56 protein-coding genes and 1 pseudogene are annotated in these 55,700 nt (G+C 62.7%); 40 read left to right on the forward strand and 17 right to left on the reverse strand.

Annotation, left to right across the window (positions count from 1 at the left end):
- Window positions 1-2,040: carbohydrate-binding protein (locus NLI84_RS15675; protein WP_373316970.1), on the reverse strand; the 2,040-nt coding region annotated here is incomplete at its 3' end.
- A gap of 421 nt (window positions 2,041-2,461) precedes the next feature.
- Between NLI84_RS15675 and NLI84_RS15680 the strand changes: the two genes are divergently transcribed.
- The 8 genes from NLI84_RS15680 (at window position 2,462) to NLI84_RS15715 (ending at window position 8,865) form a co-directional block, all read left to right on the forward strand.
- The gene (locus tag NLI84_RS15680) at window positions 2,462-2,761 is read left to right on the forward strand and encodes a hypothetical protein (protein WP_255991607.1); all 300 of its coding nucleotides are present in this window, start codon (window positions 2,462-2,464) and stop codon (window positions 2,759-2,761) included.
- Window positions 2,762-2,931: 170 nt separating this feature from the next.
- Window positions 2,932-3,147, forward strand: coding sequence for a TOBE domain-containing protein (locus tag NLI84_RS15685; RefSeq protein ID WP_255991608.1), 216 nt, complete (start codon window positions 2,932-2,934; stop codon window positions 3,145-3,147).
- A 156-nt stretch (window positions 3,148-3,303) separates the two neighbouring features.
- Window positions 3,304-4,386, forward strand: a complete 1,083-nt coding sequence (locus NLI84_RS15690; protein WP_255991609.1) for a sigma-54 interaction domain-containing protein — start codon at window positions 3,304-3,306, stop codon at window positions 4,384-4,386.
- A 33-nt stretch (window positions 4,387-4,419) separates the two neighbouring features.
- Window positions 4,420-5,469, forward strand: a complete 1,050-nt coding sequence (locus tag NLI84_RS15695) for an NADP(H)-dependent aldo-keto reductase (protein WP_255991610.1) — start codon at window positions 4,420-4,422, stop codon at window positions 5,467-5,469.
- A 348-nt stretch (window positions 5,470-5,817) separates the two neighbouring features.
- Window positions 5,818-6,135 (forward strand): DUF2325 domain-containing protein, encoded by a 318-nt coding sequence (locus tag NLI84_RS15700; RefSeq protein ID WP_255991611.1) that lies wholly within the window; start codon window positions 5,818-5,820, stop codon window positions 6,133-6,135.
- A gap of 64 nt (window positions 6,136-6,199) precedes the next feature.
- Entirely contained in the window at window positions 6,200-7,354 is a 1,155-nt protein-coding gene (locus NLI84_RS15705) for a methionine aminotransferase (protein ID WP_255991612.1), read from the forward strand.
- A gap of 40 nt (window positions 7,355-7,394) precedes the next feature.
- A complete protein-coding gene (locus NLI84_RS15710) occupies window positions 7,395-8,141 on the forward strand; it encodes a sulfite exporter TauE/SafE family protein (RefSeq protein ID WP_255991613.1) in 747 nt (248 codons plus the stop codon).
- Between the two features lie 85 nt (window positions 8,142-8,226).
- Window positions 8,227-8,865, forward strand: a complete 639-nt coding sequence (locus NLI84_RS15715) for an FMN-binding negative transcriptional regulator (RefSeq protein ID WP_255991614.1) — start codon at window positions 8,227-8,229, stop codon at window positions 8,863-8,865.
- 182 nt (window positions 8,866-9,047) lie between these two features.
- On the opposite strand, the gene NLI84_RS15720 is transcribed toward NLI84_RS15715, so the two are convergent.
- From NLI84_RS15720 to NLI84_RS15740, 5 genes are all read right to left on the reverse strand, one after another.
- Window positions 9,048-9,617, reverse strand: a complete 570-nt coding sequence (locus tag NLI84_RS15720) for a YdeI/OmpD-associated family protein (protein WP_255991615.1) — start codon at window positions 9,615-9,617, stop codon at window positions 9,048-9,050.
- Window positions 9,618-9,687: 70 nt separating this feature from the next.
- Window positions 9,688-10,125, reverse strand: coding sequence for a GNAT family N-acetyltransferase (locus NLI84_RS15725; RefSeq protein WP_255991616.1), 438 nt, complete (start codon window positions 10,123-10,125; stop codon window positions 9,688-9,690).
- Window positions 10,126-10,227: 102 nt separating this feature from the next.
- Complete coding sequence (locus NLI84_RS15730) at window positions 10,228-10,722, reverse strand: hypothetical protein (protein WP_255991617.1); 495 nt, start codon at window positions 10,720-10,722, stop codon at window positions 10,228-10,230.
- Window positions 10,723-11,183: 461 nt separating this feature from the next.
- Window positions 11,184-11,570 (reverse strand): hypothetical protein, encoded by a 387-nt coding sequence (locus NLI84_RS15735; protein WP_255991618.1) that lies wholly within the window; start codon window positions 11,568-11,570, stop codon window positions 11,184-11,186.
- Between the two features lie 102 nt (window positions 11,571-11,672).
- The gene (locus tag NLI84_RS15740; protein WP_255991619.1) at window positions 11,673-12,101 is read right to left on the reverse strand and encodes a hypothetical protein; all 429 of its coding nucleotides are present in this window, start codon (window positions 12,099-12,101) and stop codon (window positions 11,673-11,675) included.
- A 269-nt stretch (window positions 12,102-12,370) separates the two neighbouring features.
- Between NLI84_RS15740 and NLI84_RS19270 the strand changes: the two are divergent.
- A pseudogene (locus NLI84_RS19270) lies at window positions 12,371-12,571 on the forward strand (site-specific integrase); the annotation flags it as partial.
- Between the two features lie 159 nt (window positions 12,572-12,730).
- Here the strand turns inward: NLI84_RS19270 and NLI84_RS15745 are convergent.
- Window positions 12,731-13,591 (reverse strand): hypothetical protein, encoded by an 861-nt coding sequence (locus tag NLI84_RS15745; protein ID WP_255991620.1) that lies wholly within the window; start codon window positions 13,589-13,591, stop codon window positions 12,731-12,733.
- A 52-nt stretch (window positions 13,592-13,643) separates the two neighbouring features.
- Between NLI84_RS15745 and NLI84_RS15750 the strand changes: the two genes are divergently transcribed.
- The 3 genes from NLI84_RS15750 (at window position 13,644) to NLI84_RS15760 (ending at window position 16,031) form a co-directional block, all read left to right on the forward strand.
- Window positions 13,644-14,384, forward strand: coding sequence for an MFS transporter (locus NLI84_RS15750; protein ID WP_255991622.1), 741 nt, complete (start codon window positions 13,644-13,646; stop codon window positions 14,382-14,384).
- A gap of 54 nt (window positions 14,385-14,438) precedes the next feature.
- Window positions 14,439-15,458, forward strand: coding sequence for an NADPH-dependent curcumin/dihydrocurcumin reductase (gene curA, locus NLI84_RS15755; RefSeq protein ID WP_255991623.1), 1,020 nt, complete (start codon window positions 14,439-14,441; stop codon window positions 15,456-15,458).
- Between the two features lie 147 nt (window positions 15,459-15,605).
- Complete coding sequence (locus NLI84_RS15760) at window positions 15,606-16,031, forward strand: CopD family protein (RefSeq protein ID WP_255991624.1); 426 nt, start codon at window positions 15,606-15,608, stop codon at window positions 16,029-16,031.
- 110 nt (window positions 16,032-16,141) lie between these two features.
- Here the strand turns inward: NLI84_RS15760 and NLI84_RS15765 are convergent, their stop codons facing one another.
- Entirely contained in the window at window positions 16,142-17,035 is an 894-nt protein-coding gene (locus tag NLI84_RS15765) for a haloalkane dehalogenase (RefSeq protein ID WP_255991625.1), read from the reverse strand.
- Window positions 17,032-17,625, reverse strand: a complete 594-nt coding sequence (locus NLI84_RS15770; RefSeq protein ID WP_255991628.1) for a TetR/AcrR family transcriptional regulator — start codon at window positions 17,623-17,625, stop codon at window positions 17,032-17,034. The genes NLI84_RS15765 and NLI84_RS15770 overlap by 4 nt, the downstream gene beginning before the upstream one ends.
- A gap of 516 nt (window positions 17,626-18,141) precedes the next feature.
- On the opposite strand from NLI84_RS15770, the gene NLI84_RS15775 reads away from it, so the two are divergent.
- The 9 genes from NLI84_RS15775 (at window position 18,142) to NLI84_RS15815 (ending at window position 25,433) form a co-directional block, all read left to right on the forward strand.
- The gene (locus NLI84_RS15775) at window positions 18,142-18,696 is read left to right on the forward strand and encodes a DUF4145 domain-containing protein (RefSeq protein WP_255991629.1); all 555 of its coding nucleotides are present in this window, start codon (window positions 18,142-18,144) and stop codon (window positions 18,694-18,696) included.
- 78 nt (window positions 18,697-18,774) lie between these two features.
- The gene (locus NLI84_RS15780; RefSeq protein WP_255991630.1) at window positions 18,775-19,320 is read left to right on the forward strand and encodes an SLATT domain-containing protein; all 546 of its coding nucleotides are present in this window, start codon (window positions 18,775-18,777) and stop codon (window positions 19,318-19,320) included.
- Window positions 19,321-20,387: 1,067 nt separating this feature from the next.
- Window positions 20,388-21,131 carry a DUF695 domain-containing protein gene (locus tag NLI84_RS15785; RefSeq protein WP_255991631.1) on the forward strand — a complete coding sequence of 248 codons (744 nt, stop codon included), beginning with the start codon at window positions 20,388-20,390 and terminating at the stop codon, window positions 21,129-21,131.
- Between the two features lie 124 nt (window positions 21,132-21,255).
- Window positions 21,256-21,762 carry a DNA topology modulation protein gene (locus NLI84_RS15790; RefSeq protein WP_255991632.1) on the forward strand — a complete coding sequence of 169 codons (507 nt, stop codon included), beginning with the start codon at window positions 21,256-21,258 and terminating at the stop codon, window positions 21,760-21,762.
- Between the two features lie 365 nt (window positions 21,763-22,127).
- Window positions 22,128-22,508, forward strand: coding sequence for a hypothetical protein (locus NLI84_RS15795; protein ID WP_255991633.1), 381 nt, complete (start codon window positions 22,128-22,130; stop codon window positions 22,506-22,508).
- A gap of 59 nt (window positions 22,509-22,567) precedes the next feature.
- Window positions 22,568-23,260, forward strand: a complete 693-nt coding sequence (locus NLI84_RS15800) for a glutathione S-transferase family protein (protein ID WP_255991634.1) — start codon at window positions 22,568-22,570, stop codon at window positions 23,258-23,260.
- 142 nt (window positions 23,261-23,402) lie between these two features.
- The gene (locus tag NLI84_RS15805; RefSeq protein WP_255991635.1) at window positions 23,403-23,798 is read left to right on the forward strand and encodes a hypothetical protein; all 396 of its coding nucleotides are present in this window, start codon (window positions 23,403-23,405) and stop codon (window positions 23,796-23,798) included.
- A gap of 414 nt (window positions 23,799-24,212) precedes the next feature.
- On the forward strand, window positions 24,213-24,890 hold the full coding sequence (locus tag NLI84_RS15810) for a VIT1/CCC1 transporter family protein (RefSeq protein WP_255991636.1): 678 nt from the start codon (window positions 24,213-24,215) through the stop codon (window positions 24,888-24,890).
- A 9-nt stretch (window positions 24,891-24,899) separates the two neighbouring features.
- Window positions 24,900-25,433 carry a GNAT family N-acetyltransferase gene (locus NLI84_RS15815; protein WP_255991637.1) on the forward strand — a complete coding sequence of 178 codons (534 nt, stop codon included), beginning with the start codon at window positions 24,900-24,902 and terminating at the stop codon, window positions 25,431-25,433.
- A gap of 60 nt (window positions 25,434-25,493) precedes the next feature.
- Here the strand turns inward: NLI84_RS15815 and NLI84_RS15820 are convergent, their stop codons facing one another.
- Genes NLI84_RS15820 through NLI84_RS15850 form a run of 7 tightly spaced genes read right to left on the reverse strand, consistent with a single transcriptional unit; the run spans window position 25,494 to window position 30,939 of the window.
- Window positions 25,494-26,282, reverse strand: a complete 789-nt coding sequence (locus tag NLI84_RS15820) for a dienelactone hydrolase family protein (RefSeq protein ID WP_255991638.1) — start codon at window positions 26,280-26,282, stop codon at window positions 25,494-25,496.
- Complete coding sequence (mdtD, locus tag NLI84_RS15825) at window positions 26,279-27,691, reverse strand: multidrug transporter subunit MdtD (protein WP_255991640.1); 1,413 nt, start codon at window positions 27,689-27,691, stop codon at window positions 26,279-26,281. Before mdtD ends, NLI84_RS15820 begins: the two co-directional genes overlap by 4 nt.
- Window positions 27,691-28,257 (reverse strand): NADPH-dependent FMN reductase, encoded by a 567-nt coding sequence (locus tag NLI84_RS15830; protein WP_255991641.1) that lies wholly within the window; start codon window positions 28,255-28,257, stop codon window positions 27,691-27,693. The genes mdtD and NLI84_RS15830 overlap by 1 nt, the downstream gene beginning before the upstream one ends.
- A 9-nt stretch (window positions 28,258-28,266) precedes the next feature.
- Complete coding sequence (locus NLI84_RS15835; RefSeq protein WP_255991642.1) at window positions 28,267-28,971, reverse strand: OsmC family protein; 705 nt, start codon at window positions 28,969-28,971, stop codon at window positions 28,267-28,269.
- 7 nt (window positions 28,972-28,978) lie between these two features.
- Window positions 28,979-29,371 (reverse strand): TauD/TfdA dioxygenase family protein, encoded by a 393-nt coding sequence (locus NLI84_RS15840; protein ID WP_373316974.1) that lies wholly within the window; start codon window positions 29,369-29,371, stop codon window positions 28,979-28,981.
- The gene (locus NLI84_RS15845) at window positions 29,343-29,909 is read right to left on the reverse strand and encodes a TauD/TfdA dioxygenase family protein (protein ID WP_284699950.1); all 567 of its coding nucleotides are present in this window, start codon (window positions 29,907-29,909) and stop codon (window positions 29,343-29,345) included. The genes NLI84_RS15840 and NLI84_RS15845 overlap by 29 nt, the downstream gene beginning before the upstream one ends.
- 58 nt (window positions 29,910-29,967) lie before the next feature.
- Window positions 29,968-30,939 (reverse strand): D-2-hydroxyacid dehydrogenase, encoded by a 972-nt coding sequence (locus NLI84_RS15850; RefSeq protein ID WP_255991643.1) that lies wholly within the window; start codon window positions 30,937-30,939, stop codon window positions 29,968-29,970.
- A 378-nt stretch (window positions 30,940-31,317) separates the two neighbouring features.
- On the opposite strand from NLI84_RS15850, the gene NLI84_RS15855 reads away from it, so the two are divergent.
- The 16 genes from NLI84_RS15855 to NLI84_RS15930 all read left to right on the forward strand — a co-directional run bounded on the left by NLI84_RS15855 (window position 31,318) and on the right by NLI84_RS15930 (window position 48,863).
- Window positions 31,318-32,751, forward strand: a complete 1,434-nt coding sequence (locus NLI84_RS15855; RefSeq protein ID WP_255991644.1) for a porin family protein — start codon at window positions 31,318-31,320, stop codon at window positions 32,749-32,751.
- A gap of 93 nt (window positions 32,752-32,844) precedes the next feature.
- The gene (locus NLI84_RS15860; RefSeq protein WP_255991645.1) at window positions 32,845-33,927 is read left to right on the forward strand and encodes an ABC transporter substrate-binding protein; all 1,083 of its coding nucleotides are present in this window, start codon (window positions 32,845-32,847) and stop codon (window positions 33,925-33,927) included.
- Between the two features lie 75 nt (window positions 33,928-34,002).
- Complete coding sequence (locus NLI84_RS15865) at window positions 34,003-35,085, forward strand: ABC transporter substrate-binding protein (protein ID WP_255991646.1); 1,083 nt, start codon at window positions 34,003-34,005, stop codon at window positions 35,083-35,085.
- Window positions 35,086-35,097: 12 nt separating this feature from the next.
- Entirely contained in the window at window positions 35,098-36,318 is a 1,221-nt protein-coding gene (locus NLI84_RS15870) for an MFS transporter (protein ID WP_255991647.1), read from the forward strand.
- Entirely contained in the window at window positions 36,311-37,153 is an 843-nt protein-coding gene (locus NLI84_RS15875) for an ABC transporter permease (RefSeq protein WP_255991649.1), read from the forward strand. Before NLI84_RS15870 ends, NLI84_RS15875 begins: the two co-directional genes overlap by 8 nt.
- Window positions 37,154-37,163: 10 nt before the next feature.
- A complete protein-coding gene (locus NLI84_RS15880) occupies window positions 37,164-37,937 on the forward strand; it encodes an ABC transporter permease (protein WP_255991650.1) in 774 nt (257 codons plus the stop codon).
- Between the two features lie 11 nt (window positions 37,938-37,948).
- Window positions 37,949-39,031, forward strand: coding sequence for an ABC transporter substrate-binding protein (locus NLI84_RS15885; protein ID WP_255991651.1), 1,083 nt, complete (start codon window positions 37,949-37,951; stop codon window positions 39,029-39,031).
- A 10-nt stretch (window positions 39,032-39,041) separates the two neighbouring features.
- Window positions 39,042-40,133: an ABC transporter substrate-binding protein gene (locus tag NLI84_RS15890; protein ID WP_255991652.1), complete on the forward strand. Its 1,092-nt coding sequence runs from the start codon at window positions 39,042-39,044 to the stop codon at window positions 40,131-40,133.
- Between the two features lie 17 nt (window positions 40,134-40,150).
- Window positions 40,151-41,023 carry an ABC transporter permease gene (locus NLI84_RS15895; protein ID WP_255991653.1) on the forward strand — a complete coding sequence of 291 codons (873 nt, stop codon included), beginning with the start codon at window positions 40,151-40,153 and terminating at the stop codon, window positions 41,021-41,023.
- 10 nt (window positions 41,024-41,033) lie between these two features.
- The gene (locus NLI84_RS15900) at window positions 41,034-41,852 is read left to right on the forward strand and encodes an ABC transporter permease (RefSeq protein ID WP_255991654.1); all 819 of its coding nucleotides are present in this window, start codon (window positions 41,034-41,036) and stop codon (window positions 41,850-41,852) included.
- Between the two features lie 111 nt (window positions 41,853-41,963).
- A complete protein-coding gene (locus NLI84_RS15905) occupies window positions 41,964-42,785 on the forward strand; it encodes an ABC transporter ATP-binding protein (protein ID WP_255991655.1) in 822 nt (273 codons plus the stop codon).
- A 105-nt stretch (window positions 42,786-42,890) separates the two neighbouring features.
- Entirely contained in the window at window positions 42,891-44,186 is a 1,296-nt protein-coding gene (locus NLI84_RS15910) for an MFS transporter (RefSeq protein WP_255991656.1), read from the forward strand.
- Window positions 44,183-44,770: a hypothetical protein gene (locus NLI84_RS15915; protein ID WP_255991658.1), complete on the forward strand. Its 588-nt coding sequence runs from the start codon at window positions 44,183-44,185 to the stop codon at window positions 44,768-44,770. Before NLI84_RS15910 ends, NLI84_RS15915 begins: the two co-directional genes overlap by 4 nt.
- Window positions 44,771-44,820: 50 nt before the next feature.
- Entirely contained in the window at window positions 44,821-46,785 is a 1,965-nt protein-coding gene (locus NLI84_RS15920) for an ABC transporter ATP-binding protein (RefSeq protein WP_255991660.1), read from the forward strand.
- 90 nt (window positions 46,786-46,875) lie between these two features.
- Entirely contained in the window at window positions 46,876-47,535 is a 660-nt protein-coding gene (locus NLI84_RS15925) for a carboxylesterase family protein (RefSeq protein ID WP_255991661.1), read from the forward strand.
- 266 nt (window positions 47,536-47,801) lie between these two features.
- Window positions 47,802-48,863, forward strand: coding sequence for a MerR family transcriptional regulator (locus tag NLI84_RS15930; protein ID WP_255991662.1), 1,062 nt, complete (start codon window positions 47,802-47,804; stop codon window positions 48,861-48,863).
- 11 nt (window positions 48,864-48,874) lie between these two features.
- Here NLI84_RS15930 and NLI84_RS15935 read toward each other — a convergent pair whose 3' ends face one another.
- A complete protein-coding gene (locus NLI84_RS15935; protein ID WP_255991663.1) occupies window positions 48,875-50,311 on the reverse strand; it encodes an aryl-sulfate sulfotransferase in 1,437 nt (478 codons plus the stop codon).
- A gap of 333 nt (window positions 50,312-50,644) precedes the next feature.
- On the opposite strand from NLI84_RS15935, the gene NLI84_RS15940 reads away from it, so the two are divergent.
- From NLI84_RS15940 to NLI84_RS15950, 3 genes are all read left to right on the forward strand, one after another.
- Window positions 50,645-52,885, forward strand: a complete 2,241-nt coding sequence (locus NLI84_RS15940) for a DUF4034 domain-containing protein (RefSeq protein ID WP_255991664.1) — start codon at window positions 50,645-50,647, stop codon at window positions 52,883-52,885.
- 116 nt (window positions 52,886-53,001) lie between these two features.
- Window positions 53,002-53,982, forward strand: a complete 981-nt coding sequence (locus NLI84_RS15945; protein ID WP_255991665.1) for a WG repeat-containing protein — start codon at window positions 53,002-53,004, stop codon at window positions 53,980-53,982.
- Between the two features lie 339 nt (window positions 53,983-54,321).
- Window positions 54,322-55,695 (forward strand): LLM class flavin-dependent oxidoreductase, encoded by a 1,374-nt coding sequence (locus NLI84_RS15950; protein ID WP_255991666.1) that lies wholly within the window; start codon window positions 54,322-54,324, stop codon window positions 55,693-55,695.
- Window positions 55,696-55,700 lie beyond the last annotated feature (5 nt).

The raw sequence follows: 55,700 nt of genomic DNA on the forward strand, positions 1-55,700 counted from the left end.
CTTCAGTTCCTTCATCGCGGTGATCAGGTTGTTGATGATCGGGGTGCCGAGCACCACGCCCGCGCCGCTTTCCAAGTCGAGATCGATACCATCGAGGCCGTACTTGGTGATGATGCCGTGCAGGCTGTTGACGAAGTTGGTCACGTTCTCGCGGGTGTTCAGCGTCATCCGGCCTTCCTGACCGCCCAGCGACAGCACCACCTTCTTGCCCTTGGCGCGCTTGGCGGCGATGTCGGCGAGGAATTCCGCCTCAGAACCGGCGTTCGGGGCTCGGTTGAAGGTCACCGCACCGTTGCCACCGTCTTCACCGAACGACAACGTGATCACGTCCCAGTCGTCCGAGACATCGCGGATGCGGATGGTCGGGCCCGACGGGTTGGTGAAGTTGTGCCAGTAGCCGATCAGCGCGTGCTTGGGCAGGCCGTCCTGAGCCAGGGGCATCACCGGGCTGAGCGCGCAGGTGGAGCTCGTTTCCGCGCTGCATACCTGGACCTGGTAGCTCGCCGGGGCGGTGCTGACATTGAAAGTCTGGCCACCGACAAAGATTTCCGGGCCATTGGCTACAGGCGGCGGGAAAGCAATGGTCGCGCTGGCGTACAGATGCCGCCCCGTCCCGTCAAAAACCCGCCAGTAGCCGGGAAGGAAACCGAGCTGTGCACGCTCCACGGACCAGCTCACTGCCAGTTGCCCGGCTGCCGGAGTATTGGCGGAGAGCGTGGTAAAGCTCACCGTATTGCCAGCCAGTACCATCCGGCCGCATGGGTAAGCTGGGTCGTCGAAGGCCAGCTTATAGCCCGGTGGTGGCGGTGCTTGTGGTGGGCAAGTTGGATTGGTCGGGGTCGGCGACGGCGTATGGGTAACGATGTCGCTCATCGCGATGACAGTTTGCGCCGGCCCGTTAGCGCATTTGGAAAAGTCCGCGTTGCAGGCCTTCACATAGAGCTGAAAGGTGCCGCTGTTAAGGCTGGTGATGATGCCCGTGCCACCGTAGTAGGCACGGTTGTTGACGAAGTCATCGCCGACGATGATGGCTGTGCTTTCCAGTACCGGCTGGCCATTGGTATAGGCGCGCAGCACATACCAGCGCGCCGGCGTGAAGCCCAGTGTGCTCGATTCGGCCTTCCAGCTCACCGACACCCGGTACGACGGCTGCGGGGCGAAGGTGGTGCTCATGCTGCTGAGGGGCGTGCCAGCCGGCAGCTCTTGCGGAATTGGCGTGACCGTCGGCGTGACGGCGGTCGGCGTGGGCGTGGGCGTGGGCGTGGGCGTGGGCGTGACGGTGGGCGTAGGTGTAAAAGCGTCGCAAGGGCCCAGTTTTTTCCAGACACCCCACTCTGCCGATTGCGCCGGGTTATCACCCTGCGTCCACCACCTGGCTTCATAGATGAAACCGTTGTAGGTGATCCGTTGCCCGCCGGTATAGACCGAGTTCGCAGACCAGCCCGGGTAGCACGATGCTGGCGGGGTCGGCGTATTGGTTGGCGTAGGTGTAGGCGTATCCGGCCGGTAAGGCACCATCACGCAATACTGCGAGTGGGCCATGCGCCAGAAGGCTGCGCCTGGCGTTGTTCTGGGTTGATTGGCGCTGGACGACACATGCGCTGCCTGCGCGGCGTAAGTGTCAATGCAGGTTTCGTAGTCACTGCCAAAGCGTACGGTCACACACTGGCCGACGCTGTAACTCGTTGCTGCCGCCCAGGCAGGGCTGGTGAACGGGTCGCAAGCCGGCGTCGGCCCCAAAGTGGGTGGAGGGGTTTGGGTTGGAATAAAAGTCGGCGTTGGCGTCGCTGCCACATCACCCAGGTCCTGCCACAGCGTCGGGGTCGAGGCCGGGTTCCAGTTGGCGCCGACATAGGCCGTATGAGTAACCAGTGCCTGGTAGTCGTGGCCGTTGTAGCTCACCACGGCGCCGGCGCTATAGCTATTACCTTCCTGCCAGGCCGCTGCCGCGAGCACGGCGGGCGCCCAGATGGCCGCCAGCAGACTCAATGCGGCCAATGCCGCGTTACTCCGGCGCAAAGCCGGTCGATTTAAAGCCATTGTTATCTCCTCCATGCGTATCGGCCAACGCGGCGTAATGCACGTTGTTCCATGCGCTATTTTTCATGCGAAAACTGCACGAAAGGCGATATGCCCCACGGCAGCCAAAGCAATATCGCACTCGCCGAGAAAGATAACAATGTCATGACAGCGAAAATTCACAGACATCCACGAACTATTTATTTTTTCCTGTAAATTCAATTAATTAGCACAACACCCATCACGAACCGTGTTCACCAAATGCATACCACAACACCAATAAATCAGAAATTAATAATATTAATTTCTGCACTAACGAATTAGATCAATTTCCATGCCCTATTAGAAATCGCCAACCGATCTCATAGAAGGCTTTCCTTATCCAGGCCGCCGAAACCCTGCACGCCTGCAATGAAAGACAATCCAACTGCTGCAATGGCCCATGCGTTTGCTGCGCATTTCCTGCGCTTCCCGGTTATGTCGCATCAAGCCGGGCAGCCCGGTCGGCCAGCGGCGATGCGTGCTGGCTGACTTGTTCGCGCTGCGCGACGCCATCGCCACGCGCGCCTCGGCCAGCGATTCTTCCCCGCATGACACCAACAGCCTGCCCTGCCCGGTAACAGCGCACTCCGCCCTGCTTGCCAAGCTCGTCGCCCAGCCAAGGCGGCGGCCACTCTCTTCCGGCTACCCACGAAATCCGGTGAACCTCGTTCAATCGAGGGCTTCTGTTATATCCACCTAATCATAAAGTATTAAAAGTAATATAAATCCGGATTTATATTCCTCTCACGTTTTGATTGTGCAGTGCGCAACGAGCAGGAGCCTCGGCTTCCACGCCCACAAGCACGACACGCCCTACCCAGACATGCCGAAGCAGCTTGCTGCGGCCAGTTCACCATCAGGAGATCCATCATGAGCATCAAGTCCATCAACGTACGCAACCAGTTCCGCGGCACCATCAAGGAGATCATCGAAGGCCCGGTGCTGTCCGAAGTCGATGTTTCCACGCCGGCCGGCATCGTCACCTCGGTGATTACCACCCGTTCGGTGAAGGAGCTCAACCTGAGGCCGGGCAGCGAAGTCATCGCCTTCGTCAAATCGACCGAGGTGTCGATTGCCACGTTGTAAACGGTTCGACCCCGTCGATGCTGCGACCGGACGGTCTTCCTAACCTTCGCCCCCCGCGCTGCAATGCCCGGCCTTCGCGCCGAACTGAGCTACGCAGCAGCCCGGGAGCGCGCAGTGGCGGACCGTCCGGGTTTTTCATCCGGATGGAGTTCCCCCATGCCTGAACACGGTCATCCGCCCCTGCTGACTTTTCCCGATGCGGAAAAGAACAGCCCCCTTTCCATACGCGCCAAGGCGCTGGTGTTCGCCGATCCGCAATCGCGCCGCGTGCTGGCCGAAGTGGAGCGCGTTGCGCCTTCCGAAGCGCCCGTGCTGGTGCACGGCGAAACCGGCACCGGCAAGGAGCTGGTGGCACGCCACGTCCACCATATCAGTGGCCGGCGCGGCCCCTTCGTTGCCGTCAATTGCGGTGCGATCAGCGAGAACCTGGCCGAGGCCGAGCTGTTCGGCCACGAAGCCGGCGCGTACACCGGCGCCGTTGGCAGCCGTACCGGTTGGTTTGAAGCGGCCAACGGCGGCACGCTGTTCCTCGACGAGATCGGCGATCTGCCGCTGGCGCTGCAGGTGAAGCTGCTGCGCGTGCTGCAGGAGCGCGAAGTGGTCCGCGTCGGCGCGCGCAAGCCCACTCCAATCGACGTGCGCCTCGTTGCCGCCACCAACGTCGATCTGGCCCAGGCGGTGCAGGCCGGCCATTTCCGCCAGGATCTCTATTACCGGCTGAACGTGGTCGGCATCACCATTCCGCCGCTGCGCCAGCGCCAGGGCGACATCCTGCCGCTGGCCGAGTATTTCCTTGGCATCTACGCGCAAAAGCTGGGCCTCGGCATCCCGGCGATCAGCGATGCCAGCAGCGAAGCACTCAAGCGCTACAGCTGGCCTGGCAACATCCGCGAGCTGGAAAACGTGATCCATTTCGCGCTGCTGGTCTCCAGCGGCCAGGCCATCCACCCGCAGCATCTGCGCTTCACCGGCGATGTCCTCGGTGGCACAAGCGACACCCCGACAGCGACCAATCCGCTGGCGGCGATCGAACATCACCTGCGCCAGTTGTTCTCGCGCCCGGGCGAGCACCTTTTCGACGATCTCGAAGCGCTGATCGTGCGTTCGGCCTACACCCACACCCGCTACAACCAGGTGCGCAGCGCCGAACTGCTGGGCGTGACGCGCAACGTGATGCGCACGCTATTGAAACGCTATGAACTGCTGCCGGACCAGGACGTACTGCAGGCAGCAAAATAAGCCCGGACCAGGGCCAACCACATGAGGACGCACATGGAATACCGCAAACTAGGCCGTACCGATCTCTCCGTAAGCCTGATCGGCCTTGGCACCATGACCTGGGGCGAGCAGAACAGCGAAGCCGACGCGCATGCGCAGCTCGACTACGCCGTCTCGCGCGGCATCAACCTGATCGACACCGCCGAAATGTACCCGGTGCCGCCGACCGCCGAAACGCAGGGCCGCACCGAGCAGTACATCGGTAGCTGGATTGCCAAGCGTGGCCATCGCGACGATATCGTGCTCGCCACCAAGGCTGCCGGCCCGCAGCGCCAGCCGCATCAGCCGCGCTATCTGCGCAACGGCGAGGCCAAGCATGATCGCAAGAACCTGACCCAGGCGCTGCACGACAGCCTGAAGCGGCTGCAGACCGACTATGTCGATCTTTACCAGCTGCACTGGCCTGATCGCAGCACCAACACCTTCGGCCGCCTGGGCTATCCGTGGATCGAACACGAAGAGACAGTCGCAATCGAGGAAACGCTGTCGGTGCTCGCCGACTTCGTCAAGGAAGGCAAGGTGCGCCATATCGGCGTCTCCAACGAAACACCCTGGGGCTTGTCGCAATTCGTGAAGGCCGCCGAAACGCAGGGCCTGCCGCGCATCGTGTCGATCCAGAATCCGTACAGCCTGCTGAACCGCACCTACGAGATCGGGCTATCCGAATTCAGCCATCGCGAAGAGATCGGGCTCTTGGCCTACTCGCCGCTGGCCTTTGGCGTGCTCACCGGCAAGTACCTGGACGGCGCCCGCCCGGCTGGTTCGCGCCTGGCGCTGTTCGACCGCTTCGTGCGCTATTCCAAGCCGCAGGCCGAGGCCGCCGTGCGCGCCTATGTCGATCTGGCGAAAAAGCACGGCCTGTCGCCGGCCCAACTGGCGCTGGCCTTCGTCAACAGCCGCCCGTTCACCGCCAGCAACCTGATCGGCGCCACCAACCTTGACCAGCTCAAGGAAAACATCGACAGCGTCGGCGTGAAGCTGGGCGAGGAAATCCTGGCCGAGCTTGACGCCATTCACCTGAACCACCCCAACCCCGCCCCCTGATCGCTACCCGCGACCTCGCCCGACCGACCCCGCCACCCGCGGGGTTTTTCTTGGGCTCTGGGGTGCAGATCATGCGCACTTACGGCCCTGCTCCTGCAGGAACTGCGGACGTGAAGCCAAGCTTCAATCCATCGACTGCCATCTGCACGTGCGGACTTGGAAATAGCTGGAGCGCATGTGGAGCAACGTCCATTTTGCCCGTTCTCGCACCAAAACAAATTTGGTTATATAAAAACAAATTTATATTATTTTTGACGATATAAATTCATTGGTATGTTGTGGAAACAGCGTTGCAGCATCCCTGCGGCGCCCGGACCCACTCCGGCTGATCGCCGGTAGGAGCATACGATGCAAGCCTATATCGTCGGCGCCGATACCCTCGGCAACATCCCGCAATTGCTGGCCGAATACGGTATCCAGATCGGCCACCATGTGACCGGCCGCAACCCGTCGCACCAGCGTACGCCCAGCGGCATCAAGGGCATGGATATCGTCATCCTGTTCACCGATTTTCTTGGCCACAACGTGATGCGCAACTACCGCGACGCGGCCGAGAAGCAGAACGTGCGCTTTATCGCCTGCCGCCGATCGGTCTGCGCGCTGACGCAGACGCTGGAGCGCATCGGCACCGCGCGTTGCGGCGATTGCCCGCAACGGCTGCACTGACTGATCATTCCACGGCCCGCCTGGCGGGCCGTATGCTTGCGCTTTTCATTTACCGAATCGCCTCATGCCCCTGCGCTCCAAGCTGCCCGATGTCGGCACCACCATCTTCACCGTGATGAGCCAGCTAGCCCAGGCGCATGGCGCGATCAACCTGTCGCAGGGCTTCCCCGATTTTCCGCTCGATCCGGCGCTCTTGGCCGGTGTGACCGACGCGATGGCGGCCGGCCACAACCAGTACGCGCCGATGCCCGGGCTGCCGATGCTGCGCCAGGCCATCGCCGCCAAGCTGCTGGCGAGCCAGGGCGTAACCGTCGATGCCGACCGCGAGATCACCATCACAGCCGGGGCGACGCAGGCGCTCTATACCGCCATCGCCACCGTGCTGCATGCCGGCGACGAAGCCATCGTGTTAGATCCCTGTTACGACAGCTATGTACCGGCCATCGCAGCACAAGGCGCGCACGCCGTGCGCGTGCCGCTACGCCAACCCGATTTCGCCGTCGACTGGGACGCGGTTGCCGCCGCCATCACGCCGCGCACCCGGCTCATCGTCGTCAACAACCCGAACAATCCCGCCACCAGCGTGCTGGCAGTGGACGACCTCGACGCACTCGCGCAGCTGGCCGAGCGGCACGATCTGCTGATCCTTGCTGACGAGGTGTACGAGCATCTGGTGTTCGATGGCCTGGGACATCATTCCGTGCTGGCGCATCCAGCGCTGCGCGCGCGCAGCTTTGCCGTGTACTCATTCGGCAAGACCTTCCACGCCACCGGCTGGAAAGTGGGCTACTGCGTGGCGCCGCCGGCGCTAACCGAAGAGCTGCGCAAGCTGCACCAGTTTTTGGTGTTCTCGGTGAACACGCCCATGCAGCATGCGCTCGCCGCCCATCTGGCCGATGCCGGGCACTGGCAAGCGCTGCCCGGCTTCTACCAGGCCAAGCGCGACCGCCTGGCCGGGCACCTTGTCGCCGCCGGCTTCGCCTTGCTGCCCTGCCACGGCAGCTACTTCCAGCTGGCCGACTACAGCGCCATCCGGCCGGATCTCGATGATCTCGCCTTTGCCCGCTGGCTCACGGTGACCCACGGTGTCGCCACCATTCCGCTGCCTCCTTTCTACGCCGCGCCGCCACAAAGCCGTTTGGTGCGCTGCTGCTTCGCCAAGACCGACGAGACGCTGGCGCAAGCCGGCGCCCGCCTCGCGGCGTTGGCCCAACGGTGAAACATCTGCTCTCCTCCATGCCCCTTCCTGATCACCGTCCATGCCCAATGAACTGCTGCTGATCCTCGTTGGCGCCGCCGCAGCGGGCTTCGTCCAGGGCTTGTCGGGTTTTGCCTTCGGCATGGTGTCGATGTCGTTCTGGGTCTGGGGGCTGGAGCCACGGCTGATCGCGGTGCTGGTGGTGTTCGGCTCGCTCAGCGGCCAGAGCATTGCCGCGCTGGCCGAGCGCAGCCGCGCGCCGTGGTCCGCGCTCGCACCCTATGTGCTCGGCGGCGTGATCGGCATTCCACTTGGCGTGCTGCTGCTGCCGGCGCTGGACCCCAACCTCTTCAAGCTGTTGCTCGGGCTGATCCTCACCGTGTGGTGCCCGGTGATGCTGCTGGCCGGGCGCATTCCGCGGCTGCAGCGCGGCGGCCGGGTGGCCGATGGGCTGGCCGGCGCTGCCGGTGGCTTCATGGGCGGGCTGGGTGGGCTCACCGCGGTGATTCCCACGCTTTGGTGCACGCTGCGCGGCCTCGACAAGGACCAGCAGCGCAGCATCATCCAGCGTTTCAACCTGGTGACGCTCGGCATCATCATGGCCGCCTATCTCGCCAGCGGTGTGATCGATCGCCATACCGCCTCGCTGTTGCCCGCCGTCGCGCTGGCCTTGCTGTTGCCCCACCTCCTGGGCGCGCGACTGTACCGGCACCTGAGCCAGCAGCGCTTCCGGCAGATCGTGTTAGCGCTGCTCAGCCTGTCTGGCCTCGCCATGCTGCTGGCCGCCATTGCGGCCCGGATGGCCTAGCCGCCAACCGGCGTGACTGGCATGCTAACGCCATCCACCCGCCCGCATATCGCGGCGACTCCGCCATCCCCTGGATTCAGTACCGATGTACATTCCCCCGCACTTCGCCGCGCCCAGCACCGAGGACATGCATGCACTGATCACCGCGCAGCCACTCGGCACGCTGGTGACCTACACCGCTGATGGGCTCGACGCCAACCTCATCCCGCTCGAACTCGACCGCGAAGCAGGGCCTTGGGGCACGCTGCGCGGTCATGTGGCGCGGGCCAATCCGCTGTGGCACAGGTTCGATCCGCAGGTGGAGGCACTGGCGATCTTCCAGGGGCCGGACGCCTACATCAGCCCCTCGTGGTATCCGAGCAAGGCCGAGAGTGGCAAGGTGGTGCCGACCTGGAACTACGCCACCGTGCATGCCTACGGCACGCTACGCGTGATCGACGATGCGGCGTGGCTGCGGGCACAGCTGGAAACACTGACGGCGCGGCAGGAAGCAGCGTTCGCCACGCCGTGGCAGGTGGCCGATGCGCCAGCGGCCTTCATCGACAAGCTGTTGCCTGCCATCGTCGGCATCGAGATCACGATCTCGCGCCTGCAAGGCAAGTGGAAGGCCAGCCAGAACCAGCCGCGCGACAACCAGCACGGCGTGATCGACGGCTTAAAGGCCCATGGGGATCCGCAGGCCATGGCGATGGCCGCGCTGGTGGCGCAGCACCGCAAACCCTAGCGCCGCAACACACGGCAAAGAATGCAACTGCCAGGGCTAAGCCAAATTGCGGATTCCGGTAGCGTTGAACATCTGTGCCGGCTGTCTGACCTCAAACGCTGGTCATAAGCTGACGGGTCACCAGCTCGGCAGCTCTGCGCAGCTCGGATGCCCTTGTTGAACGACCAGTTAGGTCGCTGGCGCTAGGGGTAAAGCTTTTCGCCATTGGCCAACATGTCGATGAACTGAGCGATCTTCTTGGCGCGAGTTTCTGCCTTCTTGACATTCTGAATCCTGAACAGAATGGCGTATCGGTTCTGGCTGTTAAGCGTTGCAAAGAACGCTTTGGCTGTTTGATTGGCATCAAGGGCTTTTTGCAAATCCTCTGGGATGACCGACGTACTCGCTGATGAATACGCCGCATCCCATCGCCCATCGATCTTGGCTCGGTCGATTTCACGCAGACCCGCTGGATGCATTCTTCCAGCGGTGATGAGGGCTTCAGCTTTTGCCTTGTTGATCTTGGACCAGATACTTCTAGCTGCCCTGGGTGTGAATCGTTGAAGCCAATATTGTTCGCTTTCCGCTTGCTTCTGGCCGTCAATCCAGCCGTGGCAAAGAGCGCTTTCGAGCGCTTCGGCATAGCAGACTGTTGGTTGCTCGGCACCTTTTTTTGCAAGGCGAAGCCACACGCCGGTTGCCAGGCTTCCGTTGAGCTCAAGCCAAGACTCCCATTCTGCTTGATTTGCAAAGGTAAGTGTTGGATCGCTCATAACGCCTTTATGGGAAGTCTAACATTTGAAGTAACGGGCCGGTTTTATCCGGCACCGGTTAAATGAAGTGTTAGGCCGAAAATTCAACCTGAAGTTTGCGATCCATTCTAAGGAAATTGCCCAGTTCACCTGCGATGCCAAAGCCAAGTTTCTCGTAAAATTTTTTTGCTGAGTGGCCTTTAAATATACAAAGACGAATGGATTCTAGGTTTTTTGATAGTGCCAATGACGTGGCATGATTGATTAGGTTGGTGCCTATGCCAACCCCTTGCGTTTTCGGGGTTACTTGAAGGTCGCAAATGTATAAATAATTTTTATTGGTTGCGACACGAATAACGCCGGCCCTTTCCCCGCCTCTAAGGGCGATGAAGTTAGCCGTTTCCATTAGGCCTCCCGAAATATTCTCATCATTCCATTCTTGTTGATGAAGCTCGTAAAGATGAGTCATCTTATGGCGCGTTATTTTCTCAACAAACGGAAAATCAAGAGTGCTAGCTTCGCTAATCATGGGGATCCATTGACCTAACGTTGGAGGTAACGGGCAGCCGGAGTGCCAAAGGCACGTAGGGGACCCAAAGCGCAGCTTGGGGTTGTCCGGTTACCCGAAAGGTTAGCCATTACGGCGCTCATGAAGCACGTGTAGAAACTTTAAGAACCGGTCAGTGGATGAAAATGAATTTTCAAGAAGGCGTGATTGATTTTTTCCGGAGCTAATGATGGCCATTTTTTGACCTGATACTTTTACCACTTGAAGTTGCGAAATTGACGTATATGGAATGGAAATGGATTTTGAGGATAGTGAAGCTTGTGGTGCGACGATGTGACTTGACCCAAGCTCAACATGGTGAACACGTGTTTGACTGTGGACTGCAAACCATACGACGAGTAAAGTGGCCGTGAAAGAAATGGCGGTTAAGGCCCACAAGAAAAGAGGGGCTGCTTCTGGGGAGAAAAGAGTTGATATTGTTCTAGTGATTCGTGCGTCTGGTGCATGTAATGCAAAGTAACCTAAGCCGCCCGTAGTGGCAAATGCGGCCAATACCATCAAAATGGCATTCACAGCTGGAAGGCGATATTGAAAAACTAGTGTGGGAAATGTCTTCATAAAAATGGCCAACATTGGAGGTAAGGGGCCGGCTGTAGGCGGAACGCCGGAAGACGGTCCCGCTTGACCGGAGGGTTAGGCACTTTTCGGTCCCTCGCTTTTGTGGGGCTTCTTGGATTTACGCGCGACATTGTCCGCTTTGAGAAGGGCATCGCACTCATCAGACGAGGGAACCGTGCGATCGGTTTCAATGGTATGCCAACCACCACAATTCGGGTCTGGGCAACCACATACCGTAAAGCGCACAGGATGATTCGTCAGTCCTGCACGCTTTCGAATGGAATTCGTACGCTCTTTATCTTTGATGATATCTACAATGGCTGATCGACCGAGAAATGGGCGGGACACAGTAGCTCCGGGAGATTTGAGGTGCCTAACTTTGGAGGCAATCTGCGGCCGGAATGCCGCAGGCATGGTGGGAACCCAAAGCGCTACTTTGGGCCGTCACGTTGACCGAAAGGTTAGGGCAAAATTGCAATACCATTTTTCTTAAGTAAGGCCATGACACCGGGCAATGTGTATTGCTGCCAAGGAATGGAATCCCGCGCTTCCGTTGATCTTTGGTACTCACCATTATCGAATTGTAAGTAGACCTGCCAAGCAAAACCGGTGTGATCAAAATTTATGACGTCAAGACCCACCAAAGCATTCATTGCGACATCGGCATCTGCATATGACATCTCACCGCGCACAAACTTCAGAGCGACATACTTGGCGATCGCGTCATCCGCAGCGCCCAGCGGAAGAGATTCTCGGGCGCAGTAAGCAGCAATATCTTCGGTAATAGCGCTAACAGTTGCCTCGGTAGAGATTAGCAAATCGACGATGGAGGTGAGACCTTGCATCATGGCCCTAACGGGGAAGTAAGCGGACGCCGGAGCGCGTAGCGCGGAGGGAACCACAAGCGTAGCTTGTGGTTGTCCGCTTGACTGTATGGTTAGAGCAAGGGGTCATGATTTGTTGATCGCCTGCTCCACTACGTCCACGATGTCCGCAACATCAATGGTGAAAATGCCTGCTTCGCCCTTATCAAAAGCATTTTTCCAAGTTTTATAACCCTCTTGATAGTCAGGATTTGGCTGACTCTTGCCATTAAGTTTGATGAGGCTCTTCTTGAGCGTTTCCGCCGAAACCGGGAAGTGAGGAAGATCCGTTGAAATGCCGCCAGCGATATGTGGGTTTTTTACTTTCACGCCCAACACACTGATATGGTAGATTTTTCCAAGCTTGGCATTGGTTTCGATCTTGTTGATCAGAACCCGTGAGTTTTCTTCACCTTTACGAGTTTTGTAGCTCCACAGTTGACCTTCTGCGAAGCCCTTAGCCGAGGCGATACCGGAGAATGAGAGTAGAGACATGATGAGTAGCAGTCGCTTCATTGGAGGCTCTAACAGTTAATAGACCGGTACTGGCGTCAGTACATTATCAAATAATACGAACGTTCAAAGACCCATCCAAGATACTGATCTCTATAACATTTCCCCTAGAGCCGTCCGTATATTCACAGCAATCATACGGACATGGCGCACCTTACGCACCATGTGCTTACTATCCGCTTTTTCATGTTGCAAAGGAGTAACGCTATGGGGAGCGCTTCCGACTAAACCACACCTGCTCGATCAGGTCTCCACCGTATGCCAGCGCTGGCATTTCAGTCCCCGCGCGGAGCTGCGCGTACCGGTACTGGATTCGGCAGTTCATCTTCCTCCACGGCAAGCAGCATCCCGCCACGCTCGGCACCGCCCAAGTCGAAGCGTTCTTGAACCACATGGCAGTGGCGCGCCGGGTGTCGGCGTCGACGCGGTCCCAAGTGCTGAACGCGTTGGCTTTTCTCCACGGGCAGGTGCTCGATCAGCCGTTGCGACGAAGCAATCGCAGGCTTACGTCGGCCCAAATTCCGTTTGGGGTCGGCAGCAGCCGCGGGATGGGCGGAACGGTGAACGCCGAAGTGGACCGCTTTGCGGCGGTCAAGACCAGCAGCAAAGGTCAGCCACAACCGGCGCTGTGCTCAGCAGACCCCAGCGTCAGCAGCCAGATCCCGCGCGCGCTCCCAACGCCCGTGGACCTGCCGTTGCAGCGCGTTGAACGTATCCGTGTCGAATGCCAGTGCCACGAAAGACAGCCAGAAATCGAACTCGGTATGACATTGCTCCTGGGGCAGCGCCAGAACGTGGCGCATCTGCTCGGTATCACGCTCGAATTCGGCCAGAACGGCCTTGGCAAAATCCGCACGCCCTTCGTCAGTGGCCAAGTACTCGCCAAGATCGGCTTCAAGCCAGCCCTGGAACTGCTCTTCGCCAAATTGGCCATGGCAGCTCACCAGGCGAGCAGCGGCCAAGGCGCAGGTATCTGCGTGCCAGCCATATGTTTCGATGGCCAGATCGAGATCCCCCGCCTGATCCACCTCGTGATCGAGGTCGCAACTGGTGAGGAAATCGATATACGCCGGTATCCACTTGCGATCCTGCATCAATAACGCATTCATCGCGTGCGTACCGGCCGGCGTTTCGCAATCGGCCCAGATCCGATCGCCCCGAGCACCGTGCGCACACGCCGCCACATAAGCCAGCAGCCGGGGCGCCAGCGACTCCCAACTTGCGGCCTCGTTAAAGAACTCGTATTCCGGCCATTGCCGCAGTGCGGCTCCATCGTCGGCATGCAGCACGACCTCGAAACTGAATTCGACCAAGCGCGAGTCAGTATCCTCTGGAGTACGCAGCCTCAGTTCATCGACCAATTGGTCGAGTACCTGCCGGCCGAGTGCTTCGCCCAGCGATACACGCTCAAGCCCTTGCACTACGGACAGCTCGACGACTTCCGACGATCCCTCGTTTTCGGCAAGCGCGTGGATATGCAGCGCGACGTGCATGGCTATCTTCCTCGATTCAACAATCACGAATCGCGATGCTGCCTGATGGGCAGTGCCTTTGTCATATCTGCTTGCCGCATTGCCAGGGTTAGCGCCACCTGCACGTTATGGCAAGCCACACGGAAGCCCTGCGGTTGAGACGGCGCGCGAACCGGGCACGCCGCTGGCGCTGCGCTTCACGCTGCCAGTGCTGCCGCCACGCGACAACCCCAACCTGCGGGTGCTGGCCGAGCTGCTCACCCGCCCCGGCGTGCGCATCGCGCTCTTGGCGGTGCTGTTGGTGATCTCCGGCCACTTTGCCGGCTTCACCTATATCCGCCCGCTGATGGAAAACGTCACCCACCTGTCGGTCGGGACCATTTCGGCCATTTTGCTGGGCTACGGTATCGGAGGCTTCTTCGGCAATTTCGCCGGTGGCTGGATTGCCGAGCGCAGCGACCGCCAGGCCATCGTGGTCGGCGGCAGCCTGATCGCCGTGCTGGCCGCCAGCCTGCTGTTGGCGGGTAGTTCGATGGTCGTGACCGCCGTGGCCGTAGTGCTGTGGGGCTTTACCTTCGGCGCCTTCCCGGTGGGTTTTCAGACCTGGATCGTGCGCGCCGCACCGGACCAGGCCGAGGGCGCCGGCGGCCTTCTGGTAGCGGCATTTCAGATCGCCATTGCCCGTGGCGCCATCGGCGGAGGCCTGCTGGTGGACCGCATCGGCGCGCTGGGCGGCCCGGCCTTTGCCGTCGCCACGCTGACGCTGGGCACGCTCTTGACGCTGCGCTACGGCCCGCGCCCGGCTCGTGCGTAGTCCAATCTCTTCACAACCGAGCCGGCCACAACAACTCTTCGACTGGAGCACTGCATGAGCACGACCAACCGCCGCATCCTGCTGGCCGCCCACCCGCAGGGCCTGCCCAAGCCGACCGATTTCCGCCTCGACACCCAGCCCGTGCCGACCCCGGCCGACGGCCAGGTGCTGCTGCGCACGCTTTATCTGTCGCTCGACCCCTACATGCGCAACCTGATGGAGGAAGTCGGCCCCGGCTATGCGCCGCCGGTGCCGCTGGGCGCACCCATGGTCGGCGGCACGGTCAGCCGGGTGGTCGCATCGCGCCATCCGCAATTCAAGGAGGGGCAACTGGTACTGGCGCAAGCCGGATGGCAGGACTATGCGATTTCCAACGGCGACGGCCTGTTCCCGCTGGGCGAATTGGAACATCCGTCGCTGGCGCTGGGCGGCCTTGGCATGCCGGGCTTCACCGCCTATGTGGGCCTGTTGGACATCGGCCAGCCCAAGCCGGGCGAAACCGTGGTGGTGGCCGCGGCCGCCGGCGCGGTCGGCGCGGTGGTCGGGCAGCTGGCCAAGCTGAAGGGCGCACGTGCTGTCGGCATCGCCGGCGGCGCGGACAAGTGCCGCTATGCGGTGGACGTGCTGGGCTTCGATGCGTGCCTCGATCGGCACGATCCTAACTGGGCCGAAGGCCTGGCTGCGGCCTGCCCGGATGGCATCGACGTGTATTTTGAAAGCGTGGGCGGCGAGGTGCTCGACGCAGTGCTGCCGCTCTTGAACCTGGGCGCCCGCATTCCGCTGTGCGGCTTTATCTCGCACTACAACGAGCGCGCTGGCTCCGGGCCTGACCGACTGCCGCGGCTCTTGGCCACGCTGCTGCCCAAGCGCATCCGCATGCAGGGCTTCATCATCTTCGATCACTACGCCGAGCGCTTCGAGGCCTTCCAGCGCGACATGGGCACCTGGGTGAAGACGGGCGCAGTGAAACTGCGCGAGGACGTGGTCGACGGACTGGAAGCCGCGCCCGCCGCCTTCATCGGCCTGCTGCAGGGCCGCAACTTCGGCAAGCTGGTGGTGCGTGTGGCCGAATGAATGATCCACTGGGTGTCGGGCAACGATCCGGCATGCCAGTTGAGCGAACCTCTACCATCACGGCTTTGCGCCTTGCCTTAGGCTCCGGCTGGGCAGTATGGTAAGGCGGGAATCCATCAGGAGATCGCGATGTACGGAGCCCTACTGTTGCTGCACCTGCTTGCGGCCACCATCTGGACTGGGGGTCATATCGTACTCGCCACGGTGGTGCTGCCCAAAGTGCTGAAGGCGCGCTCTCCGGCCCTGCTGCTTGATTTCGAGTCCGGCTACGAAAGGATAGGCATGCCAGCCTTGATCGTGCAGATCGCCACCGGGCTGATGCTGGCTCATAGGATGGTCCCAGACCCGGCGCAGTGGTTCAACCTGGCCAACCCGCTATCCCACCCCATCCTGGCGAAGCTCGGCTTGCTGGCCATAACGCTGGTTTTTGCGCTCCATGCACGCTTGCGTGTCATTCCCAATCTGACGGAAAAAACGCTGACGACGATGGCCTGGCACATCATTCCGGTGACTGTCATTTCTGTCCTGTTCGTGGTGGTGGGGGTCTCATTTCGGACAGGCTGGCTGTATTGAACTGCCCGGAAATTCAATCGCAACGCCCTACAAATCGCCCGCCTGCCGCGCCCAAAACAGCATCGCCATCCGGCCGGCCTCCCACACCCCACACCCCACCACGCAGCCCGCTAGCGCTGCCGCTGCACCTCCTGCTCCGCCAGCCACTGCGCAATCTGTGCGCCGATCGCATCGGCATGATCTTCCTGCAGGTAGTGCGCGCCGGCGCCAAGCTGCACCAGCCGGCAGTGCTTGAGCCCGGCGGCGAACTGCGCGGCAAACGTCGGTGACACCACCGCGCCCGGATCTCCCGCGAACAAGAGCTTCGGATAGTCCGATTCGGCCAGCGCCGCGTGCGCGTGGCGCAGTAGCGCATCGACGTCCGCTGGCTCACCCTCGATCGGCAGCTCGTTCGGCAAGCGCCAGATCGGCTTGCGTGAGGCCGGCGTGGGGAATGGCGCGCGGTAGGCGGCCATTTCCGCCTCGGACAAGGTGCGCAGGATGGATGCCGGCAGCACGTGCTCGATAAAGGCATTGCCCTCCATGATCATCGCCTCGCCCACGCCCGGCGTGCGGAACTTGCGAAACGCCTCGCGCGCGCTATCGCGCTGGTGAAAATCGGCCCAGCGCGCAAATGGCCGGATGAATTCCATGAACGCGAGCCCCTGCACCCGCTCGGGAAAACGCGCCGCATAGTGAAAAGCCAGCGTCGTGCCCCAATCCTGCGCCACCAGATAGCATTCGGTGATCGCCAGCTGCGCCAGCAATGCATCCAGATAGCGCACATGATCGACGAAACGGTATTCGATGTCCGGCTTGCCTGAGTTGCCAAAGCCGATCAGATCGGGCGCGATGCAGCGCGCCAGCGGCGCCACATGCGGGATGATGTCGCGCCAGATGAACGACGACGTGGGATTGCCGTGCAGGAACAGCACCACGGGCCCCGCGGCATTGCCCGCCTCGCGATAGCTCATGTGGGTGTCGAATACCTGCGCCTGTCTCATGCTGTGCAGCGGTGCATTCATGTCGGCTCTCCGGCAAAGAGGGTTGCAAAGGCAACGCGCTTGAAGCGTTCGAGCGCGGCGGTGCTGCGTTCCACCTTCATGCGCAGGATGGCGCCCTGCCAGCTGGCGAGCAGGAATTCGGCCAGTTCCTCGGGCGCGAAGGTCGTGGCGATCTCGCCCGCCGCCTGCGCATCGGCAATGCAGCGAGCAAACAGATCGCGCCATTCGATGAAGATCGCCGCCAGCCGCTCGCGCAACAGTTCGCTGTGGCCCGGCGCTTCCAGGCTGAAATCGCCAATCAGGCAACCACGCGTGCAGCCATCGGCCGCCAGCTTGTCGGTGATCAGGTCGAGGTAACGCCGCAGGCGATCGCGCGGTGGCAGTGACGCATCGTCCAGCGCCTCGTGCACCAGCCCCTTCACGTAGTCGAAATAGCGATCGAGCACTTCGGCCGCGAATGCTTCCTTCGAGGTGAAATGATTGGAAAACGAGCCCAGCGGCGCGCCAGCCTCCACCGTGATATCCCGCACCCCCGCACCGACGTAGCCCTTGCGGAACATCACGCGCAGCCCGGCCTGCAGGATGGGTTCTTTCAATGATTGCTTAGCCATGCACAAACAATACGATCGTACGTATTGAACGGCAAGTGCAAGCAGATGACGTTCGTCGGAAGGCCGGAAAGGGGGCCATGGCGACGACCTCGCAGGCGCAGTCGGGGTAACGTTTCCACAGCCCGGCGCGACGCGCAGTGCAAACCGGCGTGCAATCCCGGCCTTTCCATCGCACTTCCGGGTACCACCGGGGGAAAACTGTTGCGGCCATGCCAACAACCGCTTACAGCGGATGGACGGGCAACGCTCCCTGCGGGTAGAAACCAAGAAAACCTCCGCCCATGAGTGCCATTTAGAACCCGGCAACAGCGCGGATGCGCTCGCGGCCATCTCGACACTTTCCGAGAGGTATTTGCGGTTTATCTTAGTGGGGGGTAAATCAGATGGGTTCCGCCTTGAGGGCACCGGGGAAGCGGATTTCAGCCAATTTGGTTAGGGTGGAATACACCATAGAATTTACGCAACACGCTTTTTTTATGGTGTCTACTTACTAATTAGGCGTTTATAAGGAGCGCTATGGATTGGCTTACCTTTATCGCGGAGTTAGTCAAAGCGCTGGCGTGGCCGTCTTGCATCGTAATCGCCGTGCTCCTGTTTCGCCAGCCACTTTACGACTTGATTCCTTTGCTTAAAAAGCTGAAGTACAAAGAGCTTGAGCTTGAGTTCGCACGAGAAGTGTTTGAGCTTCAACGCGAAGTTGCAGAGTCAATTCCATCAGAGCCGACCTCAATGGTGGCTTCACCATCTGACTCTGATCGCTATTTCAAACTTGCCGCTCTTTCACCAAGAGCCGCGATTCTTGAAGTTTGGCTGGCAGTTGAAACCGCCTCAGTTAGAGCACTCAGCTCGCTATATTCTGTACCACCGCTGGATGGTATGCGTTCAGCGCCAGATCTCGGCAGCTCCCTTAAGAACTCAAACCTCATAGATGAAAGTCAGTTCAACATATTTCAGCGGCTTCGAGGCCTTAGAAATAAGGCCGCCCACGCTGAAGAGCTTGCGCTAAGCGAAGAGGATGCAAGGCACTATGTTGATCTGGCAATGAAATTGGTCGCTCATCTGAACCAATGAAGTGTGCGCCTTATAAATTCTTCGAGAGGGACCCCTCACGTCAAACGTTACCACCAATAAAATTCACACTGAGGAAACATGGAAAATAAACAACTGAATGGCGCAATAAGCCTTTTTGATGAACTACGGACAGATGCAAAGCTCGGCAAAAGTAAGCATTTCAATGCCAGCAGACGGAAAATGGGGCTTCACAACTGGGTAGGCATACCGGTTGTGTTAATCAACGTATTTATTGGCACCGTGATTGTAGCCTTGCTGTCAGACGGCGCAGCGAACAAATGGGTTAGCATCGGCTCAGCAATCTTGGCATTCGCTGCTGCATCGCTTAGTGCGCTTCAAACATTCTTTAACTTTCACAAGGCAGCAGAAGGCCATAGCTCTGTTGGCAATAGATACCTTGGCATATCCAGGCAATGCAAAAAAATCATAAGGAAGCATGAAGACATTCCGTATTCAGCAGAAGACCTGTGGAAAGAGGCTGAAATTATCCAATCGAAATATCTGGCTATAAATACCGAAGCTGAAGCATTTCCCACCAATGACAACGATCTAAACAAGGCGCGAACTGCACTGGAAATCACACCATTCGTCCTTGAAAAGCCAAAAGTAGAGCAGTCCGCATAAGTGCTAACAATGCACTCAACAGTCGCTCACTTCGTTCGCTGGACAGTCAAAAGCTGCGCTTTTGACTGTCCATTATCTTAATCGTTAGGCATTTTTTCAATGTCATTCAGCTCTCACCGGAAAAAGGTACTAGATAACACGGCGCTGCTTGAGCATCGAGCTTCTCATGCCCGATCATGCGCACTACACGTAGCCAATAAACTGGGGATTAATCGAGATATGGTTATTAAAACGGTGGCCACCAAAACAGGTGTCAGCTTACACCGCCCAGAAAGTGCAACTCAGCTATTGCTGGCATTTGAAGCACTGGAAAACCTGCGAACCGGGGAAGCAGGAGCCAATGCCTAACCTTTCAGTCAACTGGACAGCCCAAAGCAATGCTTTGGGTTCGCTCCGCTGCTGCGAGGCTCCGGCCGCAGGTTACCCTCAACATCAGTCGCCACTTCTACGACAATCACATGCAAATTGAATTTTTTCTCCTATTTTTACTTGCACTCGCCGCTATTAGTTTGATGACTATTGGATTAATCTTCGGCTCGATAGCAGTGCCCGCCATCAATGAAAAGCTAGGCCTCGTATGCATCTTGATACCTATTCTTGCTCCATTTGTTTGTCTTTTTAATTATCAAAAAACCAAGTATGCCAGCAACTTCTTGCTAGCGGGATTGGGTTGCTTATTACTTGCAGTTATGTTTCTCATTTTTATCCAACATAATCCTGTCTAATCTTTCGTTTAAGTGAACCAGCGTTAGCCCTTCAGTGAGACAGGAATATCTGAAAATATTCTTGAGGATATATATGGGGCTGAAGCGGTGGACATGAGAAAGTTGCAATCGCCGCAGCCTGCCTAGGATTTATTGCTTTCGCCGCTTGGAACTCACTGCCCGATTCAACGAAAGAACGCATGCTCATGCCACCCTCCTCGGCCCCACGTTAACTTGGACGGACCCAGGCACCTTCATCCCGACTACCCCATCATTTAATTTCGTTTGTTTTGCAGACTAACCCTTTATTCAACCAAAATGGGCCAACGCCCGTCAGTGAATTCAAACTTCAGGCCCCCAGAGATGACCGACGATTGGGATTTTTATTTCCTTAACGTGGATGACAAGCCCGCTTCAATCTATGTCGACCTTGGTGTGCATGACGCGGCACCCAATCCAGCACTGCCCCATATGGCCTATGTACGATTGCATATGAGAGAACCGCGTGACGATGGCTTGTCCAGCCAGGCGGAATTCGACACGCTGGTTGCAATTGAAGACGCGCTGACGGCTGCATTGGTCAACGAAGAAACCGAGTATGTTGGCCGCTGCACAACAAACTTCTGCCGGGATTTCTTCTTCTACGTTGCGCGCCCTCAGGCTTGGTCAACCCGTGTCGCGGCCTGCATGCGCGCCTTCGAGGGTTACCAGTACGACGTGGGCACTCGGGAAGAACCCGACTGGTCGAGTTACTTCTCCTACCTGTATCCGTCGGACGCTGATCTTCAAACCATCGAAAATCGCCGGGTCTGCGAGGCGCTGGAACGAAACGGCGACAAGCTCTCTGAAGCCCGAGAAATCGACCATTGGGCCTACTTCGGCAACGAAGCGTCGTTGCACGCATACGTGGAGGCGGCACGCCAGCTTGGCTTCAAGGTACGCACGATCTCCGATGACGACGAAGCTTGCAACAAACACTGCGCACAATTGTGGCGCTCAGATATTCCCGCTTTCAACACGATCGACGATGTGACGTTGCCCTTGTTCAATTTGGCAGCAACACATGGTGGAGAATACGACGGCTGGGAATCGGTCGTTGTCAACTAACTCCGTCCATTGAGCGGAAAGATATGAAGGACACACCATACCTTCGTGATAAAGGCAAACTTTCGCGGCTTCGGCGCCCCCCTCACGTTCACGTTTGGCGTCTCAGAATAACAAGGCAATTTAAGTGAAGAAAATATCAATCATAGGATCAGCTGGATCGGGAAAATCGACGCTCGCGAAACAGCTCGAGCTAAAAACCCGTATCCCGGCCTATCATCTAGATGCACTGTACTGGCAGCCTGGGTGGGTGGAAACCGAACGGGAAAAATGGCGCTCGATACAAGAAAATCTATGCGCCCAGGACGAATGGATTCTGGATGGAAATTATGGTGCCACGCTGGACATCCGGCTCAATCACAGCGACACGATTATTTTTCTCGACATCAACAGATATACTTGCCTGGCCCGAGCAATATGGCGCAGCGTGAAATCGCACGGCAAAACCAGGCCAGATATGGCCAAAGGCTGCAAGGAACAGCTTGTTGATTTCAAGTTTGCAAAATGGATATTTGAATATCCCAACAAAAGCAAACCCCAAATACTTAGCCGCTTGGAAGCGCTGCCTTCCGACAAAGAAATCATCATTCTCCGCTCGCCCAAGGCAGTGAGAGCATTCTTGAAATCGACATAGTGAGCAGTACAACTATGCCGCCTTGCCATGCTTGATACGCAAGCGGAAGCAGGCAACAAGCGCTCGGCCCCCGTTGTATTGCCAGCCCCCACAAATCTACACGGCATTGGGCGGCGGCATGCGTCAAGCGCAGCTGAACGTCGGTCAAACCGTGAGGGTCTGGTTTACAAGTTGCGTGCGGCTGCCAAGCAACCTGGGTCCAATTTCGGCCTACTTTCAGGTTTACTTTCGCAGATCCACGTAACAGGCATTAAAATGCCCAGCCAGCAATCCACCGGGCATGCCCGGTTATCTTCACCATCACCAAGGAGCCAAGCTTGTTCAGATTTATGATTCGCGTTGTTGTGTTTGTAATTGGCGTTGCAATGATCGCCGATACCGGACTTCCAACGCGACGAGAGGAACTACAGGTAGATAGGCACACCAGCTCTACTCAGTACGAACGCGTCGGCGATCGACATGGCACGCAGGCGGACACCAGCTACACGCTTCATTTCACCGGAGGACGCTTGTCGTCCTGCTCAGTTGGCTATTCGGCCTATGGGCGGGTGGAAGACGGTGAAACTGTCAGCATCCGCTCGACCAGGCTGCTCAAGACTTGCATTCGAGTAAGCAAGGGCGACGAAGTCATCCATGAAAACAAGTTTTGGCGAATATTTGGCTTCTTTTTTGGCTGCTTGCTCATCGGCGTTGCCTTCAGGTGGCTGGAGCATAATGAAGATGGCATCCAGATCTCTATAAGGTGAGAGTGGCCTAAAACTGCTGTTCTCAGCCTGACTCTCGTATCGCGAGGATGTCGCCCGGCATGCCGGGCACCGCCGCTCATATCAAACGCCCTCCACGGAGTTTCACGATGACCATCGTCATTACCGCTTTTGAGCAATCGCCCGATGGCGGCAAAGGGCTGGCGCGCGATACGCGGGTACGCTGGGCGCTTGAAGAAGTGGGCCTGCCCTATGAGGTTCGCCTGGTTTCCTTGTGCGCGATGAAGGAGGCAGAGCATCTGGCGATCCATCCCTTTGGCCAGATTCCCACCTATGAGGAAGGCGATCTCGCCCTGTTCGAGACTGGCGCGATCGTGTTCCATATCGCCGAGCGCCATGCAGGCTTGTTGCCCGTTGATGAGAGTGAGCGCGCGCGGGCAATCATGTGGATGTTTGCCGCGCTCAGCACCGTGGAGCCGCCGATCCTTGAACTCGCCCACGCCAAGCTGCTGGAAGGCGATCAGCCGTGGAGCCGGGAGCGGCTGCCGCTGGTGCGGGATCGTGTGCGTGATCGACTGCGACAGCTTTCTGCTCGGCTGGGCGAAGCCGACTGGCTCGACGGCGCATTCAGCGCGGGAGACCTGTTGATGGTGTCTGTGCTGCTCAGACTGAAACCATCGGGCCTGCTGGACGAGTTTGCCAACCTGGCCGCCTACGCGGCCCGTGGCGAAGCAAGGCCCGCGTATCAACGCGCTTTCGCCGCGCAGTTGGCGATCAATGCGCCCATGCCATGAGGTGGCTGATGCACGCAGTTTCGACTGTATCGTCTTCATACAGCCTCCTTCTCTTTGCTGGCTCGTCCTTCGACCAAGGACACGCGCATATTTCCAGCCGGCGCCCACTCGCGGCAAGGCTTAACTCCAATACTTTCCAACCATGATCCGTATCCGGTATTCGCCAGGTGAAGTCGAACTAGAAGGCACCCAAATTTCCTATCTGGCCATTCGCAATCAAATTATTCGAATCGCCAACAGTGATGAAATCGGCGCTTCACTCGAATCAGAGTCTGGATTCGATCCTGCGCCGTATGGTCAGGCACTTATTGGCCTGGACATCGTGAAGAACAAAGGGCCAATCCTCGCCATTACGAAAGGCGACCGACTAGAAATCTCCGGCTCGCCTGAGTTTCTTTTAGTTTTGGCGAGCAATCTGCCCTGGGAAAACACGCTTCGAAATCTCGCCGAACCATATCATATACATTTTGATGCCGCGGGCTGGCCAAATGAGATTTCTGTAAATTCTGCAGAAATGGTTTTCTCATTAACACGTTGATGAATAGCGTTCGTAACAAACATCGCAATTCCGTACAACCGAAAAATACAATTGCCTCGCCCTTCGTAGAAAACAGAAGGCTCGTATGAAAACCCGCCGCGCTTGCTCAATCCGAATCTGATTAAAAATTCTGACTTGTGAAGGTATTGCTACCCCCACCCACCTTTACTCCACACCATGACTCCCTCCCCGCAACGTCCGCCCAGGCCAAGCAGATCGCCACCCCACACATGGATCACCAGCAGCACCAGATGGGCATCCAGGCCTGCAAACAATTAGGCCGGGCTCGGTTACGGCATGGATTGTTGCCTACACTGCATGGCTCAGGCACCGCCGCAATGGCCGCCTGAGCACATGGATTTTGCCCGATAACACTCATCGTCTACACGATGGCCTTGCTGCAGGGAGCCCACGTTGACCACAACCCTTGATCCACAAGTCGCCGAAACCCGCCCCCGCCTGCTCGATACTGTCGACCGGGTTTGCGAGATGTGCTTTGGCTTGTTCATGGCGCTGACCTTCGTGGGGGCCGTCTCGGCGGTGGCCGGCCCGGATGAGGATCCAGGCCGAACCATGTTCGCAACCGCCCTGGGGTGCAACCTCGCGTGGGGGCTTGCCGACGCCGTGATGTATTTGATCCGCACCCTTACCGAGCGGGGACGCAAGCTATCGCTGGTCAGGGCAGTGCACGGCGCGAGCGATCCAGCGGGGGCCGTCGCGCGCCTGCGCGATGCGCTTTCCCCGGCGTTGCAAACGCTGGTCGACGACGCCGAACTCGAGGCAATACGCAGCCGTCTCGCCAAGTCGACGGATCTGCCGGTGAAGCCTGGTCTGGGCCGCCAGGACTATCTCGCGGCAACGGGGATCTTCTTGCTGGTCGTGCTCGCGACTTTCCCGGTTGCGCTTCCCTTCATCATCTTCTCCGACGTATCTACGGCACTGGTCGTATCAAGGGTGCTCACGATCGTCATGCTCTTTGGCGCCGGCCTCGCCCTCGGGCGCCACGCCGGCTTCGGCGGCTGGATGGCGGGCCTGGCGATGACGCTGCTGGGCATCGCGCTGACGGCAGCCATCATCATGCTGGGCGGCTGAATGCCACGCATGAACATCCTCACCGCAACTGCCGCCCACGCCGAACAGATCGCCACACTGCATGCCGCAAGCTGGGCGAGCAGCTATGCCGACGTGCTGTCTGCCGAGTACCTGCGCGATATTGCGCCAGCGGACCGACGGGCGCTCTGGCGGCGGCGTCTGGGTGAGCCACCAGCCAACCAGCTGGTGCTGGTCGCCGAACGCGATGGACAGATGGCCGGATTTGCCTGTTGCAACGTGGCCGAACACGCGGACTGGGGCAGCTACCTGAACAATCTGCACGTAGCCGCCGTGCACCAGGGCCAAGGGCTGGGGCGGCGCTTGTTAGGCCGCGTAGCTCAGCTTTGCGAGCAAGCCAGCCCCGGCCTCGGCCTGTATCTGCTGGTCAATCAGGCCAACAGCCAGGCGCAGCGCTTTTATTCGGTACTCGGGGCGCAGAACGAACAGGCTTCGGTGTGGCATGCCCCCGATGGCTCGGCGGTGCCGACCTTCGTCTTTCGCTGGCCATCCGTTGCCGCGCTGGCGGCGCACGCCCTGCCCTGAACACCACGCAACGGGCTTGCGCGCACAGCGCCAGGCCCGTTGCGGCTCCGTCTCTCCCGCTCAAACCCCGTGCTGCTTGAACCACGCCTGCAGCCGGTGCCAGCCATCGGCCGCCGCTTCGGCACGGTAGCTCGGGCGGTAGTCGGCGTAGAAGGCGTGGGGCGTCTCGGGATACACGTGGATGGTCGAGGCGCTGCCCGCCTTGGCAAGCGCCTGCTGCACTTGCTCCACCGTATCGAGCGGGATGCCGGCGTCGGCGCCGCCGTACAGGCCCAGCACCGGGGCCAGCAGCTTGCCGGCCACGTCGAGCGGGAAGCGCGGCTGATTGGCCGTCGATTCGCCAACCAGGCGGCCGTACCACGCCACAGCGGCCTTCAGCCGCGGCTGGTGCGCGGCGTAGAGCCAGCTGATGCGACCGCCCCAGCAAAAGCCGGTGACCGCCACACGGTCGATATCCCCGCCGTGCTGCGTGGCCCAAGCCAGCGCGGCGTCGAGGTCGGCCAGCACTTGCTCGTCCGGTACGCTGGCGACCACGGGGCGGATTTCGTCGATGCTGGCCAGCTGCTTCACGTCGCCCTGGCGCTCGAACAACTCGGGCGCGATGGCGAGGTAGCCCAGCTTGGCGAAGCGCCGCGCCACATCTCGGATATGTTCGTGCACGCCGAAGATCTCGTGGATCACCAGCACCACCGGGTGTGGCCCCAGGCCCTGCGGCGCGGCGCGGTAGGCGTTGTAGGGGCCGGCCGGGGCGTCGATGCGGATGTCGCCTTCGACGAGACCAGTGGCGTCGGTGTGGATCTGGGTGGAGCTAGCCGGTTGTACGGCTTGGGCGAGTGGGGTCTGGCTCATGGTTGCATTCCTTGCGGTAGAAGCGTGCCCTGTGGCGGCGCGCGATATGGGGTAAGCAGGCTGAAAATGATGGCGCAGCCGGCGGTGGCGGCGCCAAGGACGAAATAGGTGGCATGAAAGGCCGGCAGCAAACCGCCCTGGCTGCCGACGAAGGCGCCCAGCAGCAGGCCAGCCACCGCGACGCCGAGGCTGCGCGAGAGCTGCATCACCACCGAGAGGGCACTATTGCCGGCGCTGGCGTGCTCGTCCGGCAGCTCCTGCAGCGTGATGGTGTTCATCAGCGTGAACTGCAGCGAATTGGCTGCGCCGAACACGCTGAGCAGCACCAGCAGTCCGGGTAGCGGCGTGGCGGCGTCGATCAGGCCAAAGCAGGCGATCAGCGCACCCACCAGCACGGTATTGCCGGCCAGCAGCCGGCGAAAACCAAAGCGCTCGACCAACGGGTGGACCAGCGGCTTCACGGTGAGCGCGGCGGCGGCCAGCGGAATCATGGTGAGCCCCGCCTGCGACGTCGGGTAGCCCAGGCCCACCTGCAGCAGCAGCGGCGTGAGAAAGGGCATGGCCCCGCCGCCGAAGCGCGCCAACAGGCCCCCGGTCACGCCGATGGTGAACCAGCGTGAGCGAAACAGCCGCGGGCTGAACAACGGCGCCTCGTTACGCCGCGCATGCAAGGCGAATGCGATCAGGCTGGTCAGACCACAGCCGAACAGCAGGCCGCACAGCAAGCGGTTGAAATGCAGCTCGCCCAGGCCCTCCAGCGCCAGCGACACCAGCACCATGGCGTTGGCGAACAGGATGAAGCCCACCCAGTCGAAGCGCTCCGCCGGGCCACGCAAATCCGGCATCAGCCGATGCGCGACCACGATGCCGATCACGCCTATGGGCAGGTTGATCAGGAAGATCCAGTGCCAGCTGGCCACTTCCACCAACCAGCCGCCGAGCGCGGGCCCGATCAGCGGGCCGACGAGGCCGGGCATGGTGACAAAGCTCATCGCCTGCACCAGCTGCGCGCGTGGATAGGTGCGCAGCACTGCCAGCCGGCCCACCGGCATCATCAGCGCGCCGCCCAGGCCCTGCAGCACGCGGGCGGCCACCAGCACCGGCAGGCTCTGCGCCTGCGCGCAGGCAAGCGAGCCCAGCGTGAACAGCGCGATGGCGCAGGCGAACACCCGACGCGTGCCCCAGCGATCGGCGATCCAGCCCGAGGCCGGGATCAATATGGCCACGGTCAGCATGTAGGCGATCAGCACCGAATGCATGCGCAACGGGCTCTCGCCCAGGCTCTGTGCCATGGCGGGCAGTGCGGTGTTGAGGATGGTCATGTCCAGCGCCTGCATAAAGAAGGCGATGGCGACGACCCACAGCAGCACGCGGGTGGACGGGCTGGGTGCGGCTGGCGTGGCGGGCATCAGGCCGCCAGCTTGCGGGTCAGCGCGATCAGCGCGGCCACCTGCGCATGCAGCACGGTGCGCTGCTTGTCGTCGATCAACTCGCCCTCGGGCGAGAACGCCTGCTGCGCCACCGGTACCGCCACGTGCTGCGGCAGCACGATGACGTTGAGCGAAGTGAGGATTTCGCGGGTGTGGCGCAAGGCGCGCTGCCCGGCGAGGCTGCCGGGCGAGGTGGAGAGCAGCAACGCCGTCTTATTGGCGTAGGGCTCGATCGCCTTCACGCTCTCGTCCTTGCGCGACACCCAATCGAGCACGTTCTTCAAGAGCGGCGTGATCGAGCCGTTGTACTCGGGGTTGGCGATGACAAAGCCGCTGTGCGCGGCAAAGAGCTTGCGCAACGCGCGGGCGTTCTCCGGCAGGCCCTGCGCCTCCAGATCGCCGTCGTAGATCGGCAGTGGGTGATCGGCCAAGTCGAGCCAGGTGTAGGCCGCGCCCTGGCGTTCCAGTTCGTCGGCGGCGGCGCGGGCCAGCTTGGTGTGGAAGGAATCGCGGCGGATCGAGCCGGAAAAAACGAGCAGGGTCATGGTGGTTTCTTATGCGGGTGCGGCTACTGCCGCGGGTTGGGAAGCCAGGCCCAGCGTGATCTGCGGGCCTTGGGTGAGGGTGCGGTGTAGCTTGCAGGCACGGGCAGCCGCCAGCAGGCGTTGCCGCTGGCCGTCGTCGAGCTCGCCTTCGAGCACGATGCCGAGGTGGATTTCGGCAATGCGCGATGGCGCGGTCACCTCGATGCCGGTGGCCTCGATGCGCACGTCTGCGAGTGCGATGCCATGGTTGCGCGCGTAGCCGCGCACGGTGCCGGCAGTGCACGCCAGGGGCCTGTTCGCAGCCGTTTCACGACTACGTTCGGGGAAGTTCGGGATGCCGCACAAGGAGCGGGACGCGCCGCGGTATGGATACCGCAAGCGGCCTGCGACGCAGCGTGGCGCACGAAATCCCCCGAGCCCGGAGGGCTGGATCGGAAAAGGGTCATCCACCGCGTTGCACGCCTTGGAAATAACCACGTTATTGCCAGCGTCGTGCGCCTTGTGGCTACTCCTTTTCCGGTCCAGCGCAGCCGCGAAACGGCTGCGAACAGGCCCCCGTGCGCCGAGTAGCAACTCGCCGGCACGAAAGGCATCGGCCGCATCGCTGCCGTCGGCAGCGCGGCCCATCTGGGCGACTGCGTTGCGCGCCTGGATACGCAGGTAGCCGTTGTCCGCTGCGCGCACGGTCACGCCAATCTGGTGTGTATCCGCCATCGCCACCTCAGAACGGCCGGCTGCCGGCCAGGCTCACGCGCTTGAGTACGCGGCGCTCGGTCTCGGCAAACGCGGTGCGCGAATGCAGCGTGGCCTGGTTGTCCCAGTACACGATGTCGCCGACCTGCCAGCGATGCTCGTAGCGAAAGCGATCCTGCGTCACGTGTGCGCGCAGCCTGGCGATCAGTGCGGCGCCCTCTTCCGGCGCCACGCCGACGAGTTCGACCTCGGTGCGGGCAGAGAGGAACAGCAGCGGCTTGCCCGAGCTCGGATGCGTGCGCACCAGCGGGTGCGGAAAGCCCGGGCCCAGCGGCTCGACCTCCGGTGTGCGGTATTGCGGCCGGGCCTCGCCCTTCTGGCGCAGGAAGGGGTTATAGGTGATCAGCTGCAGCCCGTTGATCTTCGCCTTGGTGTCGGCATCGAGCGCCTCGTAGGCGGCGTTGAGGTTGTACCAGCTGGTGTCGCCCCCCCACGCTCGGCACTTCCAGTGCGTAGAGCAGCGAGCCGGCGGATGGCAGCGGCGTCCACTGATGGTCGATATGCGGGTGCAGCTCGCCGTTGCCGGTGTAGCCGCCGTCCACATTGGCCACAGGCACCACATCGGGCGGGACGCCATCGTTGGCGGCCGAAGCCAGTACCGGCACATCCTCCGGCGGGCGGAACACCGAGCCGAAATAGGTGGTGAAGGCGAGGAAGGTATCGTCCGACAACTGCTGCTGCTTGAACACCAGGATGTGGTGATCGTCCAGCGCCTTTTTCAGCGCGCGCACCAGCGCCGGCGACAGCGGCCGGTTGGCGTCGAGCCCGGTGACTTCGGCGCCGAGCGCGGCATCGAGCGGGCGGATCTGCACGTCGGCCAAGCCCTGCGGCACGGCCGGTTGCAGGCCTGCGGCCCGCTGCAATGCGCGCGACAGCTGGGTGGTGAGGGGATGACTCATTGCTGCTCCTGAATACTGAATGGATAGTGGTTCGGGTTGGGAAGTCGGTTGGGCGCACTCAGTAGCCGGCACGCTTGTCGACGACGTTGACGAGCGGCTGGCCGTTCTGGAAGCGGCTGAGGTTGTCGAGCGCGATCGCCAGCGCACGCTCGTGGTAATGCGGGCTGGCGCCGGCGGTATGCGCAGTGAGGATCACGTTGGGGTGGTGGCGCAGCGGGTGATCAGCCGGCAGCGGCTCGGGTTCGGTCACATCGAGCCCGGCCCCGGCGAGCTGGCCGCTGACCAGCGCCGCAGCGAGCGCCGCGTGATCGACCGACGCGCCTCGCCCCACGTTGTAGAAATGCGCGCCGCGCTTGATTTGCGCAAAGCGCGCGGCGTCAAAAAAGCCCTGGGTCTGCGGCGTCAGCGGCAGAACGGACACCACGTGATCGGCCTCGGCCAGCGCGTCCGGCAGTGCATCGAGCACCACCAGCCGATCAACGCCCACGGGCAGCGGCTCACCGATGCGGCGGCGCGCGCCGATCACCTTCAAACCCAGCGCGGCGGCGCGCGGCGCCAGTGCCTCGGCGATGCGGCCAAAGCCAACGATCAGCAGCGTCTGCCCCGCCAGCTCGAACTGGTTCAGCCTGGGGTGATGCAGCACCTCGCGCTGGCCGGAGATCAGCGTAGGCAGGCCACGCGCGAAAGCGAGCAGCAGCGACAACGTGTGCTCGGCGATCTGCGTGCCGTGGATGCCGCTGGCGTTGGTCAGCACGATATCGCTGTCGACAAAGGCCGGGGTCAGCCAGCGATCGACGCCGGCGCCAAAGGCCTGCACCCAGCGCAATCGCGGCGCCAGCTGCAGCAGCGCATCGCCTCCTGGCGTATCGATACCGGGCCACACTGCGTCGGCATCGGCCAGCACGGAGATGTCGTCCCCGATGTGCGCCACTTTCAGTGCTGGCGCGGCGCTGGCGATTCGGTTCAGCACCGCCTCGTTCAACGGCCGGGCAACGGCGAGTTTCCTCAGCTGCAGATGTGATGCACCCATGGCTGCACTCCTGTTCATAGACAGCGCCCTGCCAGCAGAAACCATGCCACGGGCCGCACCGCCGCGATCGGGCGCGTTGCGGCCAAGCGGGCGTGGCCGTGGCTGCGCAAATTGCAGCATCGCAACAAACCCGATGCTGGAAAGCCAACACCCGCCCGCGCTCCCCCGCGCCGACGCTGTCTCTGCTGCATTTCCAACACGGCGTTGCCCGGCTTGTTGCCGTCGCAACACGCCAGTCCATCTTATTCCTCAAATTTCTAATGAATTGAGCATGGCACGCATTCTGCTTATAACGAGGCGACACGGAGATACCCGTCACATACGGGGCCGACCCATCGCAGGCCGACACCTCAAGACTCAAACCAGGGAGACATAGTTATGCCAAGCAGTAAACAGTGGCTGGGAGCGGGCCTCGTGGCCCTTGCCAGTTCCGCACAGGCGGCGCCAAGCACCGAAGAGTTGCAGAAACAGATCGACGCCTTGCAGCGCTCGGTCGAAGCACTGCAACAGCAATTGCAGGAAACCCGCCGCGCCGAAACCACCGTGACGCCCCCCAAGGGCGGCGACATCCTCGCCTCGCAGACCAGCTCGCAGCCGGCATCGATCGCGACCAAGGAAGACGTGGATGGCCTGCGCTCCGATCTTGAGAACTACAAGTACGAGCAGCAGCGCAACCGTGAAACCAAGACCGCGCTATCGAGCCGCGCGCTGACCATAGGCGGCTCGGTGCAGGCGCGTGCCACCTACCAGGACGTGCCGACCCGGGCTGGCAGCACCGCCGTGGCCGACGATCGCTATTCCAGCTTCGACGTGCCGCAGGCCACGCTGAACTTCAGCGGCAGCCTGTATCGCGACTATGCCGAGGGCCGCAACCTCGACTATCGCCTCGCGTTCGCCTACGCCAAGAACACGCCTGCCAACAACAACAGCCAGTTCAACGTTACCGACGCCTACCTGCGTTACAGCCCGTTCCCGACCGTGACCGGTCTGGAAGAACCCAAGCTCACGCTGACGCTGGGCCAGCAGCAGATTCCGTTCGGCCTGGAAGCCCAGGTCGGCGAAGAACTGCGCCCGGTGATCAACTCGGCCCAGTTCCTCAACGGCTTGGGTGTCGGCACCCGCCAGATCGGCCTGATCGTGCGCGGCGACTACGACCCCTACGTGGACTACGGCTTCAACTATCGCGCGCCACTCTTGGAATACGCCGTCGGCGTGGTCAACGGCAACGGCCCGAACAAGTCGGACGACAACAGCGACAAGGACTGGATCGCCCGCGCCGCCCTCACGCTGCCGGTCGATTACAACAGCCTGTTCCGTGAGCTGAAGTTAGGCGCGTCCTACTACAAGGGCAGCAAGAACCTCACGCGCACCGCGGGTGGCGTCACCTCGGTGGTCGATCAGGGCAAGAGCGATCGCTTCGGCTTCGACATCTACTACAACCACGATCCTTTCGGCTTCACCTACGAGCTGGCGCAGGGCAGCGATGAAACGCTGAACGGCCCGGACGTGAAGAGCCGCGGCCAGTACCTGACGCTGTTCTACACCTTTGGCGAACAGTGGGTGAAGAGCTTCCGCGGCCAGGCCAAGTACGACGACTGGTGGCCCAAGTCCTACCAGCTGTTCACCCGCTGGGACCAGTGGGATCCGAACCGTGACGTTGCCAAGGACAAGACCACGATCTCGACCGGGGGCCTCAATGTGTTCTTCGCCGAGACCACCAAGTTCCAGCTCAACGTCAGCCACACCGATTACGAAGAGGACAACCGGGAAAGCGAAAACCAGTACCTCGCCCAGTTCCAGTTCGGCTTCTAAACCCCAACCGGGCGGCGTCGTGGATGCCGCCCACAGCGAAGCGCTTCCCCCAGGGCCTTCTCGCGATTTCGACCACCACATAGAGAGAACGACATGCTACGCATCAAGCTTTTTGCCGCCCTCCTCGGGGTTACCGCATCGCTGTTCACCCTGCCGGGCAGCGCGCTGGCCGAGGAAAAACCCGCCGTCATCCGCTTTGCCATTCCTGGCGCCGGCACGGGCGGCCGCCCGATCACCGGCGGCAGCTATCTTTCCACCGCGCATCTGACTGGTGCGCTGGAGCAGGAATTCAAGCACGACGCCATCAAGGTGCAGTGGACGCTGTACCCCGGCGCCGGCCCTGCAGTGAACGAATCGTTCGCCAGCGGGCTCGTCGATTTTTCCGGCCACGGCGATCTGCCCATCATCGTGGGCCGCTCCACTGGCCTCAAGCACAAGGTGATCCTGAGCTACAGCCGCTTCGGCAATCTGTATTTCGTGGTGCCAGTCGACTCGCCCGCCAAGACGCTGGCTGATCTGAAAGGCAAGCGCATCTCGGTGTTCAAGGGCACGGCCGGCCAGCTGCAGCTCAACCGGCTGTTCGAGAAGTTCGGCTTCACCGAGAAGGACTTCAAGGTGGTCAGCATGAACACCGACACCACCAAGTCCGCGCTCGCCACCAAGGATATCGACGGCGCCATCATCACCCCGTTCGATCTGCAGGCGCGTGGCGTGGCCCGGGTGCTGCTGGAGATCAAGGACGACCCCAAGCTCACCGCGCCAGCGTCCATCTGGGTCTCCGAGGAATTCGAGAAGAAATACCCGCAGATCACGCAACGTGTGGTCACCGCCCTTCTGAAGGTGGCGCACTGGAATTCCGACGAGAAGAACCGCAAGGAAGCCTTCAAGTTGTGGAGCCAGTCCGGCACTGCCTACGACGACTACCTCAAGAGCTGGGAGAGCTACACGCTCAAGGAGCGCAGCACCCCGCTGCTCGACGACTACTACGTCGCCAGCATCCAGAAATCGATCGAAGAGGCTCGCCGCTACAAGCTGATCCGGCGCGACGTCAGCACCGATGGCTGGTTCGAGCCCAAGTACCTGAACCAGGCGCTGAAGGATCTCAAGCTCGAGAACTACTGGGATCGCTACGACGTGGCGGGCAACAAGCTGCCGAACAAGCTGGCCCAGCAATGAAATCCGGCCCGTGGCTTCCACCCCCTGATGCCACGGGCCATTCCATCCCCCTGATACAAGGACGCAAGACTCGTCATGAAGCTTTCGCAATTCATTAGAAAAACCACGTTGCTGATCGGCGCGACCACGAGCGCGCTGGCACTGTTCTGGGCCGCACCGAGCCACGCGGAAGACAAACCCGCCACCGTGCGCATCGCCTTCTCCGGCGCCGGCACCGGTGGCCGCCCTGTGGGCACCGGCACCACGCTCGCCATCGCGCACCAGCTGGGCAGCATCGAGCAGGCGCTCAAGGCCGACAACATCAAGGTGGTGTGGAATTTCTTCCCCGGCGCCGGCCCCGCCACCAACGAGGCGCTTGCCAGCGGCCTCGTCGATTTCGCCTACCACGGTGACCTGCCGCTGATCGTGGGCCGCTCGACCGGCCTCAAGCACAAGGTGCTCGCCAGCCTCGGTCGCTTTGGCAACACCTACTTCGTGGTGCCGGCCGATTCAGCCGCGAGGAACCTCGCCGATCTGAAAGGCAAGCGCATCGGCGTGTTCAAGGGCACCGCCGGCCAGCTCACGCTGAACCGCGTGCTGGAGAAATACGGCTTCACCGAGAAGGATTTCAAGGTGGTCAGCATGAATGCCGACACCGCCAAGGCCGCGCTCGCCACCAAGGATATCGACGGCTACATCACGAGCCCGTTCGACCTGGAAGCGCGTGGCATCGCCAAGGTGCTGTTCGAGATCAAGCGCGACCCCAAGATCACCAGCGTCGGCACCTTCTGGGTGACCGAGGATTTCGAGAAGAAGTACCCGCAGACCACGCAGAAGGTGGTGACCGCGCTGGTGCGCGCCACCCAGTTCGCCTCCGAGGAAAAGAACCGCGACCAGGTGTTCAAGTACTGGGCCGCCGGCGGCTCCACCCCGTATAGCGACTTTCTCAAGACCTGGGATGGCTACACGCTGAAAGAGCGCAACTCGCCGCTGCTCGACGATTACTACGTCGCCTCGCTGAAGAAGGCCATCGATGAAGCCAAGCGCTTCAAGCTGATCCGCCGCGACGTGAGCACCGAGGACTGGCTGGAACCCAAGTACCTGAACCAAGCGCTGAAAGAGCTCAAACTCGAACGCTACTGGGACGAGTTCGACACCAACGGCAACATCAAGAAGTAAGTCGGAGCGAGCGTGCGCAACTTCATCGACCGTCACCGTTTCCTGCTGGCCTTCGTGCTGCTGTCGTCCTTGGCGGGGCTGTCGGTGGGCGTCGCCAAGGTGGCCACCTCGCTTTACGCGCTGCACCTGGCGGCGAGCGACGTCGAGTTGTCGCTGATCGCCGGGGCGCAGAGCGCCGGCATCCTGTTCATGAGCATGCCGATCGGCGTGCTGGTCGACCAGCTGGGGCCGTTGAAGCTCTTCACTTTCGGCTCGATCTCGGCCGGATTGCTGTACTTCATCACGCCCTGGCTGCCGGTGCCGCTGCTGTTGGCGCTGACCGCGGTGCTGATCAGCCTGTGCATGCCATTTCGCTTTGTCTCGCTGAACGCCGTGTTCATGCAGCAGCTCGACAAGGTGGGCGTGGCCAAGGCGGGCTGGTTCCGCGGCACGCACATGATCGGGTTCTTCCTGTTGGGCCCGGCGCTCGCCGTCGCACTGATCGCGGCGGTGGACTACATCGGCACCTACGCGCTCGTCGGTCTGTCGTTCTTCGTCACCGCGCTGCTCGCGCCGCTGGTGATGCGGCACTACACGCCGGCCGTGGGCCGCAGGCTGAGCGTGCAGTCGGTGCTGGGCCAGTTCGCGCTGCTGAAGCAGGACCGGGAGCTCGCCGGCATCAGCCTGATCGAGTTCGTGAGCCAGGCCGCTAACCAGTACTACGGCTTCTTCATCGTGGTGATCGCGCTGCGCCAGTTCGATTTCAGTGCGGGAGCAGCGGCCAGCCTCGTCACCGTGCAGGGGGGGCTCTACGTGTTCGCGCTGTTCACGTTGGGAACGATGCTGCAGCGCGTGGGCGAATACCGCTTCTATCAGGCGAGCTTTCTCACCATCGCCGCCGCCTTGCTGGTACTGGGCCTGGGCCATGGCGCCGTCTGGCTGTGGCTGGGCGCGGCAGCGCTCGGCCTCGGCCTCGGGATGATGCAGACGGTGAACATCTCGCGCTTTGCCCGCGCCAGCGCGCGGCTGGGCCGGGGCCGCGTGGCGGGGGTGAATGCCTTCGTCGGCCCGGCCGGCGGCCTCGTTGGCAGCGTGGCGGGCGGCTGGGCCGGCCAGGCGTTCGGGCTGCAATCGACCTTCGTGCTGCTGGCGCCGGTGTTCCTGCTGCTGAGCTGTCGCATGTGGCTGCAGGCGCGCCAAACGCCACCCCTGCCCGTTTCACTGCCCGATTTTCAAGGAGTACACGATGAGTAGCCTTACCACGGCACTCGACAGCATCGCGCTGCCGCTGCCTTCCTCGCCCGTCCTGCCCCGGCTCGCCCGGGCCGGGCGCCTCGCCGGCATCGTCGCCGCCGGGGCCCTCCTGCCGCTGGCGCTATTCGCGCTGTGGCAATACGCGGTAGACCGCCAATGGCTGGCCGAGCAGATCCTGCCGCCGCCTTCGCTCGTATGGCAGTCACTACTGGAACTGTGGGACAGCGGCGAGCTGCTCGATCACCTGACCATCAGCCTCTCGCGCGTGGCGTGGAGCTTTGTCATCGGCGGCGGTTCCGGCCTCGTGCTCGGCGTGGCGCTGGGCCTCTCGCGCCAGGTGCGCGCCTACGTCTACCCCAGCTTCTCGGTGGTGTCGCAATTCCCGGTGGTGGGCTGGATTCCGCTTCTGATCATCTTCCTTGGCATCGACGAGGCGCTGAAGATCGCCGCGATCTCGCTCGCCGTGGTGGTGCCGGTGGCGGTGAATACCTACAAGGGCATCGCCAACATTCCGCGCGCCTGGCTGGAAGTGGGCCGCGTGTACGGCTTCTCGCTGCCGCAGACCCTCGCCCGCGTGGTGCTGCCCGCCGCGGCGCCCAGCGTGTTCAACGGCCTGCGCCAGGGCGTGATGCAGGCGTGGCTGACGCTGGTGTTCGTCGAGCTGCTCGCGTCCAGCGAAGGCATCGGCTACCTGATGGTCTGGGGCCGCCAGCTGCTGCAGCTCGATCTCGTCGTCGTTGCCATGATCGCCATCGGCGCGGTGGGCCTGGTGCTCGACCTGTCGCTGCGTTTTGCCGAATCCCGACTGCTCGGCTGGCGCCGCGGCGCATTTTGAGGAGCACACCATGAGCCTGAATCCTGTTTCCCGCGACTGGCGCGGCTTGGTGCTGCCGGCCGTGTTCATCGCCGTGTGGGCGCTCGTCACCCACGCCGGCTGGGTCAATACCAAGTTGATCGTGCCGCCGGAAAAAGTGCTGGTCGTCGCCTGGGACTACATCGTGCACGGCGATTTCATCAAGGCGCTGCTGGCGAGCCTCACGCGCGATGGTGCGGGTTTTGTCGCCGGCAGCCTTGCCGGCATTGCGCTCGGTTCACTCTTGGGCGTCTCGCGCTGGGCCGAGCGGCTGATCGGGCCGACCTTCCACACCATCAAGCAGATATCGCTGTTTGCGTGGATTCCGCTGTTGTCGATCTGGCTCGGCTACAACGACACCTCGCGCATCGTGTTCGTCGCCGTCTCGGTGTTCTACCCGGTGACGCTCGCCACCTTCGAGGGCGTGAAGAGCGTGACCCGCGTGCAGATCGAAGTGGCGCAGGTCTATGCCTTCACCCGCAGCCAGCTCTTCACCCGGCTGATCCTGCCGGCAGCCTCGCCCCAGATCATCACCGGCCTCAACCTCGGCCTTGTCTACGCCTGGCTTGCCACCATCGGCGCCGAATTCCTGCTGCCCGCCTACGGCGACGTGGGCCTCGGTGACACGGTGATCCGCGGCCGCGCCGCCTTCAATGTCGAGCTCGTCATCTTCGGCATGGTGCTGATCGGCACCGTCGGCGCCCTGCTCAACCAGCTTGCCACCCGCCTCGAAGCCCGCGCGCTGCGCTGGCGCGGCGACCGATGAGGGAAATCATCATGAAAAGTCTATTTCAACGTGTGACCGCCACGGCGTTGTTCGCCGCCATCACACTGGCCGCAAACGCCAGTAATCTTCCCCCGGTCGTACGCATCGGCGTGGCCTCGCCCTCGATCGGCAATCCGCCGGTCTACACCTCGGGATCGGTTGGCCTCGCGCGGCACAAGGGCTGGATCGATGCCGAGTTCAAGGGCACCGGCACCCGCGTCGAATGGTTCTTCTTCAAGGGCGCCGGCCCCGCGGTGACCGAAGCGCTGACCAACAACCAGCTCGAAGTGGTGTTCCAGGGCGATCTGCCCTCGATCATGGGCAAGGCGGGCGGGCTCAATACCCGGCTGGTGCTGCCGGTGACGATCCGCGCCAACGTCTACCTGCTGGTGCCGCCCGATTCCAAGATCCGTGGCGTGGCCGATCTCAAGGGCAAGCGGGTATCGCTGTTTCGCGGCACCAACGCCCACCTGCCGATCAACCGCATCCTCGCCGCGCACGGCCTCAAGGAGCGCGATATCCGGCTGATCAATTTCGACAACGCATCCGCCCAGGCGGCACTGTCCACCCGTGATATCGACGCAGCCTTCGTCGGCGCCGAATCGCTGAAGCTGGTCGACAAGGGCCTGGCTCGCATCGCCTATAGCACGCTGGGCCAACCGGCGGTCTATACGCGCCAGAGCGGACTTCTGGCCACCGACGACTTCGTCCGGCGCTACCCGGACGCGGTGCAGCGCGTGGTGCGTGGCGTGGTGCGCTCGGCGCATTGGGCCTCGCAAGAGGAAAACCGCGCCGAGGTGTTCAAGACCTGGGCACTGATGGGCTACCCGGTGTCGGTGTTCGAGACCGATTACGCCAAGCAGACCTTGAAAGAGCGCCTGTCTCCGCTGTTCGATCCCTTCCTCGTCGGCCGCTACAAGGATGCCGTCGCCGGTGCGAAGGAATTCCGGCTGGTGCGCGCTGATGTCGATGTCGATCGCTGGATCGACCGCCGCTTCGTCGACGCTGCGCTCAAGGAGCTGAAGCTCACCGGCTACTGGCAGCCGCTGGATGCCCAGGGCAAGCCGCTCGCCACCCAGACCGCCGCGCGCTAGGAGATATCCGATGACCCTCATCCGCATCACCCGCACCTTGGCCACCTTGGGCAGCGCCCTGGTCGCCGGATTCGCGCTCGCCGCGCAGCCGACGGTGATCCGCATCGGCGTGGCCTCGCCCACCGTCGGCACCGAATTCACCTACGGTAGCGGTGGCATCGCCTACACCCGTAACTGGATCAACGACGAGTTCAAGCAGGACGGCATCAAGGTCGAGTGGCACTTTTTCAAGGGCGCCGGCCCGGCGGTGAACGAGGCGCTGACCAACAAGCAGCTCGATTTCGCGCTGCAGGGCGATTTCCCCTCGACGGTCGGGCGCTCGGTCGGGCTCAAGACCCGCATCATCGCCATGGCCGGCGTGCGCACCAATATCTACCTTGCCGCGCCCACCGGCTCGCCGGTGCAGAAGGTGGCCGATCTCAAGGGCCGCAAGGTGGGGCTGTTTGTTGGCACCAACCTGCAGCTGCCGGCCAACCGGGTGCTGGCCGATCATGGCCTCACCGAGCGCGATCTGAAGATCGTGAACCTCGATCTGCCCGGCATCGACGCTGCGCTGATCAACAACAACCTCGACGCCGGCTTCTCGGACCAGCGGGTGCTGAAGCTGCGCGACCAGGGCAAGGTGCGCATCGTCTACACCACGCGCGGCCATGCCCCGCTCTACACGCGGCAGAACGCGCTCTTGGTTACCGACGAGTTCGCCAGCCGCTACCCGGAAGCGACCACCCGCGTGGTTCGCGGCCTGGTGAAGGCCTCGCGCTGGGTGGCGGATGACGCCAATGCCAATGAGGCCTACGCGCTGTGGGCGCGCATGGGCGTGCCCGAATCGGTGATCCGCGAGGATTACTCGGGTGAATCGCTGAAGAGCCAGTTCAGCCCGCTGCTCGACGACTTCGCCGTGGCGCGTTACCGCGAAGTGGCCGAGGGCCTCTTGAAGCTCAAGCTGATCCGCAAGCCGGTGGATGTGTCGACTTGGTTTGATCGCCGCTTCCTCGATGCCGCGCTCAGGGATGCAAGCCTTGCCGGCTACTGGCAGCCGATCGACGCCGCCGGCAAGCGCCTGGCCGCCCCCGCTCGCCCATCCAAGCAGGCGCGTTCCTGATCCGCCCGGAGAAACCCATGTCCACCACCATTTCCACCGTCGCCCTGGGCGACGACATCGCGGCACTGCCCCGCGCCCGCCCGGCGCCGCCGGCACGGCGCCGCCCTCCCCTCAAGCTCGCTGCACTGTGGCCGCGCGTGCGCGGCTGGCTGCTGGCCTGGCCAGTGCCGCTCGCGGTGCTGGCGTTGTGGCAGCTCGCTGCCTCGTACCAATGGATACCGGCGCAGATCCTGCCGGCACCGCTGACGGTGGCCGCCACCTTCGTCGATCTCTTCAACACGGGCGAATTGCAGAGCAACACGCTGATCAGCCTGCAGCGCGTGCTGTTCGGCTTTCTGACCGGCGCCGTGCTGGGCCTCGCGCTCGGCGTGGCGATGGGGCTATCACCGCTGGTGAAGGATTATCTCTACCCCACGTTCAAGGCCTTCGCCCAGGTACCGTCGCTGGGCTGGCTGCCACTGTTGATGATGGTGGTCGGGATCGACGAGGCGCTGAAGATCATCCTGATCGCCAAGTCCACCTTCGTGCCGATCACGCTCAACACCTACAAGGGGCTGCAGGGCGTGCCCAGCAGCTACATCGAGGTAGCCAAGGTCTACGGCTTCAACCGCTGGCAGATGCTGCGCCGCGTTGTGCTGCCGGCCGCCTTCCCGCCGATCTGGAACGGCGTGCGCTACGGCCTCACCCATTCCTGGCTGGCGCTGGTTGGCGTGGAGCTCCTGGCCTCCAGCGAAGGCCTGGGCTTCCTGATCGTGTACGGCCGCCAGCTCTATCAGCTCGACGTGGTGCTGGCCGCCGTGGTCGTGGTCGGTGCGGTGGGCTACGCGCTCGACAAGATCCTTGCCCTGATCGAAGCCCGGCTGCTGCGCTGGCGCCGCGACGCATTTTGAGGAACCTGCAATGACAACATCAAACGCTTCCACTTCCCCGCTCTGGCTGCTGCATCCGGCCCGCGTGCCCAAGGCGCTGCGCGGCTGGGTGATCCCGGTGCTGCTGTTCACCTGGTGGTGGGCGGCCTACCGCTTCGCCTGGACCGATTCGGAGCTCTTTGTGCCGCTGTCCAAGGTAATCGAGACCGGCTGGCGCATGAGCGCGAGCGGCGAGCTGTGGCATTCGCTCGGCGCCAGCCTCTACCGCATGGTGACGGGCTTCGTGCTCGGCACGGTGGCCGGCCTCATCGTGGGCGCGCTGCTGGGCGTATCGCGGTTATTCGAAAGCCTGGTCGGCCCGAGTTTTCACACCATCAAGCAGGTGTCGCTCCTGGCGTGGATTCCGCTGATCTCGGTGTGGTTCGGCCTGGGTGATCCGGCCAAGATCGCCTTCCTGTCGCTGGCTGCGTTCTTCCCGGTGGTGCTCAACACCTTCGAGGGCATACGCAGCGTGTCGCGCGACCATATCGAGGTGGCGCGCATCTTTGCCTACACCCGCCGCCAGGTGTTCACCCGCGTGGTGCTGCCCTCGGCCACGCCGTCCATCTTCACCGGCATCTACCTCGCGCTGATCTACGCCTGGCTCGCCACGCTGGGCGCCGAATACCTGCTGACCTCGGGCGCGGGCATCGGCAACCTGCTGGTCGACGGCCGCGAACACTTCTGGATGGACCAGGTGCTGCTCGGGGTGATCGTCGTCGGCCTCGTCGGCTTCATCCTCAACTGGTCGGCCAGCAAGATCGAGGCTCGCCTTTTGAGCTGGCGCGGCCGCTCGGTGGCGCAGTTCTGATGATCCCCGTTTTCCTTCCCCTGCCCCGCGCTGCGGGGCGCTGTAGCCGGCGCCGCTGAAGCGGTGCCTACCCAGATTCGACATACGACAAGACAACAGGAGTTAAACACCATGGCCCACGCCGGCACGCTCGAAATCAAATCGCTGTCCAAGCAATACCAGGTCAAGGGCGAACCCTTGCCAGTGCTGGACGACATCTCGCTCACCATCAAGCCGGGCGAATTCGTCTCCATCGTCGGCTCGTCCGGTTGCGGCAAATCCACGCTCTTACGCCTGGTGATCGGCCTGGAGGACGAATACCAGGGCGAGATCCTGCTCGACGGCAAGCGCATCGTCGGCACCAGCCTCGATCGCGGCATCGTGTTCCAGGAGCACCGCCTGTTCCCGTGGCTCACGGTCGAGCAGAACGTGGGCCTGGGCCTCTTGAACAACAAGGAATTCACCGAGAGCCAGAAGCAGAAAACCATCCAGGAGCACATCGAGCTCGTCGGGCTCAAGGGCTTCGAGAAGGCCTACCCCTACCAGCTCTCCGGCGGCATGAGCCAGCGCGTCGCCATCGCCCGCGCACTGGTGAACCGCCCCGAGGTGCTGCTGCTGGATGAGCCGTTCGGCGCGCTCGACGCACTGACCCGCGCGCACCTGCAGCAAGAACTGGAACGCATCTGGGCCGCCGAGGGCATCACGGCCATCCTGGTGACGCACGATGTGGAAGAAGCGGTTTACCTGGGTGACCGCGTGGTGGTGATGCAGCCGCGCCCGGGCCGCATCAAGCGCGTGGTCGACGTGCCGCTGGCCCGCTCGCGTGATCGCGGCAGCTATGCCTTCACCGCGATCAAGGACGACGTGCTGTCCGAGTTCGGCGGCCACGACAACCCGCGCCAGGATGTGGTGCTGGTCGACGACGAGGCGCACAACTGGCAATTCGCCTGGTAAACAGCGGCCGCCCGGCACGCACGATCGGTGTGTGCCGGGCGTACTCCTTTTCGTACCCGGAGTCGCCATGACTTGTCCTTCCTTCCGCACCTGACAGCCCCTTCGATGACCGCCTTTGCCTCGAACTCCGCCTTCGCCGTGCTGCGCCACGGCGATTTTTCCCGTTATCTCGCCGCGCGCCTGATCGTGACGCTGGCCATGCAGATGGTGAACGTGGCCATCGGCTGGCAGGTGTACGACCTGACCGGCAACATGCTCGACCTGGGCCTCGTGGGCCTGGCGCAGTTCGCGCCCTTTTTGGTGCTGATCCTGCCGGCCGGGCAGATCGCCGACCGGTTCGATCGCACCCGCGTGTTGCTGGTCAGCTACGGCCTGCAGGCCGCCACCGCGCTGGCGCTGTGGTGGTTCAGTGCGCGCGGGCTCACCGTGGTGTGGCCCATCTTCGCGGTGCTGGTGTTGGCCGGCTGCGCCCGGGCGCTGGCGATGCCGGCGGGCCAGGCCATCGTGATGAACCTCGTGCCCGCTGCTGACTTCAGCCGCGCCACCGCCATCAGCTCGTCCAGCTTTCACGCAGCCGTGATCGCGGGGCCGGTGCTGGGCGGGTTGCTCTACCTTGCCGGGCCGCAGGTGGTATACGCCACGGCCACGCTGCTCTTGGTGACGGCCGTGCTGCTGACGTTGTCGGTGCGTTCGCGCCAGAGCACGCAACGCTCGCCGATCTCGCTCGATGGCGTGCTGGCGGGCTTTCGCTTCGTGCGCTCGCGCCCCACGGTGCTCGGCGCCATTTCGCTCGATCTCTTTGCCGTGCTGTTCGGCGGCGTAACCGCGCTGCTGCCGGTGTTCGCGCGCGACGTGCTGGCCGTGGGCCCCACGGGCCTCGGGCTGCTGCGCACCGCACCTGCGATCGGCGCAGCCGTTACCTCGCTGCTGCTCACGTTCTGGCCGATCTCGCGCCACGCCGGGCGCTGGATGTTCGGCGGCGTGGCGCTCTATGGCGTGGCCACCATCGCCTTCGGCTTGTCGACCAGCTTGGCGCTATCGGTGTTCGCGCTGGCGCTGACCGGCGCGGGCGACATGGTCAGCGTGTTCGTGCGGCACCTCTTGGTGCAGCTGGAAACCCCGGATGCGATCCGCGGCCGTGTCAGCGCGGTCAACGCGGTGTTCATCGGCGCCTCCAATGAGCTGGGCGAATTCGAATCGGGCCTGGCTGCCGCCTGGCTCGGTGCCGTGCGTGCCACGGTGGTGGGCGGCGTGGCCACGCTCATCGTCACCGGGCTATGGACGCGTCTGTTCCCGCCACTGGCGACGATGGATCGCTTCCCCGAACCGGTGCGCACGCTGGACACCACGCCACTTGCGCCCCCTGCCATGCCCCCTCTTGCCGCGGAGCCCGCCAAATGAAGCCATTGATTCTGATCGCAGCGCTGCTGCTGGCCAGCTGCGCGACACGTACGCCAACGGCGCCGCTCGCCGCCGAATACCGTGGCGATGGCTTTGTGGTGGCCGCGCCCAAGGCCGAGGGCTGGCGCGTGGGCTCCGCGAAGCCAGAAGCCGTGGTGTTCCACAAGCGGTTCAGCACCGGCAATGGCAATGACGCGGCGCTGGTTTCGGTCGGCGTGCTGGCCGTGCGCGAAGCTGCGCCTGCGCCCGATGCGTTGGTAGCCAGCGTGCAACGGTTACTGCAGCAGCGGCTCTCGGATGCGCAGTACGAACTCATCGAGCTGAAAGTCGCTGCCGACACACTGGGCGAGGCGCAGTGTGCGCGCTACGACGCCGTCCAGGTGGACCGCTACGACGCGGACAGCACCGAGCTGCGCCGCGAATACACGCACCAAGGCTACTTCTGCCGGCACCCAACGCTACCGCGCTGGTTCCAGACCTATGCCACCACCGTCTACCCGCGCATCCAAGGCCCGCCGCTGACCAGCGCCTCGCGTACCGAGATCGCCGCCTTCTTCGGCGGCGTGCACTGGAGCGCCCGCTAACGCGGCCCGGAACCCTGACCGAACACGGCGCCCCCACGCCAAGGAATACGATGACTTCCGCTTCAAGCACCACCCACCAGCCCGTGCAGCAACGGGCACCCGGCACTCCCGTCCTGCCCGATACACCGTTTCGTTTCATCGGCTACTTTGTCGCCCAGTTCCGCTGGTGGTACGCCGCGATGCTGGCGGCCGAAACGCTGAATGCCACCTGCGGCATCATGATTCCGTACGCTCTGTCGCGCGTGATCAAGGGCGTGACCAGTGCGCAGGAACAATCGCTGGCGCTGATCGATGCGCTGCACGTGCCGCTGATGATCTTCTTCGCGTTCTCGATCGGCGAAGTGCTGTTCGGCCGGCTGGCCGGCGGCATCCAGATCCGGCTGGGGCCGCGCCAGCGCCAGAACGTGACGCGTCACGTCTACCACTATCTGCAGCACCATTCGCATCGCTATCTCAGCAATAACTTCGCAGGCGCGCTGGCGCACCGCATCAGCGAAACCTCGATGGGTGTGACGCAGACGTTGTGGTCGCTGATCACCGAGTTCTGGCCGATCTTCATCGTGTTCAGCGTGTCGATCGCCCTGCTCTACGGCGCCCACCCGTCGCTTGCCGCCTTCGTCTTCATCTGGGCGGTGCTGTTCATCGGCATCTCCTACGCGCTGGCACGCCGTGCACAACCGTATGCGTTCAAGGCCTCGAGCGCGCGCAGCGAAACCACCGGCCAGGTGGTCGATTCGGTGACCAACCTCGCGAGCGCCCGGCTGTTCGCCCGGCTCGGCCACGAGCGCGCCCTGCTCGACGAAACGCTCAAGCGTGAGCTCAAAGCAGTACGCACCTCCAACGGCTATTCGGAGCGGGTGCGCTGGTTTCAGTTCTCCGCCGCCGCGGTGCTCAAGATCGGCACGCTCTACTACGCGCTGCAGCTGTGGGGCAGCGGCGAGATCGGCGTGGCCGAGTTCGTGATGGCGGTGAGCCTGTCGCTCCTGATCATCAACGAAGCACGCAACCTGTCGCGCCGTTTCCTGGAGTTCTTCGAATTCATCGGCAACGTCGCCAACGGCGTGCACACCATCGTGCGCTCGCACGAGCTGATCGATCAGCCCGGCGCCAGCCCGGCGACGATACGCGACGGCCGGATCGAGTTCCGCCAGGTGGATTTCGGCTACGGCGGCGAGCGCCGCGTGTTCGATAGCCTGAGCCTGACCATTCCGGCCGGGCAGCGCGTGGGCCTCGTCGGCTTCTCGGGCTCGGGCAAATCGACCTTCGTCAGCACGCTGCTGCGGCTTTACGACCTCGACGGCGGCCAGATCCTGATCGATGGCGTCGATATCCGCACCATGACGCAGGACGCGCTGCACAGCCAGCTGGGCCTGATCCCGCAGGACCCGACGCTGTTCCACCGCTCGTTGCGCGAGAACATCCGCTACGGCCGGCTGGAAGCGAGCGATGCCGAGGTGGAGGACGCCGCGAGAAAGGCGCACGCGCACGATTTCATCCTGCAGCTGCGCGAAGGCTACGCCGGCATGGTGGGTGAGCGCGGCGTCAAGCTCTCGGGCGGCCAGCGCCAGCGCATCGCCATCGCCCGCGTCATCCTCAAGGATGCCCCCATCCTCATCCTCGACGAGGCGACCTCCAGCCTCGATTCGATCACCGAGCGCGCCATCCAGGAAACGCTGGACGAAGTGATGAAGGGCAAGACCGTGCTGGTCGTCGCCCACCGCTTGTCCACCATCGCCCATCTCGACCGCATCCTGGTGTTCGACGACGGCCGCATCGTCGAGGACGGCAGCCACGCCGAACTGTTGGCGCTGCGCGGCGCCTATTGGCGGCTGTGGAGCAAGCAGTCGGACGGCTTCCTGCCCGAGAGCATCGACGGCGAACCCAAGGCACCGCTCGAAGCAGTACCCGCCGGTTCGGCCACGCCGGCCGCGAGCGCCGGTGCGCCCAAGCCGGTGGAGACGGGCGAAGAAGCCGAACGCAAACCGAGGATAGACCCCGATGTGTCGTTCGCCTGAGCCTATGCAGCGCCTTTTCACCGCCACGATCGGGGCCTTCCCCCGAACGCGGCGGGCAAGTCCACGCAGTACCCAACCAAGGAGTACACCATGAGCATCGAACAACACGTCTACGCCACCGCCCGCGCTGGGCTGCCCTATCTGTACGCGCCCGCCCTGGGCCATAGCACGGCGGCGCCCTTGGTCGTGTTCCTGCACGGCGCAAAAGACAGGGGCAACGATCTTTCCAAGTTGCTGGCCTGGGGCTTTCCCAAATACGTGAACGACAACGCCCCACTTCCCTACTACTGGCTGGCGCTGCAGATCCCCGAGGGCACCACCTGGCCCGAGTGGCAGGAAGAGCTGTTCGCGTTGATCGACAAGATCCGCGCCGTGCACGACATCGACCGCGTGGTGTTGTCAGGCTTCAGCCTGGGTTCAGCCGGTGTCTGGCAGATAGCCAGCCGCCACCCCGAACGCTTCGCTGCCGTCGTCGCCGTGTCCGGCCGAGTCCCCGAGGCTGTGGGGGAATCGGGCCTGGCGGCACTGCGGCGCACGCCCGTGTGGGTGTTCCATGGCGACGCGGACGACAAGGCACCGGTCGCCGGCGCCGCCAGCGCGGTCAGCACGCTGCAGGCACTCGGTGCCCCGGCGCAACTGACGCTGATCCCGGGGGGCGATCATTTCATCGCCGATGAGGTCTACGGCAGCGAGGAGTTGCAGGCATGGCTGGTATCGGTACGGGCTGGCGCAGCGGTGGCAACGGTTTGAGTGGCTGCGGGCCGCGGATAGGCGATCCTCCCGGCACTTGAAGCAGCGCGCGCCTGGCGCAGGCCACCGCTACCGCTCCCCTCTGCCCCCTGCCCCTTCATGGTAAGGCGGCAGGGGGGTCCCGGCATTCAACTGCTCCGACCCGTGAACCGGAAAGCGCAGGCCACAACGGCCGACAGCCGTGGCGCATCATGGTGTTGACCCAGCCCTTGGGGCCACCCTCAGGCTGTCGTTGACCAGTTGGTCGACAACCGGGAAGGTGAGCCATGAGTTCTTCCATACGATTTCTGAACGCATCCGAAGCCGCGAAACGGCTTGGGGTATCCGCCAAGGCCCTGCGCCTTTACGAGCAACACGGTCTGGTGACGCCGAGCAGGACCATGGCCGGATATCGGGCGTACAGCCCAGAGGATGTGGCGCGCGCGGCCGAGGTGGTGGCGCTGCGTCAACTGGGCCTGAGCCTTGCCCAGACCGGGCTTGCGCTCGACGGCGATATGCGCAGCCTGGAAACGGCGCTGCTCCACCATGAAGCGGCGCTGAATCGGGACATCCAGAGCATTCTGGAGAAGCTCGACAAGGTGCGCGATCTGCGCGCCGGTATCGCAAGCGGGAAAATGCCAGCGCAGGGCGACCTCAACCATCTGCTTGATCGCGCCGCCGCGCCTGCCGTCGCGCTCACACTACCCTGGCCCTGGGGTGGCGAGTGGTTCGAGCTGCCTGATATCCGCCCCATCAATTACATCATCGGCTCGCTGGGCAGCGGCAAGACGCGCCTGGCCTGGCAGTTGGCGCAAGCGATCCCGGGCGCGGCCTTCGTCGGCCTGGACCGGCGGCTTGCCCCGGACGACATGCCAACGCGCCCGGCAGAGGCCGAGGCGTGCATGCGTGAACGCGCCGCCAGCGTCCTGAACTGGCTGCTTGAGGAGGGGGCGACCAACTCGGATGCCCTGATCGCGTTGCTTGCTTGCCTCTCAGCCAAAGGCCCGACCGCCTTGGTCATCGATCTGGTCGAACAGGGGCTGGACCAGGCCACGCAGGAGGCCCTGGCCACCCATCTACGCCACCGCGCAAGAGAGGGCGCCCGGCCCCTGTTCCTGATTACGCGCTCGTCCGCCCTGCTGGATCTGGCTATGGTGGGTTCGGATGAGGCCATCATCCTTTGCCCGGCCAACCACAGCCCGCCCAGCCGGGTTGCGCCGCTCCCGGGCGCCATGGGCTATGAAGCCGTGGCCACCTGCCTGGCCTCCCCGGCAGTGCGCGCCAGAATCGCTCATCCCCCGGCCCCTGGCGCCGAAGCGCTCGCAACAGGCAGGCCGGGGCCTCGTTAACGCCGGTTGGCCTACTCGGCCGTCAGCACGCAAAACACCGCGTCGGGCTGGCTGGTATCGATCTCGGCGATCACCGTCTCCGAAACCCGCCCTGGAGCCGCAGCCCCGGGCACCCGGAAGGTGGCGACATCGATCGTCGCGATCTCCACCTCGTCCGGGTGCGGCAGCTGCGGCACCCAGTCGTAGGGAACGCGGTAGGCGCGGTAGACCAGGTTGAGCGCATGGCGGCCGCTGCCCCAATACGGGCTGATGTATTCCCACACCAGGGTGTGCTCGCGCGTCACCTCGAAGATGCGACCGTTGGCGCCCTCGGTGATCAGCGTGTTGCCATTGGGCAGGCGCTGCGCGCTGCTGATGAAGGGGCTGTAGAAGCGTGCGGCGTCGAGCGGTACCACGAAGCCAGCCTCTGCCGGCGTGTACTGCCAGACGATGGCGAGTGTCACCGGGTCGATTTCCAGCACCCGCGAATAGTCGCGGCGCACGTGCTGTACGCCCTGCGGCGCGGCCGGATGCGGCTCGCCGTAGCCGGCCCAGCCGCCGTTGTCGAACACCAGCAGATTGCCCTCGCCCGGCAGCCCGCGCGGGATGATGTGGGCGTGGTGCTGGCCGATGATCCAGCCCAGTTCGCGTTCGGCGGTGCTGCCGTCGTAGCGCGGCCCCAGGCGCCAGACCACCTTGCCGCTGCGCCGGTCGGTGATCGCCATCAGGTTGGCGTCGCGCGCATCCCAGATGATGTTGTCCGGATGGAAGCGCTCGTCGCCCTGGTCGTAATGCCGGTTGGCGCCAATGCGCGACAGCGAGTTGATATGCAGCCAATCGCCGATCGGGCCATCGGCGCGCGGCCGCAGGTTGGGGTTGCGATAGATCGCGGCGCGCGCCGCCTCGTCAAAGCCCAGCTCATCGTAGTGGTCGCTGGCCCGCCACTCCCACACCACCTTGCCGTCCCAGCTCACCTCGACGAATTTGTCGTCGAGCAGCTTGTATTCGGAGATTTCGGGCCGGCTCACATCCTCGTGCACCAAGAGCAGCGTCGAACCACCGCTGACCCTGGGCTCGAACTGCGGCGCGTAGTAGCCAACAGGATTGCCCTCACGCTGGAAATCATGGTGCTGGCGCGCGTACCAGCGGGCGGGCTGGCCTGGATCGGAGATGTGTTCCAGCTCGCTGAAGCGCCACACCACCTTGCCGTCCCAGTCCACTTGCACCAGGTCCAACTGGTCCTGGAAGCCATGCTGCGGATCGCGCCTGCCGGTGCTGCCCAGCACCTGCCCGCCGGGCAAGAGCTTGTTGGGAAAGCCCTGCAGGCCGCGCCACAACTTGACCTCACGGCCGTTCATGTCGATCAGCAGCGCCCCAAGGTCGGCAGCCTGGAACAGCGTGTAGCCGCTCCACGCAGCCTCGGGATCGTAGCGCGTAGCGCCGGTGGGGTAGACAGTGGGGTGACCCATGGGATGCTCCTGGACAAGAAGAGGTACAGCCCATCGAGCAAGTGACATGCCAACGGCGTGTTTCCGCCATTGGCCGAGCAAACCGGCAACTTGGCGAGCAAAACCGATGCAGCAGCCTTGCCCCGATTCGCTGGCATGCGGCTTTTTGCGCAGTGCGGCCAGCAGCTTGCAGCCAGCACAACAGCGGCATTCCCGCGGTTTCTCGTAACGCCGCGTGATCCGGCCCCCATCTGAAGTCGGAAGTCCACCACCCCGAATATTCTTACCCCATCAATACAATTTTCGTCAATTCACACATAATGCCTCCCTCAAATCAAAGGTGGAGAGCCGGTCATGTGGTGGGAAAAGCAGCGTCGCAACATCAAATCCTATGCGCCCGCTTCAACGTGTCTTGCGGCTACTGTCCTGCCTTACCACCCCTGGCTGCCAAGCGAGCTGCCATACCCGAGTCCGGCGCTAGCGCTGACCATCCACGATCATCTGCACGCGGGGCGATTTGCCGAACTGCACGCGCTGCTGCAAGCCGAGACCGAAGCAGCGCGGCGGGATGTGCAGCGCGAAGAAACCCTCTTCCACCTGCTGGTCAGCGATGGCGACACGCTGTTTGCCCATGGGGCCGAGAGTCATGCGCGCCTGCAACAATGGCGTCAGGCAGCACCGGAATCGGCGCAGGCGTGCCTGCTTGAAGCCGCCTACTGGCAGTTCTGCCAGCATCGGCTCAGCCTCTTTCGCGGCTGCGATCCGCAACAGGACCGACTGGCCCCGCGCGATGCCACAGCCAGTGCCGCCAGCTATTTCAGCGATCTGCTGCTGATCGCAGTGCTCGACGCGCTGGAGCGCGACCCCGCTTTGTGGCCGGCTCCGGCGCTCGCGCTGTTCCATCTTGGCGAATACGACCCGGCCGAGCCGTATTTCGACCTCTGGCTGGCGGACCTGCTGGCAGGTCGGGACAGCGAACACAGCACCACCAGCCCATACAACCACCAGGTCGCCGACGACGACACCGAACGCGCCGGCGTGGTGCGCCTGCTCGCCCAGGCCGGCCTGCCATCCGACTCCGAGCGCAGCTTCCCGCGCCAGCGCCCGGCCAGCCTGCCCGCCATCGAAATCGGCCGCAACGTCTACGCCGATGACGAGAATGGCGCGGCTGATGCCGACCCGCCCCAAGGAATGTGGCAACGGCTGAAGCAAGGCCTGGGCGGGAGCAAGCCCGCGCTGCGTTACGATCTGGATGGCAGCAACTGCTGGCTGATGGATTACTTCCTGCGTCTAAGCCAGGCGGCCCATCCAACCGTGTTCTGTGTACTGCCCGCACGCGCCTGGCATCTCGATGACGAGCGCCTACAGGCGTGGCTCGATAGCCGCGAGCTCGCCCACTTGGATGAGACCCAGCGGGCACTTGTGGACTACCCGCGCTTTTACCGCTGGCTGTATCACAACACCGGCATCAGCTATGACCCTGATGCGCAGGCCGGCGCCGATGTGGTATCCGACAGGCTAGTCCAGGAACTGGCCAAGCCACTGCGCCCCGGCCAGCGCCAGTATCTGCTGCTGCAGATGCTCGACGAGATGAGCGACGATCATCCACAGCGCATAGTGGTGGCCCGTGAGATTGCAGAAACCGGCCCGATCCGCCATGGCTTGAGCACCAACAAGATCGAACATGGCCAGCTCAAGGTCTACGAAACCGCGCTCGAACACGGCGCCGACTGGCTCCCAGCGATGCTGGAGCGGGCAGTGCACGAGCGCGCCAACACCACAGCCATGCTGCTGTATGCGCGGCTGGCCGAGACCGGTGAAGGCGGATTCATGGCCAACCCAGCTGTTGCCCAAGCCTGGTACGCCGAAGCGGAACGCCATCAGCCACAGAACGACGCCTGGTATGACATTGCCCGGACCCTGTCCGATGAAGCGGCTGTGGATTTCTGCCGCATCGGACTGCACGAAGGGAACGGGCAGTGCGCAAGCTTTCTAGGCAGGCGCTGGCTCCAGGGCCGGGTAGCCGGCACGCTGGATGATGTCGTAGCCTGGATGGAACTCGCGCATACCCACAGCATGCACGAGAATCCACCGTGCTTGAGCCACGCCGATGTACTGCTCACCTGCTACGGGCGGCAGGCGGTTGCCGCAGACGATGAAGGCAAGCGTGAACGCGTGCTCGCCAAAGCCAGCGGCCTGATCACGCTGCTGATCGCCGAGGACGAACTGATCGATCGTAGTGGCAACAATCTTGATGGACTATGCCAGCTGCTGCCCTGGCTGCATGACGAAGCACTGCTGGAATACGCCATTCCGCTGCTGGAAAAGCGGGTGCATCGTCGTCGCCATGCCCTCGCCATGTTGGCGCTCGCTGCCATCCGTGGCAACCCGCGCAATGGGCAACACCACGACTACCGCGACGGCGTGCGCTGGCTGATGGCGGCAGAAGCGGCCGATGCCGAGGCGGACCATGGCGCGCTGATACAGGTCGTAGGCCGCGCAGTGTTCGAACCCGATGCCGCAGCGAGTGCCCATTTGCAGGCGATGCGCGACAACATTCTCCCCGAAGAGCTGCTGGACCACGACGACACTTGAGCAGTTGCGCTGTGCCCCGTTGTTCTCGGTGCGATCACGGTTTCAAGCATCCCATGAACAGGGCCGGCGCGTTGCGGCCCGGTGTATCCTCACCCCCTCTTTGCGCAGGGAACACGATGAACAATCTCACCGCACTCGATGCCGCGCTCTGGCTGCCCGTCGAAAACCGCGGCGGTCAACAAGGCTATGCCGACCGCCACGGGCACATCGTCATCGCGCCGCGCTACCACGAGCTTGGCGCATTCTGCGCCGGGCTCGCGTCGGCGAGCATCGACCCGGATCGCGAAGCGGGCTACGGCTACATCAACATGGATGGCCAATGGGCGATCAAGCCGCGCTTTTTCAGCGCCGGCGATTTCGCGGACTGCGGCTTGGCCCCCGTCAGCGTGGCTGGCGAAGGCTATCTTCACGGCTACTGCAACCGTAGCGGCGAGCTGGCAATTCCGGCCCGCTTCGACAACGCCCGCGCTTTTGATACGCACGGCATGGCGCGGGTCGAAACGGCGGGCAAACAGGGCGTGATCGATAGCAACGGCGACTGGCTGATCGCGCCGTGCTACGAGCGACTCGGCGATTTTTCCGCCAATGGCCTGGCCCGCGCGGTGAACGACGACGGTCGCGTCGTTTTCATCAACCGCGCAGGCGACACCATGCTGGCGCCGGATTTTGACAGCGTCTTTCCTTACTGCGCGGAAGGCCTGGCCGTGGTGGTGCGCGATGAGCGCTACGGGTTTATCGACGGCAGCGGCGCCACGGTGCTCGCGCCGCAGTACGACGACCTCGCCGATCTGAGCCAGGGGCTGGCGCGGGTCGAGATCGCAGGCCGCTATGGCTACATCGACCGCCAGGGCAAGCTGGTGATAGCCGCTACCTTTGCAGACGCCAGCAGCTTCATGCCTTGCGCTCTGGCCATCGTCAGTGACGAAGCCGGCGAGCGCTGGGGCTGCATCGGTCGGACCGGAAATGTCGTCATCGCTCCGGATTTCGACGACATCCAGTTCGGGCTTTACGCGGATGTGCTCGAAGCCAGCCGCGACGGGCGCGAAGGCTATATCGATCTATCCGGCAACTGGTTGTTCGACCTGCGCTTAGGGTGAACCGCAGCAACCGCCCTGGGTGATGCTCGGCTGCCGATGTGAACTGCGGCCGACGCCGCAGCGACTACCTGTCTGGCTCGACCAGCCTCGCTGCTGCCCCTGCAGCAAACGCTGCGGCTTTTTGCACAGTGCGGCCAGCAGCTTGCGCCAAGCGCAACAGCAGCACCTTAGGCCCCACCTCGCCCCGGCACTCTCGCACACGGCAACGGCCATAAATCCTCATTTAATTTAGTCACTTACGCGCGATCAGCCATGCCAGCAACGAGCTGGTACACCCCTTGCTAAATCGGCCCCTGCCTGCAGCCTCGCGGCTGCCCAGTCCTCACCAGGAGCCTCACCATGAGCAAGAAACGTCAGATCAAGCTCGGCGCCTTCCTTTCGCCGACCGGCCATCACGCCGCAGCCTGGCGCCACCCGGATACGCATCCGGCCGGCGCCACCGAGTTCGAGCACTTCAAGAAACTGGCGCAGATCGCCGAAGCGGCCAAGTTCGACGCCATCTTCACTGCCGACAGCGATGGCCTGTGGCGTGGCACCGGTGATCGCAACCTGCGCGCCAAGAGCGGCCACAGCGCCGGCAGCAGCTTCGAGCCGATCACGCTGTATTCGGCGCTGTCGGCCGTCACCAAGAACATCGGCTTCGTCGCCACCGCCTCCACCACCTACAACGAGCCGTGGCACATCGCGCGCAAGTTCGCCTCGCTCGACCTGCTCTCGGGTGGTCGCGCCGCCTGGAACGTAGTCACCTCGGGCAATGCCAACGCTGCGTACAACTTCGGCCTGGGTGGCCACCCGGAGCATGCCGACCGCTATCGCCGCGCCGAGGAATTCGTCGAGGTGGTCAAGGGCCTGTGGGATAGCTGGGAAGACGACGCTCACATCTACGACAAGGCCGCCGGCGTCTACACCGATCCGGACAAGCTGCACGAGCTCAACCATGTGGGCGAATACTTCAAAGTGAAGGGCCCGCTCTCGGTGCCGCGCTCGCCGCAGGGCCACCCGGTGATCGTGCAGGCCGGCGCATCCGAGCCGGGCCGCGAGCTCGCCGCCAAGACTGCCGAAGCCATCTTCGCCGCCTGGCAGACGCTGGAAGACGCGCAAGCCTTCTATCGCGACGTAAAGGGCCGCGCTGCCAACAAGTACGGCCGCAATCCGGACCACATCAAGATCCTGCCAGGCGTGTACCCGGTGATCGGCCGTACCGAACAGGAGGCGCTCGACAAGAAGGAACAGCTGCGCCAGTTGATCGATCCGGAAATCGGCCTGTCGCTGCTGGCGAGCCTCGGCGGATCGGACGCGCTGCGCGACTACGACCTTGACGGCCCGGTGCCGCAGGATCTGCCGGAAACCAACAACAACAAGAGCCGCCAGCGCCTGCTGCTGGACCTGGCCGCACGCGAGAACCTCACCATCCGCCAGCTCTACGAATGGGTGGCGGGCGCACGCGGCCACCGCGTGATCCACGGCACGCCGGAAAGCATCGCCGACCAGCTGGAGGAATGGTTCGTCAGCGAGGCGGCCGACGGCTTCAACCTGCTGGCGCCCACCTACCCCGGCGGCCTCGTCGACTTCATCGACCTGGTGGTGCCCATCCTCCGGCATCGCGGCCTGTTCCGCACCGAGTACGAGGCCTCCACCCTGCGCGGCAACCTCGGCTTGGCGATCCCGGAAAACCGCTACTCGCTCGAGCGCAACGCGCTGAAGTCCGCCTGACCGGC

This window comes from Chitinolyticbacter albus, from assembly GCF_024437655.1.
GTDB lineage: Bacteria > Pseudomonadota > Gammaproteobacteria > Burkholderiales > Chitinibacteraceae > Chitinolyticbacter > Chitinolyticbacter albus.

Excerpts from the sequence above, each read along its gene's own strand:
- NLI84_RS15680 (WP_255991607.1), top strand. The coding sequence starts at position 2,462 with ATGCGTTTGCTGCGCATTTCCTGCGCTTCCCGGTTATGTCGCATCAAG.
- NLI84_RS15685 (WP_255991608.1), top strand. The coding sequence starts at position 2,932 with ATGAGCATCAAGTCCATCAACGTACGCAACCAGTTCCGCGGCACCATC.
- NLI84_RS15690 (WP_255991609.1), top strand. The coding sequence starts at position 3,304 with ATGCCTGAACACGGTCATCCGCCCCTGCTGACTTTTCCCGATGCGGAA.
- NLI84_RS15695 (WP_255991610.1), top strand. The coding sequence starts at position 4,420 with ATGGAATACCGCAAACTAGGCCGTACCGATCTCTCCGTAAGCCTGATC.
- NLI84_RS15700 (WP_255991611.1), top strand. The coding sequence starts at position 5,818 with ATGCAAGCCTATATCGTCGGCGCCGATACCCTCGGCAACATCCCGCAA.
- NLI84_RS15705 (WP_255991612.1), top strand. The coding sequence starts at position 6,200 with ATGCCCCTGCGCTCCAAGCTGCCCGATGTCGGCACCACCATCTTCACC.
- NLI84_RS15710 (WP_255991613.1), top strand. The coding sequence starts at position 7,395 with ATGCCCAATGAACTGCTGCTGATCCTCGTTGGCGCCGCCGCAGCGGGC.
- NLI84_RS15715 (WP_255991614.1), top strand. The coding sequence starts at position 8,227 with ATGTACATTCCCCCGCACTTCGCCGCGCCCAGCACCGAGGACATGCAT.
- NLI84_RS15720 (WP_255991615.1), bottom strand. The coding sequence starts at position 9,617 with ATGAGCGATCCAACACTTACCTTTGCAAATCAAGCAGAATGGGAGTCT.
- NLI84_RS15725 (WP_255991616.1), bottom strand. The coding sequence starts at position 10,125 with ATGATTAGCGAAGCTAGCACTCTTGATTTTCCGTTTGTTGAGAAAATA.
- NLI84_RS15730 (WP_255991617.1), bottom strand. The coding sequence starts at position 10,722 with ATGAAGACATTTCCCACACTAGTTTTTCAATATCGCCTTCCAGCTGTG.
- NLI84_RS15735 (WP_255991618.1), bottom strand. The coding sequence starts at position 11,570 with ATGATGCAAGGTCTCACCTCCATCGTCGATTTGCTAATCTCTACCGAG.
- NLI84_RS15740 (WP_255991619.1), bottom strand. The coding sequence starts at position 12,101 with ATGAAGCGACTGCTACTCATCATGTCTCTACTCTCATTCTCCGGTATC.
- NLI84_RS15745 (WP_255991620.1), bottom strand. The coding sequence starts at position 13,591 with ATGCACGTCGCGCTGCATATCCACGCGCTTGCCGAAAACGAGGGATCG.
- curA (WP_255991623.1), top strand. The coding sequence starts at position 14,439 with ATGAGCACGACCAACCGCCGCATCCTGCTGGCCGCCCACCCGCAGGGC.
- NLI84_RS15765 (WP_255991625.1), bottom strand. The coding sequence starts at position 17,035 with ATGAATGCACCGCTGCACAGCATGAGACAGGCGCAGGTATTCGACACC.
- NLI84_RS15770 (WP_255991628.1), bottom strand. The coding sequence starts at position 17,625 with ATGGCTAAGCAATCATTGAAAGAACCCATCCTGCAGGCCGGGCTGCGC.
- NLI84_RS15775 (WP_255991629.1), top strand. The coding sequence starts at position 18,142 with ATGGATTGGCTTACCTTTATCGCGGAGTTAGTCAAAGCGCTGGCGTGG.
- NLI84_RS15780 (WP_255991630.1), top strand. The coding sequence starts at position 18,775 with ATGGAAAATAAACAACTGAATGGCGCAATAAGCCTTTTTGATGAACTA.
- NLI84_RS15785 (WP_255991631.1), top strand. The coding sequence starts at position 20,388 with ATGACCGACGATTGGGATTTTTATTTCCTTAACGTGGATGACAAGCCC.
- NLI84_RS15795 (WP_255991633.1), top strand. The coding sequence starts at position 22,128 with ATGATCGCCGATACCGGACTTCCAACGCGACGAGAGGAACTACAGGTA.
- NLI84_RS15800 (WP_255991634.1), top strand. The coding sequence starts at position 22,568 with ATGCCGGGCACCGCCGCTCATATCAAACGCCCTCCACGGAGTTTCACG.
- NLI84_RS15805 (WP_255991635.1), top strand. The coding sequence starts at position 23,403 with ATGATCCGTATCCGGTATTCGCCAGGTGAAGTCGAACTAGAAGGCACC.
- NLI84_RS15815 (WP_255991637.1), top strand. The coding sequence starts at position 24,900 with ATGAACATCCTCACCGCAACTGCCGCCCACGCCGAACAGATCGCCACA.
- NLI84_RS15820 (WP_255991638.1), bottom strand. The coding sequence starts at position 26,282 with ATGAGCCAGACCCCACTCGCCCAAGCCGTACAACCGGCTAGCTCCACC.
- mdtD (WP_255991640.1), bottom strand. The coding sequence starts at position 27,691 with ATGCCCGCCACGCCAGCCGCACCCAGCCCGTCCACCCGCGTGCTGCTG.
- NLI84_RS15830 (WP_255991641.1), bottom strand. The coding sequence starts at position 28,257 with ATGACCCTGCTCGTTTTTTCCGGCTCGATCCGCCGCGATTCCTTCCAC.
- NLI84_RS15835 (WP_255991642.1), bottom strand. The coding sequence starts at position 28,971 with ATGGCGGATACACACCAGATTGGCGTGACCGTGCGCGCAGCGGACAAC.
- NLI84_RS15845 (WP_284699950.1), bottom strand. The coding sequence starts at position 29,909 with ATGAGTCATCCCCTCACCACCCAGCTGTCGCGCGCATTGCAGCGGGCC.
- NLI84_RS15850 (WP_255991643.1), bottom strand. The coding sequence starts at position 30,939 with ATGGGTGCATCACATCTGCAGCTGAGGAAACTCGCCGTTGCCCGGCCG.
- NLI84_RS15855 (WP_255991644.1), top strand. The coding sequence starts at position 31,318 with ATGCCAAGCAGTAAACAGTGGCTGGGAGCGGGCCTCGTGGCCCTTGCC.
- NLI84_RS15860 (WP_255991645.1), top strand. The coding sequence starts at position 32,845 with ATGCTACGCATCAAGCTTTTTGCCGCCCTCCTCGGGGTTACCGCATCG.
- NLI84_RS15865 (WP_255991646.1), top strand. The coding sequence starts at position 34,003 with ATGAAGCTTTCGCAATTCATTAGAAAAACCACGTTGCTGATCGGCGCG.
- NLI84_RS15875 (WP_255991649.1), top strand. The coding sequence starts at position 36,311 with ATGAGTAGCCTTACCACGGCACTCGACAGCATCGCGCTGCCGCTGCCT.
- NLI84_RS15880 (WP_255991650.1), top strand. The coding sequence starts at position 37,164 with ATGAGCCTGAATCCTGTTTCCCGCGACTGGCGCGGCTTGGTGCTGCCG.
- NLI84_RS15885 (WP_255991651.1), top strand. The coding sequence starts at position 37,949 with ATGAAAAGTCTATTTCAACGTGTGACCGCCACGGCGTTGTTCGCCGCC.
- NLI84_RS15890 (WP_255991652.1), top strand. The coding sequence starts at position 39,042 with ATGACCCTCATCCGCATCACCCGCACCTTGGCCACCTTGGGCAGCGCC.
- NLI84_RS15895 (WP_255991653.1), top strand. The coding sequence starts at position 40,151 with ATGTCCACCACCATTTCCACCGTCGCCCTGGGCGACGACATCGCGGCA.
- NLI84_RS15900 (WP_255991654.1), top strand. The coding sequence starts at position 41,034 with ATGACAACATCAAACGCTTCCACTTCCCCGCTCTGGCTGCTGCATCCG.
- NLI84_RS15905 (WP_255991655.1), top strand. The coding sequence starts at position 41,964 with ATGGCCCACGCCGGCACGCTCGAAATCAAATCGCTGTCCAAGCAATAC.
- NLI84_RS15910 (WP_255991656.1), top strand. The coding sequence starts at position 42,891 with ATGACCGCCTTTGCCTCGAACTCCGCCTTCGCCGTGCTGCGCCACGGC.
- NLI84_RS15915 (WP_255991658.1), top strand. The coding sequence starts at position 44,183 with ATGAAGCCATTGATTCTGATCGCAGCGCTGCTGCTGGCCAGCTGCGCG.
- NLI84_RS15920 (WP_255991660.1), top strand. The coding sequence starts at position 44,821 with ATGACTTCCGCTTCAAGCACCACCCACCAGCCCGTGCAGCAACGGGCA.
- NLI84_RS15925 (WP_255991661.1), top strand. The coding sequence starts at position 46,876 with ATGAGCATCGAACAACACGTCTACGCCACCGCCCGCGCTGGGCTGCCC.
- NLI84_RS15930 (WP_255991662.1), top strand. The coding sequence starts at position 47,802 with ATGAGTTCTTCCATACGATTTCTGAACGCATCCGAAGCCGCGAAACGG.
- NLI84_RS15935 (WP_255991663.1), bottom strand. The coding sequence starts at position 50,311 with ATGGGTCACCCCACTGTCTACCCCACCGGCGCTACGCGCTACGATCCC.
- NLI84_RS15940 (WP_255991664.1), top strand. The coding sequence starts at position 50,645 with ATGTGGTGGGAAAAGCAGCGTCGCAACATCAAATCCTATGCGCCCGCT.
- NLI84_RS15945 (WP_255991665.1), top strand. The coding sequence starts at position 53,002 with ATGAACAATCTCACCGCACTCGATGCCGCGCTCTGGCTGCCCGTCGAA.
- NLI84_RS15950 (WP_255991666.1), top strand. The coding sequence starts at position 54,322 with ATGAGCAAGAAACGTCAGATCAAGCTCGGCGCCTTCCTTTCGCCGACC.